Annotated in this window: 40 protein-coding genes (1 of these 40 cut by a window edge); 13 read left to right on the forward strand and 27 right to left on the reverse strand. The window is 38.9% G+C overall.

Translation table 11 applies throughout. The features are described 5' to 3' along the window. The 4 genes from N178_RS09390 to N178_RS09405 all read right to left on the reverse strand — a co-directional run. Window positions 1–366, reverse strand: partial view of an ABC transporter ATP-binding protein gene (locus N178_RS09390; protein WP_045291915.1) — the start only. It extends 657 nt beyond the left edge of the window; only the first 366 of its 1,023 coding nucleotides appear in the window; its start codon is at window positions 364–366; its stop codon lies off the left edge, out of view. A 226-nt stretch (window positions 367–592) separates the two neighbouring features. Then, window positions 593–1,366 (reverse strand): DUF2268 domain-containing putative Zn-dependent protease, encoded by a 774-nt coding sequence (locus tag N178_RS09395; protein WP_045291917.1) that lies wholly within the window; start codon window positions 1,364–1,366, stop codon window positions 593–595. A 106-nt stretch (window positions 1,367–1,472) separates the two neighbouring features. Next, entirely contained in the window at window positions 1,473–2,714 is a 1,242-nt protein-coding gene (gene fabF / locus N178_RS09400) for a beta-ketoacyl-ACP synthase II (protein WP_013055405.1), read from the reverse strand. Window positions 2,715–2,753: 39 nt separating this feature from the next. Further along, window positions 2,754–3,692, reverse strand: a complete 939-nt coding sequence (locus tag N178_RS09405; protein WP_013081747.1) for a beta-ketoacyl-ACP synthase III — start codon at window positions 3,690–3,692, stop codon at window positions 2,754–2,756. A 256-nt stretch (window positions 3,693–3,948) separates the two neighbouring features. On the opposite strand from N178_RS09405, the gene N178_RS09410 reads away from it, so the two are divergent. Continuing rightward, window positions 3,949–4,149, forward strand: a complete 201-nt coding sequence (locus N178_RS09410) for a hypothetical protein (RefSeq protein WP_045291919.1) — start codon at window positions 3,949–3,951, stop codon at window positions 4,147–4,149. Between the two features lie 28 nt (window positions 4,150–4,177). On the opposite strand, the gene N178_RS09415 is transcribed toward N178_RS09410, so the two are convergent. The 3 genes from N178_RS09415 to N178_RS09425 all read right to left on the reverse strand — a co-directional run bounded on the left by N178_RS09415 (window position 4,178) and on the right by N178_RS09425 (window position 6,256). Then, the gene (locus tag N178_RS09415) at window positions 4,178–4,372 is read right to left on the reverse strand and encodes a ComZ family protein (protein WP_013081746.1); all 195 of its coding nucleotides are present in this window, start codon (window positions 4,370–4,372) and stop codon (window positions 4,178–4,180) included. 77 nt (window positions 4,373–4,449) lie between these two features. Then, window positions 4,450–5,334, reverse strand: coding sequence for an NAD-dependent epimerase/dehydratase family protein (locus tag N178_RS09420; protein ID WP_045291920.1), 885 nt, complete (start codon window positions 5,332–5,334; stop codon window positions 4,450–4,452). 181 nt (window positions 5,335–5,515) lie between these two features. Next, window positions 5,516–6,256 (reverse strand): hypothetical protein, encoded by a 741-nt coding sequence (locus N178_RS09425; protein ID WP_013055401.1) that lies wholly within the window; start codon window positions 6,254–6,256, stop codon window positions 5,516–5,518. Between the two features lie 209 nt (window positions 6,257–6,465). Here N178_RS09425 and N178_RS09430 point away from each other — a divergent pair, with 209 nt between their 5' ends. Next, window positions 6,466–6,654, forward strand: a complete 189-nt coding sequence (locus tag N178_RS09430; protein WP_013055400.1) for a YjzD family protein — start codon at window positions 6,466–6,468, stop codon at window positions 6,652–6,654. A gap of 202 nt (window positions 6,655–6,856) precedes the next feature. Next, window positions 6,857–7,741, forward strand: a complete 885-nt coding sequence (locus N178_RS09435; RefSeq protein ID WP_045291921.1) for an NAD(P)-dependent oxidoreductase — start codon at window positions 6,857–6,859, stop codon at window positions 7,739–7,741. A gap of 42 nt (window positions 7,742–7,783) precedes the next feature. Here the strand turns inward: N178_RS09435 and galT are convergent, their stop codons facing one another. After that, window positions 7,784–9,307, reverse strand: coding sequence for a UDP-glucose--hexose-1-phosphate uridylyltransferase (gene galT / locus N178_RS09440; protein ID WP_045291922.1), 1,524 nt, complete (start codon window positions 9,305–9,307; stop codon window positions 7,784–7,786). 30 nt (window positions 9,308–9,337) lie between these two features. Continuing rightward, entirely contained in the window at window positions 9,338–10,516 is a 1,179-nt protein-coding gene (locus N178_RS09445) for a galactokinase (RefSeq protein WP_045291923.1), read from the reverse strand. A gap of 338 nt (window positions 10,517–10,854) precedes the next feature. Between N178_RS09445 and N178_RS09450 the strand changes: the two genes are divergently transcribed. Then, entirely contained in the window at window positions 10,855–11,748 is an 894-nt protein-coding gene (locus N178_RS09450) for a helix-turn-helix domain-containing protein (RefSeq protein WP_034654402.1), read from the forward strand. A gap of 28 nt (window positions 11,749–11,776) precedes the next feature. Here N178_RS09450 and N178_RS09455 read toward each other — a convergent pair whose 3' ends face one another. The 11 genes from N178_RS09455 to argC all read right to left on the reverse strand — a co-directional run bounded on the left by N178_RS09455 (window position 11,777) and on the right by argC (window position 25,478). Further along, window positions 11,777–12,028: a hypothetical protein gene (locus tag N178_RS09455; RefSeq protein ID WP_045291925.1), complete on the reverse strand. Its 252-nt coding sequence runs from the start codon at window positions 12,026–12,028 to the stop codon at window positions 11,777–11,779. A gap of 199 nt (window positions 12,029–12,227) precedes the next feature. Further along, window positions 12,228–14,831, reverse strand: coding sequence for an ATP-dependent chaperone ClpB (gene clpB, locus N178_RS09460; RefSeq protein ID WP_045291927.1), 2,604 nt, complete (start codon window positions 14,829–14,831; stop codon window positions 12,228–12,230). A 114-nt stretch (window positions 14,832–14,945) separates the two neighbouring features. Continuing rightward, window positions 14,946–15,125: a YjzC family protein gene (locus N178_RS09465; RefSeq protein ID WP_013055394.1), complete on the reverse strand. Its 180-nt coding sequence runs from the start codon at window positions 15,123–15,125 to the stop codon at window positions 14,946–14,948. A gap of 129 nt (window positions 15,126–15,254) precedes the next feature. Next, window positions 15,255–15,899 carry an SDR family oxidoreductase gene (locus N178_RS09470; RefSeq protein WP_045291929.1) on the reverse strand — a complete coding sequence of 215 codons (645 nt, stop codon included), beginning with the start codon at window positions 15,897–15,899 and terminating at the stop codon, window positions 15,255–15,257. Window positions 15,900–16,002: 103 nt separating this feature from the next. After that, a complete protein-coding gene (argF, locus tag N178_RS09475) occupies window positions 16,003–16,953 on the reverse strand; it encodes an ornithine carbamoyltransferase (RefSeq protein WP_045291930.1) in 951 nt (316 codons plus the stop codon). Continuing rightward, window positions 16,950–20,060: a carbamoyl phosphate synthase large subunit gene (locus N178_RS09480; RefSeq protein WP_045291932.1), complete on the reverse strand. Its 3,111-nt coding sequence runs from the start codon at window positions 20,058–20,060 to the stop codon at window positions 16,950–16,952. Before N178_RS09480 ends, argF begins: the two co-directional genes overlap by 4 nt. Then, on the reverse strand, window positions 20,053–21,126 hold the full coding sequence (locus tag N178_RS09485) for a carbamoyl phosphate synthase small subunit (protein ID WP_045291934.1): 1,074 nt from the start codon (window positions 21,124–21,126) through the stop codon (window positions 20,053–20,055). Before N178_RS09485 ends, N178_RS09480 begins: the two co-directional genes overlap by 8 nt. Window positions 21,127–21,196: 70 nt before the next feature. Further along, a complete protein-coding gene (locus N178_RS09490) occupies window positions 21,197–22,351 on the reverse strand; it encodes an acetylornithine transaminase (RefSeq protein ID WP_045291935.1) in 1,155 nt (384 codons plus the stop codon). After that, window positions 22,317–23,141 (reverse strand): acetylglutamate kinase, encoded by an 825-nt coding sequence (gene argB / locus N178_RS09495; RefSeq protein ID WP_045291936.1) that lies wholly within the window; start codon window positions 23,139–23,141, stop codon window positions 22,317–22,319. The genes N178_RS09490 and argB overlap by 35 nt, the downstream gene beginning before the upstream one ends. Before the next feature lie 12 nt (window positions 23,142–23,153). Then, window positions 23,154–24,386: a bifunctional ornithine acetyltransferase/N-acetylglutamate synthase gene (argJ, locus tag N178_RS09500; protein ID WP_375156309.1), complete on the reverse strand. Its 1,233-nt coding sequence runs from the start codon at window positions 24,384–24,386 to the stop codon at window positions 23,154–23,156. 48 nt (window positions 24,387–24,434) lie between these two features. Then, a complete protein-coding gene (argC, locus tag N178_RS09505) occupies window positions 24,435–25,478 on the reverse strand; it encodes an N-acetyl-gamma-glutamyl-phosphate reductase (RefSeq protein ID WP_045291938.1) in 1,044 nt (347 codons plus the stop codon). Between the two features lie 352 nt (window positions 25,479–25,830). On the opposite strand from argC, the gene N178_RS09510 reads away from it, so the two are divergent. After that, window positions 25,831–26,550 (forward strand): Crp/Fnr family transcriptional regulator, encoded by a 720-nt coding sequence (locus N178_RS09510; protein ID WP_045291940.1) that lies wholly within the window; start codon window positions 25,831–25,833, stop codon window positions 26,548–26,550. Window positions 26,551–26,560: 10 nt separating this feature from the next. Here the strand turns inward: N178_RS09510 and N178_RS09515 are convergent, their stop codons facing one another. Beyond that, on the reverse strand, window positions 26,561–26,869 hold the full coding sequence (locus tag N178_RS09515) for a metal-sulfur cluster assembly factor (protein ID WP_013081729.1): 309 nt from the start codon (window positions 26,867–26,869) through the stop codon (window positions 26,561–26,563). A gap of 237 nt (window positions 26,870–27,106) precedes the next feature. Here N178_RS09515 and N178_RS09520 point away from each other — a divergent pair, with 237 nt between their 5' ends. The 3 genes from N178_RS09520 (at window position 27,107) to N178_RS09525 (ending at window position 28,955) form a co-directional block, all read left to right on the forward strand. Further along, window positions 27,107–27,919: a Cof-type HAD-IIB family hydrolase gene (locus N178_RS09520; protein ID WP_045291941.1), complete on the forward strand. Its 813-nt coding sequence runs from the start codon at window positions 27,107–27,109 to the stop codon at window positions 27,917–27,919. Between the two features lie 118 nt (window positions 27,920–28,037). After that, complete coding sequence (locus N178_RS26995) at window positions 28,038–28,190, forward strand: hypothetical protein (RefSeq protein ID WP_013055382.1); 153 nt, start codon at window positions 28,038–28,040, stop codon at window positions 28,188–28,190. Between the two features lie 3 nt (window positions 28,191–28,193). Next, complete coding sequence (locus N178_RS09525) at window positions 28,194–28,955, forward strand: DUF3813 family protein (RefSeq protein ID WP_045291942.1); 762 nt, start codon at window positions 28,194–28,196, stop codon at window positions 28,953–28,955. A 36-nt stretch (window positions 28,956–28,991) separates the two neighbouring features. Here the strand turns inward: N178_RS09525 and N178_RS09530 are convergent, their stop codons facing one another. Further along, complete coding sequence (locus tag N178_RS09530; RefSeq protein WP_045291954.1) at window positions 28,992–29,831, reverse strand: YitT family protein; 840 nt, start codon at window positions 29,829–29,831, stop codon at window positions 28,992–28,994. Window positions 29,832–30,088: 257 nt separating this feature from the next. On the opposite strand from N178_RS09530, the gene N178_RS09535 reads away from it, so the two are divergent. After that, window positions 30,089–30,949, forward strand: coding sequence for a DegV family protein (locus tag N178_RS09535; protein ID WP_045291943.1), 861 nt, complete (start codon window positions 30,089–30,091; stop codon window positions 30,947–30,949). 52 nt (window positions 30,950–31,001) lie between these two features. Next, the gene (locus tag N178_RS25855) at window positions 31,002–31,133 is read left to right on the forward strand and encodes a DUF3941 domain-containing protein (protein WP_013055378.1); all 132 of its coding nucleotides are present in this window, start codon (window positions 31,002–31,004) and stop codon (window positions 31,131–31,133) included. A 34-nt stretch (window positions 31,134–31,167) separates the two neighbouring features. Here the strand turns inward: N178_RS25855 and N178_RS09540 are convergent, their stop codons facing one another. After that, the gene (locus tag N178_RS09540; protein WP_045291944.1) at window positions 31,168–32,031 is read right to left on the reverse strand and encodes a CvfB family protein; all 864 of its coding nucleotides are present in this window, start codon (window positions 32,029–32,031) and stop codon (window positions 31,168–31,170) included. Window positions 32,032–32,286: 255 nt separating this feature from the next. Between N178_RS09540 and N178_RS09545 the strand changes: the two genes are divergently transcribed. The 3 genes from N178_RS09545 (at window position 32,287) to N178_RS09555 (ending at window position 35,298) form a co-directional block, all read left to right on the forward strand. Then, window positions 32,287–32,778, forward strand: a complete 492-nt coding sequence (locus N178_RS09545) for a YajQ family cyclic di-GMP-binding protein (RefSeq protein ID WP_013055376.1) — start codon at window positions 32,287–32,289, stop codon at window positions 32,776–32,778. Between the two features lie 139 nt (window positions 32,779–32,917). Then, window positions 32,918–33,781, forward strand: a complete 864-nt coding sequence (locus N178_RS09550) for an SDR family oxidoreductase (RefSeq protein WP_045291945.1) — start codon at window positions 32,918–32,920, stop codon at window positions 33,779–33,781. Between the two features lie 104 nt (window positions 33,782–33,885). After that, on the forward strand, window positions 33,886–35,298 hold the full coding sequence (locus N178_RS09555; RefSeq protein ID WP_045291946.1) for a sigma-54 interaction domain-containing protein: 1,413 nt from the start codon (window positions 33,886–33,888) through the stop codon (window positions 35,296–35,298). A 27-nt stretch (window positions 35,299–35,325) separates the two neighbouring features. Here the strand turns inward: N178_RS09555 and N178_RS09560 are convergent, their stop codons facing one another. From N178_RS09560 to pruA, 4 genes are all read right to left on the reverse strand, one after another. After that, window positions 35,326–36,744: an amino acid permease gene (locus N178_RS09560; RefSeq protein WP_045291947.1), complete on the reverse strand. Its 1,419-nt coding sequence runs from the start codon at window positions 36,742–36,744 to the stop codon at window positions 35,326–35,328. Window positions 36,745–36,767: 23 nt separating this feature from the next. Continuing rightward, window positions 36,768–38,447, reverse strand: coding sequence for a M20/M25/M40 family metallo-hydrolase (locus tag N178_RS09565; protein ID WP_045291948.1), 1,680 nt, complete (start codon window positions 38,445–38,447; stop codon window positions 36,768–36,770). Window positions 38,448–38,550: 103 nt separating this feature from the next. Next, window positions 38,551–39,756: an ornithine--oxo-acid transaminase gene (locus N178_RS09570; protein ID WP_045291949.1), complete on the reverse strand. Its 1,206-nt coding sequence runs from the start codon at window positions 39,754–39,756 to the stop codon at window positions 38,551–38,553. A 23-nt stretch (window positions 39,757–39,779) separates the two neighbouring features. Next, the gene (gene pruA, locus N178_RS09575) at window positions 39,780–41,327 is read right to left on the reverse strand and encodes an L-glutamate gamma-semialdehyde dehydrogenase (RefSeq protein ID WP_045291950.1); all 1,548 of its coding nucleotides are present in this window, start codon (window positions 41,325–41,327) and stop codon (window positions 39,780–39,782) included. Between the last annotated feature and the right edge of the window lie 255 nt (window positions 41,328–41,582).

A 41,582-nucleotide genomic window follows, 5' to 3' on the forward strand; every position in this document is an offset into this window, starting at 1 on the left:
CTGCAGCTGATACCCAATGGTTAAAACAGGATTGAGGGATGTCATCGGTTCTTGGAAAATCATTGAGATGTCTTTCCCACGAACATCATTCATCTCATCTTCTGATAAGTGCGTAAGATTCTTTCCGTTAAATACAACGCTCCCGCTCCTAATTTGACTATTTACTTTAGGTAATAGCCCAATAACGGATAAAGACAATACGCTTTTTCCACAGCCAGATTCTCCTACAACTCCTACAATTCGCTTTCGTCCGACTTGAAACGACACGTCGTCTACAGCATTATGCCAGGAATCATTAATGGAAAAAGCAGTTTGTAAATTTTTCACTTCTAGTAAAGGTGTTGATCCGACAGGCTTTTTATCCATTTATAGTGCACACCTCATTTTTCTAAAAATTGTTATATTTGAATAAGATATTATTACAATTTCATTACAAAATCAATATATTTTGAAAATTAATTATATTTTTTATTTTTAAAATAATTATTTCTGAATATCTCTTCAGCACTTTAACGCATAAACCTCCTAATTTTTTGTTTAAAACAGGATAAAATTTACTATTTTTTGTTTTAGGTATATAGCACTTGTTTTTTTACAGTTGGAACGCAGATTTTTTTAAGATAGTATTGGTACTAAGAGGAAGCAGCTGGGTAGTGGTTAAAACGTGAGGCTTCATACATGAAGTAACAAGATGATAACCAATATTGTAGCCCATCATTTCTGGATACCAATTTTGGCCGAATAACAGTTGATCATATTTTTTTTCGTCAGCGCGAAGATTATAATAAGGTTTAACATGCTTTTCCCACATTTTTTTAGCTTCTTCAATGGTATAATAATTTGTCCAAGGAGCTAAATATTTTTTACCACAATACTCCTCTACAGCTCTTTCTGCTAACCCTTCCATCATCATAGCGTCTAACAAAGTAATGGTTTCATCAGACTTATTAATGGCTTTTAGCCTGCAAACGTGATGGTATTCATGGGTAAGCACCGCTAACATTTCTTCATCGGATGTATGACTTGTCATAAACACAAATAACTTATCGGTAAAAGCGACACCTGCTCTTCCGTTAAATTCACGCTGCATTTTTCGATTTCTAGGATTGCTTGGAAGCACTAGCACCGCTACATCCGGCCCATTCCATGCTTTTTTAAGCTTTTCGTAATGTGCTTTTACTTTCTTCCAAACCTGTCTTTTCTTCATTTCTTCTAATTCTTTTATAAACATTAAAGAAGGCGGACACATTCCATAGTTAAAAAGTAATTCCATATATTCTTTTTCTTTTAATTTCTTAAAATAGCGCGCAAGATGACGGCTTATTTCTTTCGGCTCCGTCCAAGTAGAAGTTGAAACAATCGGCATGTTTTCCCCTCTCTTTCTTCATCCTTTTGTTTCATGATATGTTCACAGCTACTCTTTTGGTTATCAAAAATAAAAAAAATTCTAGGCATCAGCCTAGAATTTTTCATTATGCTTCGTATTTTTTAAAGATGATTGTTGCATTGTGACCGCCAAATCCAAGTGAGTTGCTTAGCACTGCTTTTACTTCTTGCTTACGCGCTTTGTTTGGAATGTAGTCTAAATCGCACTCTTCATCAGGTGTTTGATAGTTAATTGTTGGAGGAAGAATACCGTCTTGAATTGCTTTTACACTAAAAATAGCTTCTACTCCACCAGCAGCTCCTAGCAAGTGGCCAGTCATTGACTTTGTTGAACTAATTGCTACTTTTTGAGCGTGGTCACCAAATACTTCTTTAATCGCCATTGTTTCAAATTTATCATTGTATCCTGTACTTGTACCGTGAGCATTGATGTAATCAATATCACTTGGCTGTAGGCCTGCATCTTCAATCGCATGACGCATTGCACGAACGCCGCCTTCTCCTCCTGGAGCTGGCGCTGTGATATGATGAGCATCTCCTGTCGAACCATAGCCCACAATTTCAGCATAAATACGTGCGCCGCGTGCTAGTGCATGTTCAAGCTCTTCAAGCACAATAACACCCGCACCTTCTCCCATAACGAAGCCGTCGCGGTCTTTATCAAACGGACGAGATGCTGTTGCAGGATCTGGATTTGTAGAAAGTGCTTTATTCGCACAGAAACCAGCAATAGATAAACGCGTGATTGGCGCTTCCGTACCGCCCGTCACCATCACGTCTGCATCTCCGCGTTGAATTACTTTAAACGCATCACCAATAGAGTTTGTACCTGTTGCACATGCCGTTACCGTACAAGAGTTCACGCCTTTCGCCCCTAAAGCAATAGAAACTTGCCCTGTTGCCATATCAGGAATCATCATTGGAATGAAGAATGGACTTACACGGCGGGCACCTTTTTCTAATAACGTTGAATATTGATTTTCAAACGTCTCCATACCGCCAATTCCAGAACCAATCCAAACGCCGACGTTTGGAGCAATTTCTTCTGTAATAGTCAAATCCGCATCTTTAACAGCCGCCAATGCAGCTACCATCGCATATTGAGTAAAGCGATCCATCTTACGAGCCTCTTTGCGGTCAATAAAATCTTCCACGTTAAAATCTTTTACTTCAGCCGCTACTTTAGCCGGAAATTCATCTGCATCTAGTCTTGTTAAAGGACCAACGCCAGACACGCCTGCTACTGCGTTTTTCCAAGCTGTTTCTACGTCATTTCCAATTGGTGTAAGCCCACCAAGTCCTGTTACAACTACACGTTTTTTATTCATCGTACATTCATCTCCTTCAGTTGCTTTAAAAATGTAGTGTTATTTTCCCCATCTAATAGCAATAGCTCCCCATGTTAAACCGCCTCCGAAGCCAACCATTACAATTAAATCATCATCTTGAATTTTCCCTGCTTCAAGCTCATGCACAATTGAAATTGGAATCGATGCTGCTGATGTATTGCCGTAGTATTGGATTGTTTTAGACATTTTTTCTTCAGGCAAGTCTAATCGCTGTCTTGCAGCTTCCATAATACGAATATTCGCTTGATGAGGTACAAGAAAATCAACATCCTCTTTTGTTAAACCTGCTTTTTCAATTACATTAACAGCAGATTCCCCCATTTGTCGAACAGCAAACTTAAATACTTCGCGTCCGTTCATGACAATATGATCAAGCTCGTTTTGATACAAGTGCTTGCCTCCTGTGCCGTCGGATCCTAGTTCAAAGGATAAAATACCTCGTCCTTCTGATACAGGTCCCATTACAACTGCACCTGCTCCGTCTCCGAATAAAACAGCCGTGTTACGGTCGTCCCAATCTGTAATCTTAGAAAGCTTTTCTACACCGACCACTAATATATGCTTGTAAGCATTGGTTTCAATAAATTGCTTAGCTGTAATCATGCCGTACATAAACCCTGCACATGCTGCACTCACATCGTAAGAAGCTGCTTTTTTTGCTCCCAATTTTTCTTGCAGCATACATGATACTGTAGGAAACGGTTGATCTGGCGTTACCGTAGCAACAATGATCATGTCAATATCTTCTGCCTCGACGTTAGCTTTATGTAAAGCTTCAACTGCTGCTTTATAAGCTAAATCAGATGTGTCCTCGTTATCGGCTGCAATTCGGCGCTCTTGAATACCTGTGCGCGTACGAATCCACTCATCTGATGTATCCATTACTTTTTCAAGATCTAAATTTGTTACAACTTTCTCTGGTACATAACGTCCAATTCCTAGAACACCAGCGTTCATATCAACCTCTCCTTTAAATAAAAGGCTTATATTCCTATAAAACCTATATCCGTCATTTCATTTATCGATTATATAATCAATTATTATGAGTTGGTACTAATTTTACTTCATTTTTTATTTTTTGTCTATATGGGTGTTCGTCCTACTCAGGTATCTATCATGCTACATATAGTAATCATACGGGTCCCTCTTACTCTAGTATGGGACATTAGGTAAGAACTTACCCTCCATTAAAATAGTGAAAGGAATGAGTATCATGGCAAGAAGACAAAGAAATGAAGCTTTTTCTGATTTTATGTTTGGAGCTGGGCGCAGAAAATCAAGAGAAGAAAGAGAGCGAGAGGAGTGGGAAAGATTATTTAAACAAATCGATGAAATTGTACTCGCCGTCGAAGAACTAGCTCCTCTTCTTAAACAGTTTGCCCCTTTAGTCGATTTATTTTCCAAACAAAAATAACAGCTCGGATTCTACCGAGCTGTTTTCTTTAGTTGTTTTCATTTTCAGCTAACGCATCTTGCTTGCCAAGCTCATAGGCGTCGTTCATTACTTTTGTCAGTAATGTCAATACCGGCTGTACGTGTTCCATTGATAGCTCAACGCCTGTTTCATCTAAGATCTGCTTTGCTTCTGGCAAGTACTTCATTGCAATTTGCATGAATTGCATATTTTGCTCTTCCATAGTGAAATCTCCTTTATTAAAAACATTTATTCCTCCTTATATTAGCGAATCTATTCTATAAGTACAACTTTCTCCTTTTAATGAAGAGGTAAAAAGAATGTTCTCATATGTTTTTTTTGCAGATAAATGCCTTCTTTAGCCGTTACTTTGGAAGAAAAATGCAGCATTTCTTTCGCTTTCCTGCTGATTTCATATTTCTCTTGAGCCGCTTCTTCCTTCACCTCCATATGAGTAATGTTTGCTCCTGCACTCCAAGGCTGTAACTTTTCTTCAACTAAATGAACTACTTCATATGAATATGCAGAAGTTTTACAGCGTCTAAGTGCACTGACCGCATCTTCAATATAAATAATAAAATCCGTGCCTTCCATGATGGTAAAAGCTTCTTCGTACCCGGCAATATTTTTAGAATAGCACATTGACAAAGGCTGCCAAGGTCCGTAAAGAGTCGGCGTTCTGACAATCATAATGGGCCATCCATCATCTTTATATTTTTCTATCATTCGCTCAAAATGAACGTATAGCCTTCCTTCACTACTGTCCGGTTCCGGAATCGTTGTTTCTTCAATCTTTCGCTGCTGGTCTCCAAATACGCGCATGGTAGAAACAAACACAAATCGAATGTGGAATTGACGGCATTTGTTAAGCGCTTGAATGAGTACTTGCTGCGCTTTTTGCATTTCTTGTCTTAAAAAATCAGGATGATAAAAATCTCCTCCATCGAAATACGTAAAGTAGACAATATCCGTTTCTGAGGTAATCATATCTAATGAATCTCCTACTTCAGTCGATGTATAATTAGCGTTTCGCCCTAAGAAAAATTTCATCTCTTCCTGCAAATCATCTTCTTCTTTATGAGCAGAATGTGTATATCCTTTTACTTCTGTACCTTCGTCTAAAAAAGTCATACATAAATGAAAACCAATAAAGCGGTTTGCCCCTATTACTACTACATTTCCCATATCGCTTCCTCCAATTCTTCATTCATCATTTATTCAACAAAAAGCTTAAATCCCTATAGTTATAGAGAGCACTCATTCCTTATTTCAAAGAAGTTCATCTGTAAAAGCATCATGAACTCTTTTTTCCTTTTATCTCTTATACAAAAAGCCCCTATGATATGTATAATCATAGAAGCTTTGCTTATAACACTTTTTCATGCTGTTTATAAAATTGGAGAAGGGACCGTTCAAATAAATAGTTTTTTTCCGGCAAATAAAGTGAAAGCATAATCGGAGAGTGAAGTTCTTCACGATGTAGTTCATATTTTTTACTGTGTGCAATTGGATAATGAGTAGAGGCATTAGGCGCGGTCCATATCTTCACGGGCAGCGTTGATTTTAATTCCGTAACGGAAGGGTACTCCTTAATTAGCTTTGATACTTGCTTCCGCTCCACTTTATAAGCTTGAGTCAAGTCCTTCGTGAATTGTTTATAAAAGAATTTATTGTTTTTTTCATGTTCTGCATGCGTATGAAGATCAATACATGGATTTAGCAAACCAGCTGATCGAATGAACGTATTCCCGTCATTTTCCATTAGCTGCAGCGCTAACAGAGCCCCCATTCCTTCAGCTAAAATATGAATTCGTTTATTTAAAATTTCTTGTTTCATTACTAAATGATAAAGTTGTTTTGCAAGGTGATATGCTTCAGGAGACCCCCAATGCCGGCCATATAAATTGGAATAAAATACTGTGTATCCTTCATCTTGTAAACATTGCAACAGCTGTGACCTTCCGCCGTGCTGAATCCATAAGCTAGTTGAACTTTCAACAAAATGATCTTTATCACCCAATACTAACACACCGAAACCATTCGGTCGTTCAGGGACATGTACGACATTCCATTGCGTATCTAAGCTAAAAAAGCGTCGATGTATCATAGCTCTTCCTCCGTAACTTACTAGTTGTTCCATACAGTGTATGATAGAACCATCAAAAAGCGCACTAGAATAATGCCTATTTCTGACTTATTGATCTTTTGTTTCTATATAGGAACACGCCCCTTATTTATTCATAAAAAATTCAATTTCTTATTTGACTGCTATATGCTAAAATGAAATCAAACTGTACTGTAAACGAGGTGAATAGAATGCGTGTCGTAATGGCTTTTGTTTGGGGCTTTTTACTAATGAATATGGCAGTGTACGTAATCTCTGCAATGACGGGCGGTACTTACAGTTTCGCAACCGCTTCCATCCTTGGAGTAGTTTTCACGCTAGTTGTAATTTTGATTGGAGAACTGGGTGTACCGAATAAACCAGCAAATAATCACCACTAAAAAGTGTTGGCTGTAAAGCCAGCGCTTTTTTTATCTTTTGGCATAAGCTCTTCTCAGCAATTTCTTTCGTTAACTCGTATTCAAAAAGAATGACTGAAGCTATTTTTTACATTTATATACATTTATAATCATTGATTATGCCAGACTTTAACTGTATAATTTTAGAATAATCAAACTATTAATTGTAGGAGTGAATACTGCTGTGACTAAAGAAAAAATTGGTTTTATCGGAACAGGCGTTATGGGTCAAAGCATGGCCGGGCATTTAATTGACGCAGGATATGAAGTCCTTGTTTATACACGAACCAAAACTCGTGCTCAAGCACTGCTTGAGAAAGGGGCCAAATGGCAAGAAACCGTTCAAGAAGTGGCCGAACAATCTGATGTCATTATCACCATGGTAGGCTACCCTCACGATGTAAAAGAGATTTATTTAGGAAAAGACGGCATTATACATAATGCAAAGAAAGGCTGCTATACAATTGATATGACGACATCAAGTCCTATACTTGCTCGTGAGATTTATCAAACAGCAAAAGAGAAGCACATTCATGCGCTTGACGCTCCTGTTTCAGGAGGAGATATCGGGGCTCAGAAAGCAACCTTAGCGATTATGGTCGGAGGCGATTCTGAAGCATTCTCTGCCGTTACGCCTATTCTTGAAAAAATGGGGACAAATATCGTTCTTCAAGGAAGCGCCGGTGCTGGTCAGCATACAAAAATGTGCAATCAAATTGCTATAGCCTCTAATATGATGGGTGTTTGCGAAGCGATACTTTATGCTGAAAAAGCTGGACTAGATCCGAATACCGTTCTAAAAAGTATTGAAACAGGCGCAGCGGGAAGCTGGTCGTTAAGCAATTTAGCTCCTCGCATGATTAAAGGAGACTTCGAACCAGGCTTTTATATTAAACACTTCATTAAAGATATGAAGATTGCCATTGAATCAGCTGAAGAAATGGAGCTGTATACACCCGGGCTAAAATTAGCAAAATCACTTTATGAACAGCTCGAAAAACAAGGCGATGATAATAAAGGAACACAGGCTCTGTATATCCTTTTGAAACAGCATGCCCTAACTGTATAAAAACAGGCAGCTCGTAACGAGCTGCCTGTTTTTATTAATGATTTACGCTTCATTTAACGAATTCATAAAACGACTGAATGCGAGCTGCCCTTCAGAAGTTTGTTTAAACACACCTGCATGTTCTAAAATAGTGGCAAAGACCAAACCGAGCTCTTGTTGGAGAATCTCTTGAACATTTTCCGCTTCAATATGTGGATATTTTTTCTTGATTTGTTCCGCCCACTTCACGTGTTTTTGCACTTGATCATGTCTGCTGGCTAACTCACTCAGGTTATTCTGAACCAACCCTTTGGCCACTAGACTCATTTCGTCTTTCAAACGACCGGGTAAAACCGCAAGCCCCATTACTTCGATTAAACCTATGTTCTCTTTTTTGATATGATGAACTTCTGCATGCGGATGATAAATACCATCTGGGTGCTTGCCGTTTGTTCGATTGTTTCGCAGTACTAAATCTAATTCGTACAAATCTCCTCTTTTCCGAGCAATAGGCGTGACCGTATTGTGAGGAGTTTGACCTGTAAAAGCCAAAATATCGGCACTTTGATCACTATATGATTTCCATTTCTTCAAAATGAAATCCGCTGCTTCCACTAATGGTGCAAGGTGAGAACTTTGAAGACGAACGACCGACATCGGCCAATGAACAATTCCAGCTTTCACGTTTGGATATGCTTTAAGAGAGAACAATTTATTTATTTTTGCTTTAGCCATAGGAAAATCATGATAGCCGCCTTGAAAGTGGTCATGAGTTAAAATAGATCCTCCTACGATGGGTAGGTCTGCATTTGACCCTAAAAAATAATGTGGAAATTGTTCAACGAAGGCAAGCAGCCGCTTAAACGTTTGCTTTGAAATATGCATGGGTGTATGTTCACTCGCAAAAATAATGGCATGTTCATTATAATAAACATAAGGTGAAAACTGCATATACCACAGCTCTTCCTGCAATTCTACAGGAATAATCCGGTGATTTTGACGAGCTGGGTGGTTAATACGACCTGCATAACCAGCATTTTCTTTACATAGAAGACACAGCGGATAGTTGCTTTCCTTCAATGATTTGCTTGCTGCAATTGCTTTTGGATCTTTTTCCGGCTTTGATAAGTTGATAGTAATTTCAAGTTCTCCAAAGTCAGTGTTTGTTACCCATCTTTCGTTTTTAGCAATTCGATCTCTGCGAATATAGTGAATGTCTTTTGACAGCTTATAATAATAGCTTGTGGCTTTTTGAGGGCTTTGCTGATAGTGATCATAAAATGTCCGATTAACCTCTGAAGGCATGCTTGCAAAGCATCCCATTATTTTGGTATCGAATAAATCTCTATACGTGATAGAATTCTCGGCGATTCGATTGTTTTCTGCAGCCCAATCAAGCATGTTGTCTAAAATAGCAGCTGGATGTTCCAGACGTTCTTCTTTGACTTCTACTATAATACATTCGTCGAGTTTTAACACTTCCAGCAGTTTATTTCTCACCACATCTATATCCCATTTTGTTACTAGATTCTTTTGTAAACCATATTGAATAAGTCGGGTGATTTCTTCATGAATGTTGACTGACATACACTCGTTCCTTTCTCTATCTGTTTTCTCTTATACTGCTTCTAATGTGAGTTCACGCGCTCCTTCTCCAACCGTAACCACATAAAATTCAGCTTCTAAACTTGTTTTCTTATAGTAGGCGTCTTTTACTTCCTCAATAAACCTATCAACCTGTGCTTTTTTTACGATGCTGATTGTACAGCCGCCAAAGCCTGCACCTGTCATGCGTGATCCAATCACACCTTCTTGCAACCAAGCTGCTTCTACAAGAGCATCTAATTCTTTCCCGCTTACTTCATAGTCATCTCGCAGCGAACGGTGCGATTCATTCATCAATTGACCAAACCCTTTTAAATCACCATTTTGCAATTTACCAACCGCTTCTTTTGTGCGCTCATTTTCATATATCGCATGTTTAGCGCGCTTACAATCTACTTCATTTTGTATCAAAGATTTGTGCTTTTCAAATTGCTCTTTGGTTAAATCACCAAGCGAAGTAATGGAAAGTGACGTTTGCAAATCTGACAGCGCTCTTTCACACTCCATGCGTCGTTCATTATATTTTGAGTCTGCCAGCCCTCTTCGCTTATTTGTATTAGAAATAACGAGCACAGCATCTGTTAATTGCAGCGGGCTATAATGATATTCAAGAGTTTGACAGTTTAACAATACGGCTTGATTTTCCTTTCCCATTCCAATTGCAAACTGATCCATAATCCCGCAGCTTACGCCGATAAATTCATTTTCAGCTTGCTGCGCCATTTTTACAAGGTCTATCATATCAATATTCAATTCAAGAATTTTATTTAAAAGTACGCATGTGACTAACTCAATTGACGCCGACGATGAAAGCCCTGCTCCGTTAGGAATGTTGCCGAAAAACAAGATATCAAAACCAAAAGGAAGGTCATATCCGTGCTTTTTAAAGGTGTCCATTACTCCTTTTGGATAATTAGCCCAATCATCCTCGGCTTTGTACGTTAATTGCTCTAAAGAAGATTCAATAACGCCTGCTTCAGAGAAGTTTTTAGAGTACATACGTATTTTTCGATCATGACGTTTTTGTACTACCGCATACGTTCCTATACTCAATGAACAAGGAAAAACATGCCCTCCATTATAATCAGTATGTTCTCCAATTAAATTGACACGTCCTGGCGCAAAAAAGCAGCGAATAGCTTCTGACGAATGAAATATTTGTTTGAACTCTTCGATTAATTTTCCCAGCATTTATTATCACCTATTTTAAGTAGTTTTTTGGAAACGGATTCATATGTACATTGTAAAGTCCAATTTTCCTTGCCTCAATGGTAAAATTACTATCGATAATCGGTACTTTTTTGCTTATCACTTTAAAAATGATTCTTTTAAATTGATGATGAACTACTCTTGCGCCAAAAAGGTGTTATCTTCATGTAAGCTTTGACTTGCAAATTATAAGAAAATAATAGATTTAGAGACATTCACTAAAAATAATCATGATATTTTCAAAAAATTATAGAAAAATGAAAGCGATTACGTTAAAGTAAGAATTAAGTACTACTTTATTTCAAAAAGAAGGTGAAAATTTGCTCTCACATTTCCAAGCTCAAGAATATTCAACGTACGCATACAGGTTTTTAGAATCCCGCACAAACGAAGTTGCGCAGCTCTGGTCGGTTGGATGGGATGAAGTTTTCTCTCCTCTTTATAACTGGAGCGGAAATCAGCGAAAAGATGTAGGAAAATATATTTTTCAATACACGGTTTCTGGGTACGGGATGATTGAAATAGATGGAAAAGAATATAAAGTGGATGCTGGAAAAGCATTCATCGTCAATATACCTGGAAATTATCGCTATTACTTACCAAAGGAAAGTGAAAACTGGGAGTTTATTTTTCTTACATTATACGGAGATGAAGTACAAAAATGCTGGGATTATATTCAGTCAACCCACTCCCCTGTAATTCGATTTCACCCTGAATCAGCACCTGTTCAGCTGCTTGCTCAAATATATAAGCGGGCAAGTGAAAAACATATAGCAGATCCATTTCATGCCTCAAGCTTATCTTACCGCTTTGTAATGGAGCTGTATCAATATATTAAAAGCATGGATAGTTTTACAGAGGATTGGCCTGAAAGTATCATTAGCTCTATTTTATTTGCCCGCAACCATTATCATGAAGAAATCGGTCCGGATGAGATGGCAGATGCAGCCCATTTATCTCGCTATCATTTTAGCCGGTTATTCAAACAAACAACAGGGATTACGCCGATTCAATATTTAACGAAGCTTCGCATTCAAAAAGCGGCCGAGCTATTGCATCAAACCAAGTATTCAATCGAAGAAATTGCTGAAAACGTCGGCTATGCAAATGCCAATTATTTAACAAAAGTATTTCGCAAAACAACCAATATGACACCTGGGCAGTATCGAAAAAGTGATGCATCCATTGATGAGCACTTTGCATTGCCAAAATAAAAACGACTTCCATAAAAGGAAGTCGTTTTTATTTTTTATCGGGAATTTCTACTACCACAGAACCTTTTTCGTAAATAAAAGTCAATTTTTTACCCGGGATAATCATATTTTCTAAAATATCTCGTGCAGCTTGAAGTGCAAACTCTGTCCGTTCTGCCTTTTCCTGCACTTCTTCATTTTCAGTTTGAAGATCATTTTTATCCAGCGCTCTTATTTTAGTTAATGCCTGATCTATAAAATCGTATGCTTCGTCATATATAAGCTCTATACGGTCCTTCATGTGCTCATTCATGCTCCTTTGCCCATTTTGTATTATCATAAATGAATTAGATATATTCTACAACCTAAAACTGAATAAGTTTTTACGCTTAGCCTTCATGTATTTTCTTTCATTTCTTTTTATTTATTTTAAAAGGCAAGCTGCTCTTAATAGCAAAAAAAGACCATTCAATTTATCATGAATGGCCTTTTTAGAAAACTTACACGCTGACAACAAACTCATCATCTTTTACGTCAACTTTCACTTGACTATAATCTTCAATTTGCCCTGCAATTAATTCTCTGGCAATTTTTGTTTCAATATATTTTTGAATAAACCTTTTTAAAGGGCGAGCCCCGTATACCGGGTCAAACCCGGAGGCTGCGATATAATTTTTTGCTTCTTCTGTTAACGTTAACGAAATATGACGATCGGATAAACGCTTTTCAAGCTGAAGCAATAGCTTATCAATAATCCCTTTTACTTCATGAACAGTTAGCGGTTTGAATAAAATCGTGTCATCTACTCGATTTAAAAATTCTGGGCGAAAATGCTGTCTTAATTGAGCCATCACTTGCTCTCTGGCTTTTTCAGTAATCTCGCCTTCACTTGTTAAACCGTCTAATAAAAATTGAGAACCGATATTGGACGTCATAATAATGACTGTATTTTTAAAATCAATGACTTTTCCTTTTGAATCTGTTGCTCTTCCATCATCTAGTATTTGAAGGAGCACGTTAAATACTTCGGGATGAGCTTTTTCAATTTCATCCAACAAAACGACTGAATAAGGCTTGCGTCTCACCGCTTCCGTTAGCTGTCCGCCTTCTTCATACCCTACATAGCCAGGAGGCGCTCCTATAAGCCTAGAGACCGCGTGCTTTTCCATGTATTCAGACATATCAATACGAACCATTTGTTCTTCACTGTCAAATAAAGAATGGGCCAACGTTTTGGCTAGCTCCGTTTTTCCTACTCCGGTAGGTCCTAGGAAAATAAATGATCCAATCGGGCGGTTCGGGTCTTTAATTCCTGCCCGTGCACGAATCACAGCATCTGTAACTAAGGATACGGCTTCATCCTGTCCAATCACACGCTGCTGTAAAATGGACTCAAGCTTCAACAGCTTTTCTCTTTCTCCTTCAACTAGTTTCGATACCGGAATTCCCGTCCACCTTCCTACAATTTCAGCAATTTCTTCTTCTGTTACTTCTTCTCTTAACAAACGGTTTTCTTGTGCTTTTTCAGCAGCTGTTTCTTCCAGCTGTTTTAGTTCTTTTTCAAGAGCTGGAATGCGTCCGTGGCGAAGTTCAGCTGCTTTATTTAAATCATATTTCCCTTCAGCTTCTTCTAGGTCTCGCTTCGCTTTTTCAAGCTGCTCCCGGACATCTTGCACCGTTTGAATCGACTGCTTTTCTTTTTCCCACTGCAGCTTCATTGTATCTGCACGTTCTTTTAAATCAGAGACTTCTTTTCGAATTGCCTCTAACCTTGTGATGCTTGCTTGATCTGTTTCTTTACTTAATGCCGCTTCTTCAATTTCAAGCTGCATGACACGTCGCGTTACTTCATCTAATTCTGATGGCATCGAATCAATTTCTGTTCGAATGGTTGCGCATGCTTCATCAATTAAATCAATTGCTTTATCAGGTAAAAAGCGATCTGAGATATAACGATCTGACATAACCGCTGCTGAAACAATCGCCCGGTCATGAATGTTTACACCGTGATGAATTTCAAATCTTTCTTTTAAACCACGTAAAATAGAGATTGTATCTTCTACTGAAGGTTCTTCAACCAGCACCTGTTGAAAGCGTCTTTCAAGAGCTGGATCTTTTTCAATATACTGACGATACTCATCAAGAGTTGTAGCTCCTATACAGTGAAGTTCTCCTCTAGCAAGCATTGGTTTTAAAATATTCCCTGCATCCATCGCTCCGTCCGTACGGCCTGCTCCAACGATTGTATGAAGTTCGTCAATGAATAAAAGAATTTGACCGTTGCTTTTCTTGACTTCTTGAAGAACAGCTTTTAAACGCTCTTCAAATTCGCCTCTGAACTTCGCTCCTGCTACTAAAGCTCCCATATCTAATGAAAAGATGGTTTTATCTTTTAATCCTTCAGGCACATCTCTACGAACGATACGCTGTGCTAGACCTTCAACAATTGCTGTTTTACCAACGCCAGGTTCTCCAATCAAAACTGGATTGTTTTTTGTTTTTCGCGATAAAATGCGGATAACGCGGCGAATTTCTCCATCTCGTCCAATGACGGGATCAATGTTCCCAGCTCGTACTTCTGCCACTAAGTCTCTTCCATATTTAGCTAACGCTTCATATGTAACTTCCGGATTTTGACTTGTAATTCGCTGATTTCCTCGAAGGCTAGTAAGCACATCTTGCAGAGCTTTTTTTGTTATACCGTGACTTGAAAATAACTTGCCATATTCACTAGAAGACGGTTCCTGTGCTAAGGCTAAAAAGATGTGCTCAACTGAAACATAATCATCTTGCAGACGAGATGCTTCTTCTTGAGCTTTAACAAACAGCTGCTGAAGTTTATTTGTAATATAAACTTTCCCTGCTTCAGCTCCACTTCCAGTAACGGCTGGTTTTTTCGCCAGCAATTGATTTACCTGCTGCTGAAAAGATTGATGATCTATATGTAAATGATCTAATATGCGAGGAGCAATACCATCTTGCTGATGAATAAGCGTATAAAGCAAATGAGCAATATCTACTTCCTGCTGATTTCGTTTAATAGCTTCGGACTGCGCTTCCATCACGCCTTCTTGCAATTTTTGGGTCATTTTATTTATATCCATTGAATATCCTCCTTCGATACATTTGACCTTTATTGACCTTTATTTTATTATACCCAGCAATAGGAAAACAAGTAAAGCCATTCAATTTAGAATGGCTTCTTTATTTTTTACTATTTAAGGCTTGCGCATGTATGTCCAGTGGCGATCATCGTTTGCCGTCTCTGGAAAACGCTCTCCTGCTTTTAATTTAACCTTTTGAGGATTATTTACGTTACTTCCTGTTTCACCAATTTCAATATACACTCCGTTATTAGGAGCTTTTTGACCCGGTGTGAAATGACGATTTTGTCCCATTGTCCTGCCTCCTCATTCCTGAAATGAAATGTTCTCCTATACTATTCCCTTAAGATTTCTGTTTCATAATGGAGATGTTTTCATATTAGGAAGAGAAAAAGAGCAGACCTTTAGATCCGCCCTTTTGTATCAATGAGTAAATTTAATAGCTTGTTCGATTTCAGTTTCTCCAGCTAACATTTCAAACGTTTTTCCTATCGTAGCTTCTTCGTTTAGACATTCTACAAGCACGGTTGCTACATCCGCTCGAGGAATCGTCTGAGATTTATCTTCAATATCATTATTGATATCAATTTTCCCAGTAGCTTGATCATTCGATAAAGTTCCTGGTCGTACAATTGTATACTGCAGATTAGACTGCTTTAAGTATTCATCCGCTATCGCTTTCGCACGCAGGTAAAGCTGTAAGCCTTCTGGTCCTTGTTCAGGTGCGTCTGTTCCCATTGAACTTAACATAACAAAGCGCTTTACACCTTGATTTTTTGCTTCATCAATGATATTTTTAGCACCGTTTTGATCCACAGCGATTGTTTTTTCGTCTCCGGTATGTCCTCCAGAACCTGCTGCAAATATGACAGCGTCCATACCTCTTAAAGCATCTGAAACATCTTGCTCCAAGTCACCAAGCACAACGTTGGCACCCAGCTTCTTTAACGCGTCTGCTTGCTTTTCGTCGCGAATCATTGCATAAGCTTCGTGCTGCTTGCTGTTTGCAACTTTTTCTACCACTTGTTTTCCCGTTGTTCCGTTTGCTCCAACAACTAATACTTTCATCATAAATCACCTTTCGTTCTGTTTAGTATACAATTGGTGTTCCCTCAATTAATTCCCTTTAAACAAAAAAACCCTTCTGATATTCTCAGAAAGGGTTTTTCTCTTAAGCTAAAATGGCTTGCAGCAAAGCTTTTTGTACATGCATACGATTTCCAGCCTGCTGAAAGACAACAGAATTTGGTCCGTCAATAATGCTTGCTGTTACTTCTTCTTCACGATGCGCAGGCAAGCAGTGTAGAAATAAATAGTCTGACTTAGCATAGGCAGCTAGTTCTTCATTTACTTGATAAGGAGCAAATATTTTCAAGCGCTGCTGTGCTTCTTCTTCCTGTCCCATACTTGTCCATACGTCTGCATAAATAGCATCGGCATTTTTTACAGCCTCTACAGGATCTTTTGTAATCGTAACCTTTGCACCTGTTGTAGCAGCTATTTCATTAACATAAGCTGTTACAAAGTCTTTTGGCTCATATCCATCAGGGCATCCAATTGAAATATCTATCCCCATTTTTGCACATGCAATCATTAACGAATGCGCTACATTATTTCCGTCTCCAACGTAAGCTACTTTTAGCCCTTCAAATGATTTCTTGTGCTCGTAGATCGTTAATAAATCAGCTAGAGCCTGACAAGGATGATAATCATCTGTCAAACCATTAATAACGGGAATGGATGCGTAATCTGCAAGCTCTTCGATCTTGCTATGTTCAAACGTACGAATCATTATAGCATCTATGAATTCAGATAGTACGCGCGCTGTATCAGCAATCGTTTCTCCGCGTCCAATCTGTAAATCTTGGCTGCTTAAAAAGAGGGCGTTTCCTCCAAGCTGCATCATTCCCGCTTCAAATGAGACTCTTGTTCTTGTTGAAGATTTTTCAAAAATGAGCCCCAGCGTTTTTCCTTTTAACGATGTGACGATCTCACCATTTTTATGCTTTTCTTTCAGCTCAATGGCGCTTTCCAAAAGTGACATAATATCGTCAGATGATAAATCTTTAAGCGTAAGCAAATCTTTTCCTTTTAAATTCGTATTTACCGATACCGTACTCATGATACTGTCACTTCCTTTTTAGTTTTTTGAAACCATTCTTGCAGTGATGAAACTTGATATTCATCGACTTGGAACGATTGGAAAAATAGCGAAGCCGTTTCTGCCTCCGTCATAACCATTAAACCGTGTTTTAATGCTGACATACGGCTTTCTTTATCTTCAGGCTGTAAGCTTACATATAATAAAGCTTCTTTCGTTTTTACCCATTCACTAACTTCTTTATCTTTAACAAGAGTTAATCCCGCGCTTTGCACAAGTTCTTCAAGGCCCTGCGCTTCTCCGTTGATATACACTTCTGCAGCACCTTTTTTACTTAACACGTACTGATGGAATACTTTTTTTGCTGCTTCTTCAATCGTTGAAGAAATCGCAATTCCTTCACCGGTTGACTTCATTTCCGGTCCAACAAGTGGATCAACTCCTGATAATTTACTTGTCGAAAACACTGGAAACTTGATAGTTGTGTAAGCCGGATCTGGCAATAAACCTAGCTTTTCACTAATTTCCGACAATGATTTCCCAAGTAATATTTGAGTTGATAGCGAAACAAGCGGCGTGTTGCACACTTTGCTTACTACAGGCACTGTACGGCTGGCACGCGGATTAACTTCCAGCATGTAGACTTCATCATTGTAAATAACATATTGGATATTCATAATACCTTTATATTGAAGTTTATTTACAATTTTTTGAGCGTAGCTCACCATTTTTTCTTTATGTGCTGCTTCTATTGTTTTTGCTGGTAAAAGCGCATAGCTGTCTCCTGAATGAACGCCGGCTTTTTCAATATGTTCAACGATTGTCGGAATCAACACATCTTTTCCGTCTGCTACAACATCAATCTCCGCTTCTTTTCCAGGGAAGTAAGCATCAATAAGCATTGGGAAATGAGAAGCTTTAATAGCAGGTAAACAAGCCTGAAGCTCTGTTTCATTTTGAATTGTCAGCATTCCTTTTCCGCCAATCACGTAAGAAGGACGAATAAGTAATGGGAATCCCATATCTTTTGCTTTTTGGACAAGCTCTTGCTCATCTTTGGCCATTTCACCTGGGATGTGCGGAATATCGCAGTCATCTAAGAGCTTATAGAACAGGTCACGATCTTCAAGTGCATCAATGACATCATTTGTAATCCCCAGTAAATTGACGCCAGCTTCTTCTAGTCCTTTAACAAGCGAAATAGCAGTTTGACCTCCGTATTGAACAATTACATCCGTCACATTTTCAGCATCAAGAACATTTAATACATCTTCTACTGTTACAGGTTCAAAATATAAGCGGTCTGCTACTTCAAAATCCGTACTTACCGTTTCTGGATTGTTGTTAATTAAAATCGTTTCGTACCCTTCTTTTTCAAGAGCAAGCACACCGTGTACAGAGCTGTAGTCAAATTCTACTCCTTGCCCGATACGAATTGGTCCAGAACCGATAATAGCAACTTTTTTATTCGTTGATGGTTCAATCTCACTCTCACCGTAATAACTAGAGTAGAAATAAGCCGTAGAAGATTCAAACTCCGCTGCGCATGTATCCACCATTTTATAACTTGGCGTAATATGTAGTGCTTTACGTTTCGCTCTTACGTCAAGTTCCGGCACACTCCATACGCTTGCTAGATAAGCATCTGTAAAACCATGCTCCTTCACTTGTTTGAAGTGTTCAGCTGTAATGGAATCGAAACGTACTTCCTTTAAAGAAGCTTCCATTTTAATCAGCTGTGTAAAGTGTGTTAAATAGAAATAATCAATTTGGGTTACTTCATGAATATACTCAGGCGTTGTGCCGCGGCGTAAAAGCTCAAGGATAACAAAAATACGCTCATCGCTTTGTTCGCCAAGCTTGCTTTTTAATTCATCCGTTGAAAGTTCTTGCAGTTCTTCTACTTCTAATCCCTGTAAGTCAATTTCTAAAGAAGACAATGCTTTTTGGAAGCTACGCGTAAAGTTACGGTCAATAGCCATTACTTCTCCAGTTGCTTTCATTTGGGTACCAAGCGTTCTCTCAGCGTAGAAAAACTTGTCAAACGGCCATCTTGGAAATTTCACTACTACATAGTCAAGAGCAGGTTCAAAACTTGCATACGTGTCTCCTGTCACAGGATTTAATAATTCATGAAGCGTGTAGCCTACCGATAGCTTTGCAGCAATTTTAGCAATCGGATAGCCCGTTGCTTTTGATGCAAGAGCAGACGAACGGCTCACACGCGGATTTACTTCAATTAAATAGTACTGCTTGCTTTTTGGATCAAGCGCAAACTGAATGTTGCACCCCCCAATAATCCCAAGCGATGAAATAATTTTAACTGAAGCAGAGCGAAGCATTTGATATTCCACGTCTGTTAACGTTTGAGAAGGAGCAACGACTACTGAATCTCCAGTATGAACGCCTACCGGATCGATGTTTTCCATATTACAAATTGTAATGCACGTATTGTTCACGTCACGCATAACCTCGTACTCAACTTCTTTAAATCCGGCGATGCTTTTTTCAATTAAGCATTGAGTAATAGCACTTTCACGCAAACCTGACGCTGAAAGCTTTTCAAGCTCTTCCATAGAATGAGCAATTCCTCCGCCCGTTCCGCCTAACGTATAAGCAGGACGTACAATAACAGGAAAACCAATTTTCTCGGCAAAAGCTAACGCTTCTTCTACTTTTGTGACAACTTCACTTTCCGGCACCGGTTCATTCAGTTCATTCATCAATGCGCGGAACTCTTCACGACTTTCACCTTTTTTGATTGATTCAATCGGTGTTCCTAAAAGTTTCACATCGTATTTTGGCAAAATGTTTTGTTCATGAAGCTCAAGAGCTAAGTTTAAGCCCGTTTGTCCGCCTAACGTGGCTAACAAACCATCCGGCTTTTCTTTTGCAATAATTTTCTCTACGCAGTCTACTGTTAATGGCTCAAAATAGATTCGATCTGCTACGTGAGTGTCCGTCATAATCGTAGCTGGATTATTATTGATTAAGATAACTTCATAACCTTCCTCTTTTAATGACAAGCATGCCTGAGTTCCTGAATAATCAAATTCTGCTGCTTGCCCAATTACGATTGGTCCTGATCCGATTACTAAAATCTTTTTTAATGTTTGGTCTTTAGGCATATACTTTTCCGCTCCCTACTTGCTGTACTTTCGTCATAAATTCATCAAAGATATACGTGCTGTCACTTGGTCCAGGATGTGCTTCTGGATGATATTGAACCGACATAACAGGAAGGTCTTTATGCATTAAACCTTCAACCGATCCGTCATTCACATTTTTAAATCGAACGTTTAATGGGGTAGACGTAATCGTCTGTTCGTCTACGACATAGCTATGGTTTTGAGACGTCATACACACTTTGTTATTTGTTAAATCAATTACAGGCTGATTAGCTCCTCGGTGACCGAACGCCAGCTTTTTGGTTTGTGCCCCAAAAGCAAGCCCAATTAACTGATGTCCAAAGCAAATTCCCAAAGTTGGATACGATGAAATAATTTCTTTTAATTCATCCAGCTGACTGCTTACTTGAGTTGGATCTCCAGGTCCGTTTGATAAGACAATGCCATCCGGCTGCAGCTCTTTTACTTTTGAAGAGCTTGTAGAATAAGGAACAACCGTTACTTTGCACTCTCGATTTAACAGCTCTTGTAAAATTGATTTTTTATAGCCAAAGTCCATTAATACAACGTGTTTTTCACCGTTTCCGTAAGTAACAGGCTCTTTTGTTGACACTTCTTTTACTACATATCCATCGCATTCAGCAGTAAATGCTGGCGGCTTAGCAGATGCCGAAAAGGCAGATTGCATCGTACCTTCTTTTCGAATTCGTTTTACGACCGCTCTCGTATCCACATGTGTAATAAGCGGAATGTTCCATTTCTTTAAATATTGTTTAAAGCTGTACATCGCTTCGTAATGGAACCCTTCATCTGAACATTCGTATACGACAACCCCTGCTACGTGAGGCTTTTTGCTTTCATAATCTTTTTCATTGATACCATAGTTCCCAATTAAAGGGTACGTAAAGACGATAATTTGATCTTTGTAAGATGGATCAGTCACAACTTCTTGATAACCAGTCATTCCAGTAAAGAAAACAATTTCTCCTTCTGCCTGGTGCGTTGCTGTATGTTCAATGTGTCCGGCGAACGAATCGCCGTTTGCTAAGTGTAAATATCCGTTCATTGTGCATCCCTCTTCGAATAATTATTTATAAAACAGAATTTTTATACAAACATATTCAAAAAAATTTGTATTATGAAGTAATTTTTGTTTGGCTAAACGCTTCTTCAATGATATGAATCGCTTGGTCTAACTCTTCTTTTGTTACAGTTAAAGGCGGCAGCAATCGTACTACATGCGGTCCTGCTCCCAGTGCTAGCAATCCTTTTTCACGCATAGCTGCAAGCAGTGCCGACTGATGTTCCCCGCATTCAATTCCAATCATAAAACCTTTTCCGCGAACATCCGTTACAAATGAATAATCTGCTACGCTATTTTTCAAAGCGTTGATAAAATAAAAGCTTTTTTCTGTAACCTCTGCCAAAAATGCTTCATTAAAAATAATGTTTAAAGTTGCTTTGGCTGAAGCTAATGCAATTGGGTTTCCTCCAAAGGTTGTTCCGTGAGTACCAGGTCCAAACGCTTCTTTGAGATAGCCTTTTCCAATCATCGCACCAACCGGCATTCCGCTTCCTAACCCTTTAGCTGCTGTAATAATATCTGGTGACACATTAAAATGCTGATAGGCAAATGGTTTTCCTGTTCTGCCGATTCCAGTTTGCACTTCATCGACTATAAACAGTGCTTCGTGCTTTTTACACAGTTCTTGAATGGTTAATAAAAATGCTTCGGTTCCTGGAACAACTCCGCCTTCTCCTTGAATGACTTCAACCATAATTGCTGCTACGCTGTCGTCCATTTCCTGTTTTAATGCTTCTTCATCATTGTATGGCACATAAACAAACTCATTAACAAGAGGACCGAAGCCATCATGAATTTTTGCCTGCCCTGTAGCTGTCATTGTAGCAAATGTACGTCCATGAAATGATTTTGTAAACGTAATAATTTTGTGTTTTTGTGTGTACTTGCGTGCTAATTTAATCGCCGCTTCATTCGCTTCTGCACCGCTGTTACAGAAAAATACTGCATCACCGTTTGAGTGTTCCACAAGCTTACCTGCTACGTCTTCTTGAATCGATTGATGAAATAGATTTGACACATGCCACACTTTATTTAACTGCTCTTCGACCGCTTTTTGAACATCCGGATGACGATGACCTACGTTACAAACAGCGATACCTGAAATAAAATCTAAATACTCATTTCCTTTGTTATCTATTAATTTTGTTCCTTGCGCCTCTTCCACGTGGATATCAAACCGTTGATATGTTGGAAACAATGAACTCATCGCTATCTTCTCCACCTTTTCCACTATATTTAATTGCTGTACCAATCAGCTTTCCTTCCTTATCTAAAAATCCATCAGTTCCGCTAATAATATGAACTTCTTCAAGTAAAGGAGATAACGCATTTACCGCTGATGTCACTTTCGGAATCATTCCGCCGTAAATTACTTTTTCTTCAATAAGTGCATCAATCTCTGACTTTGTAAGTTCAGGAAGCAATGTTCCATCCTTTAGCACACCTTTTACATCCGTTACAAACATCAGCTTTTCAGCATTTACTGCTTGTGCAACAGCTCCCGCCGCCACGTCAGCGTTAATGTTATAGCTATTGCCTTCTTCATCGGCTCCAATGGAAGAAATAACTGGAATATACTGACTGTCAGTTAATTGCTTTACCAACGTATCGTTTACACCTTTTACTTCTCCAACGTAACCTAGACGTTCAACATCAATAGCCTCTGCTTTAAGCAATAATCCATCAATTCCTGATAATCCTACCGCTTTTAAATTCGCTTTTTGTAGATCTTTTACAAGCTGCTTATTAACCTTGCCTGCTAATACCATAGTTACAACTTCTAATGCTTCTTTAGACGTTTTTCGAAGCCCATCTACAAATTCCGTTTCAATGTGAAGTTTGGTAAGCGTATCTTGAATATCCGGTCCACCTCCGTGCACGACAATGATCTGATATCCACTCGCTTTTAACTGCTGAATACTTTCAAAAAAGGCGCTTGTTAACTGATTGACAATACTGCCTCCGCATTTTACAACAACGATTTTTTCAGTGCTCATTTCACTCTCTCCTTACGTTCGATAACTGGCGTTGATTTTGACATAATCGTAAGTCAAATCACAGCCCCACGCTTTGCCAATTCCACTTCCTTGCTGCAAGTCAACATAGACTTCAACCGTATCATTTTCTAAATAAGCTTTTGCTTCTTCTTCACTAAATGAAACAGGCTGGCTGTTTTTTAACATCTGGATATCACCTAACGAAACGTTCACTGCTTCTGGATTAAGCGCTACGCCGCTGTAGCCAACTGAACAAATAATTCGTCCCCAATTGGCATCGGCTCCATACATGGCCGTTTTCACTAAGTTCGAGCCTACAATTTGTTTAGCAATCACATTTGCTTCTTCGTTTGTATTAGCACCAGATACGTTTACTTCAATTAGTTTTGTTGCTCCTTCACCGTCACGTGCAATTTGTTTGGCTAAATCTTCACACGTCAAGCGCAGTGCTTCATAAAACGAATTCCATTCAGGATGATCTGGTGTAAGCGACTGGTGATCAGCTTTTCCATTTGCTAAAACAACAACCATATCATTGGTTGACGTATCACCATCCACTGTAATTTGATTAAAGCTTTTATTTGTAATAGACCCCAGCGCATCTTGCAGCACCGAAGCTTCAACCTTAGCATCCGTTGTTATAAAGCTAAGCATCGTAGCCATATTCGGGTGAATCATACCTGACCCTTTCGCTGTACCGCCAATCGTAACCGTTTTGCCGTCAATTTTTGTTTGATAGCAAGCTGACTTCATCACTGTATCTGTTGTTAAAATAGCCGTTTGAAATTCTTCTGCTTTTTCTTTGTTCGACGAAGGACTTAATAACCCAATGCCCTTCACGATTTTTTCCATATCTAGAAGCTCTCCAATTACCCCTGTAGAAGCTACCGCTACATGATGAGGTAGGATATTAAGCTTTTCTGCACATGTATTTCGCATTTGGTATGCATCTTTTAATCCTTGTTCTCCAGTACATGCATTTGCACATGCGCTGTTCACAACAATCGCCTGCAGCTTCTGCTCCACTGCTACACTTTCTTTTGTAACAGCTAAAGGCGCCGCTTGGAAGGCATTAAGCGTGTAAACAGCTGCGCAATTAGCAGGCACATCGCTTACAATAACTCCTAAATCTTTTTTAGCATAACGTAAACCAGCATGAACGCCGTCTGCTGAAAAACCTAGCGGTGTTACAATTGTACCGTTCTCTATTTTCTTTATCTTTTCTTTCGTTTGTTTAACCGTAATCACTATACGTTCCCTCCTGCTTTTATCGTGATTAGTGATGCTTTGCTTTTATGGGAAGACAGGCAGTAGTCCGATACCCGCTTGCTGTTCAAATCCCATCATGATATTGGCATTTTGAATGGCCTGACCCGCTGCCCCTTTTACTAAGTTATCAATGACAGAAACAATCGTGATACGCTTTGTTCGTTCGTCAAATGTAATACCGATATCGCAATAATTTGATGCACTTACTTCTTTAGTAGAAGGAAATTCACCAGCTTTTCGAACGCGAACGAACGGGGAGTTTTGATATGTATCTACATATAGCTGATGAAGCTCTTGTATTGAGCTGTCTTCAGAAAGTTCAGCGTATATTGTACTCATAATCCCTCGCGTCATTGGAACTAAGTGCGTACTGAACGTAACATGGCCAATTTCCTCATCCCACTTTTCTAGAATAGATTCGATTTCTGGGATATGCTGATGTTGATTAACTTTGTATATTTTCATATTTTCATTGATTTCAGCATAATGAGCCATTTGCGAAAGACCGCGTCCTGCTCCTGAGATTCCAGACTTTGCATCAATGATGATAGAGTTTGATTTCACCATTTGTTTACTAACGAGAGGAGCTAGCCCAAGCAGTGTAGCTGTTGGATAACAGCCCGGGTTCGCAACGAACGTACTGCTTTCGACTTCGTCTGCAAACCATTCTGCTAATCCGTACACAGACTGTTGTAAAAATGCTTCGGCTGCAGCAGGCTTTTTGTACCATTTTTCATAAAGCGCTTCTGTTTTTAATCTAAAATCTCCAGATAGATCTACCACTTTTATTCCTTCTTCTATTAATTGAGGTACAAGTTTGCTAGAAACACCGGACGGAGTTGCTGTAAACACTAAATCTAATTCTTTGGCCATGTTCTTAGGGTTTATATCTTGCAGTGTATATACAGTATTAGAAAGGTGAGGATAAACTTCTGCTAGTTCCACCCCGTCCTGAGAGGATGAATAAACTGCATAAACATGAAAATGCGGGTGATTCGCTAACAAACGAATCAGTTCTACTCCTCCATAACCTGTTGCTCCAACAATCCCTACCTTATATTCTTTCATTTTAAAACTCCTTTTTCCACGTATCTATTTGAATTATTTATCATTATAATACCGTATAAAAATAAAATCAAATGAATATTTAAAAAATCCAACACTTTATTCTATATTTTTAAACATTTTTATTTATTCATAAGTTTTTATTTTTATAACTATCTTTCTATTTTTGTTTAGAAATTGTTCACAGATAATTTTGGAAAACACTGGTTGTTTTTGTGTATAATGAGAATAGCGATAAAAATCATCCGTATGACATTTTTTCATACGGCTAGTGGACGTACAGCATATACAGACTGTTCTAACTTAATAGATTAATAAGTAACAGTCACAAAAATTTTAATTAAAAGGTGATAACATGATGAACATCACATCGGATTCTTTTTCAAATGAGCTGCAGCAATTTTTTATGGACTTTGATCATAAAGTTTCGTTTAAAAAAGGTGACTTTCTGTTTCAAGAAGGCTCGACTTCAACTCATTTATTTTTTATTACGTCAGGGGCCGTGCAAGTAGGTAAAGTGACACCGGAAGGACGCGAGCTGACGCTTCAGCTCGCGAGTTCAGGAGACTTAGTGGGGGAAGTTATGCTGTTTTGCGGATCTACTCCCCACATGCTTCAAGCAAAAGCTATTGAACCTTGTACGGCAATCAGTATTCAAAAACGGGTGTTAGAAAACGAACTAACACAATACCCGGCTCTTTCTATGGAGTACATGAAGTGGATGGGATTACAAATTAAGCGAATGCAGACAAAATTTAGAGACTTAATTCTAAATGGAAAAAAAGGAGCTCTCTATTCTACTCTGATTCGCATGTCCAATAGTTTTGGGGTAATGAAGCCAAATGGTATTTTATTAAACGTAACTTTGACAAATCAAGAGATCGCTAATCTATGCGGAACATCCCGAGAAGTGGTCAATCGCATGCTCGCTGAGTTGCGAAAAAATGAAGTAATTTCAATGGCAGATGGAAAAATTATCATTCATAAGCTCTCTTTCTTAAAGGAAGAAATAGACTGTGAGGAATGCCCTGTGGAATTGTGCAGAATTGAAATAAATAAAAAAAGCCATCGTTGATGGCTTTTTTTTATTGAACACCTAATGCAATTTTAGCGTAGCGTGTCATGCGATCTTTATCCCATGGCGGATTAAATGTGATATTCACTTCTACATTTTCTACTTCTTCAAGCGAAATTAATTGTTTTTTCACTTGTTCTCCAATCACACCAGCTAGCGGGCAGCCGATGGAAGTTAACGTCATCGTCACGATGACTGTGTTGTTCTCTTCCATTTCTACACCGTAAACTAAGCCTAAATTTACAATATCAACACCAAGCTCTGGATCAATCACTTCTTCTAGTGATTCCATGATTTTATCTTCTAACTGTTTCTCCACATTCATTCTCCTTTCTTTTACTTCCGTAATTATCTTCACGTATTAAATATACCCTGAAACAATTTATCATAAGCAATCAATAATAACTATGACTTACACCGTAACAAGACCATTTTGACATGTCAATCGTTCTGCTTTTCTCACGAGGAAAAGTTGTGTAAAATATGGGAATACAAGCATGAATATTAGTAGAATTCAATATAATCGTATAACTACTTCAATTTAAAAGGAGCCTATATGAGAAACGATCAGCACTTAATCGCATTAGATCTGGATGGAACATTGTTAACGAATGAAAAAACCATTTCACCTAAAACAAAACGAGTATTAGAAAAAGCCAAACAAGAAGGCCATGTTGTAATGATTGCGACTGGGAGACCTTATCGTTCCAGTGCTATGTATTACAGCGAGTTAAATTTATCCACACCTATCGTAAACTTTAACGGAGCGCTTGTCCATCATCCCCTTCAGTCTGATTTCGGCAAGCATCACGAACCTTTAAACCGCCGCACTGTCCATGACATTGTGACAGCCATGCAAGACTACCGCATCAACAACATCATGGCGGAAGTACAAGATGATGTGTATCTTCATTTTGAAGATCGTAAATTAATGGATGTACTCAGCCTAGGAGATCCCAAATTACAAACGGGTGATTTGCGTCATACGCTGCAGCACGATCCAACGTCTATTTTGATTCATGCAGATGAAGAACATGTACAAGATATACGCTCTCACCTTTCAGATGTTCATGCAGAAGTACTAGAGCACAGACGCTGGGGAGCACCTTGGCATGTTGTTGAAATTGTCAAAAAAGGCCTTAATAAAGCGGTAGGTCTTGAGCGCGTAGCTAATCATTATCAAATTCCACGCGAACGAATTATTGCGTTTGGAGATGAAGATAATGATTTTGAAATGATTAAATTTGCAGGACATGGAATCGCCATGGAAAATGGTATTAGCGAATTAAAGCACCTAGCGCGTGAAGTAACAAAATCGAATGAAAATGATGGTATTGCTTATTATTTGGAAAAAACGTTAAATTTATAACTTAGCTTTTTTTGAAAAGCAAGGTAAATTTTTATCGCTATCATTTTTTTTATTTAGCACACACTATAACCGACACTTCTTAAAGTGTCGGTTTTATTTATATTACGGGGAGGAATTTATGATGGGCAGAGGCAATCGATCAAAACGTTTTGTGAAACAAGGTGCAGACGCAGTTCAAAAACATGATGAACGAATTCCTTATCATATGACTATGGCGGAGGCAGAAGCATTTCAAGCTCAGCAGCGCCAAACTCCTCATGGAGGACAGTAACTTATGAAAAATTCACTTTTTGGTCAAGTAAAAGATGCGATTCGAAATGCAGTATCCGGTCACTCAGACGATCAGCTTCACCGCCAGAAGCACGGCAACGGTGAGCTTGATATTTCAGAAGGCGTATTAAATAGTATTGCTTCTAACGCCTCTCCACAGGAGCAAGAACAGCTGAAGCAATTCCAAAATTCATTACATCAAGCGTATGATACAGATGGAGAATCACATTCACAAGAGAAAAGCGCAGATATTACGTCGGATACGCTCTCTCATATCGTTCAGAATGCTTCTCCTGAAGAGAAGGCTCAGCTTGAACAGCTTCAAAACACTTTAAAAGGCGGTCATTCTCACGCTCACGGTGAAGCTCATACGTCCAGTGAGAGCGTTGCAGCTGATATATTGTCTCATGCACAGCAAAATGCTTCTCTTGAAGAAAAGAGCCAGCTTGAACAGCTTCAAAGCACTTTAGAAGGCGGTCATTCTCACGCTTACGATGAAGCTCACACATCTAGTGAAAACGTGGCAGCTGATATGCTGTCTCATGCACAGCAAAGTGCTTCACCTGAAGAACAAGCTCAGCTTCAGCAGCTTCAGAATACATTGGGAGCTGCTGGTCAAAACCATCAGCCCTCTCAGGCTCATACGTCTGCAGGTTCTGATGAAAACATTGCAGCTGACATGCTGTCTCATGCGCAGCAAAATGCTTCTCCTGAAGAACAAGCTCAGCTTCAAGAGCTTTCTAATGACTTAAAAGGCACACATTAATACAAAAGGTCCAGGTAATTAATACCTGGACCTTTTTTAATCCTTGCGAAACAAACCAAAGATTCCCGTTGTCTGAACGATATTGGTAAATGCCTTAGGATCTACCTCTTTAATCACTCGCTCCAAGTCAAATAATTCATATCTAGTCAAAACAATCATTAGCATTTCTTTATCTTCGTTTGTGAAGCCGCCTTTAGCCGGCACCGCCGTAATCCCTCGCACGAGTTTGGCGTGAATCGCCTTTCTTAGCTCCACTCCTTTTTTTGTTACAATCATCGCTGTGAGTTTGACATGACGCGTATGAATAACATCAATGACGCGAGTGGTCGTATAAAGCGTCACAAGCGTATAGAGTGACTTCTCCGCACCATATAAAAGACCTGCTAGCACGATAATAATTGCATTTAATATGAACATATAAGTGCCAATTGGTCGGTCTTTTACTCGAGACAAAATCAGGGCAATAATATCGAGCCCACCCGTTGAAGCTCCAAATTTCAATGTAATTCCGACCCCTACCGCTAAAATAACCCCTCCAAAAACTGCGTTAAGAATGATGTCTTTAGAAAGTGCTTGAATAGGAATCATTCCAAGAAACAAAGTTGTTGCAGCAACGCTGATAAAACTGTAAACAGTAAATGACTTCCCCACTTTTTTCCACCCTAAAACAGTTACAGGAATATTTAACAACAGCAGCAGCACTCCAGTGGAAATAGTAAAAGGAGTATAATCTGTCACGATACTCGAAACAAGCTGTGCTACTCCCGTAAAGCCGCTCGAATATACATTAGCAGGTATCAAAAACAAGTTGAGTGCAAGCGCATTCAATAATGCTCCTACTAAGACGACTATCGCTTTTTTTGTTTCAAGCCACATATTCAAATGACCGACCTCCGCTTTTTTTAAAACTTCTTACTCTCTTATACCCATTTATAAAATGAATAAAGTCAGCATCTTTAAAATAGTTAGTACATATAGTATGTACGATTTGGCAGAATTAAAAAAACTTATTCAAAAATTGTATTTTCCTCAAAGTGCTTATACACTAATAATATGTCGTATATAACGCTTTTCAATGTTTATACATCAAACTCATTTAATATTTTATAAATGCAATTAGGAAGGTGACATTTATGTCAATTAAACTTTTAACCGATAGTGCAAGCGATTTGCCTTTATCCTTTTTTCAAGAAAATAACGTTGGCTTTTTACCGCTTCGCGTAAGTTTGGATAATCAAGAATTTTTAGATTTACAAACGATTGAACCAGCTTCTGTCTACGAAGCCATCCGTAAAGGCAAGATGCCAAAAACGTCTCAAGCGGCTCCAACTACTATGTATGAAGTCTTTGAGAACATAGCTAAATCAGGTGATTCGTGCATTTATTTAGCTTTTTCTTCGGAATTGTCCGGTACATACCAAACAGCAATGATGATTCGAGAAGAACTCCTAGAAAAGTATCCCGATTTCCAATTAGAAATAATTGATACGAAATGTGCATCTCTTGGCCAGGGAGTAGTTACTTATTATGCAGTACAATTATTACACCAACACCTCTCGCTAGTAGAAATGACAGAAAAAATAAAGCAATACGCTCTTCATATGGAGCATATTTTTACGGTTGATGACTTAGATTTTCTTGCTCAAGGAGGCCGCGTGAGCAAAGCTTCTGCTTTTGTAGGAGGTCTGCTTAATATTAAGCCGTTGCTTCATGTAGAAGATGGAAAATTAATTCCAATCGAAAAAATCCGCGGTCGTAAAAAAGTATTCAAGCGCATGCTTGACGTGATGGAAGAGCGAGGAAACAACCTCTCTTCTCAAACCATTGGAATTAGCCATGGAGATGATTTAGAAACAGCTCTTCAGCTGAAAGAGATGATTCAAGAACGTTTTGGAACCAAACACTTTATTATTAATATTATTGGTGCAGCCATAGGTTCTCACTCAGGCCCAGGGACGATTGCAGTCTTCTTTTTGAACGAAACCATCGAATAATTTAAAGAGGTCGGGGCATTCTAAAGGTACGATCAAAAAGGGGTGTATCACAATGCCAAAAACGAGCGATAACGATAAAAAAGCAAAAGATAATAACGCAAAGCTTCACGAAAAGAATCTTCAAGCTAAGCACAACCGTGAGCTTGGAAAACATTCATTTTCTAAAAAAACTGATCACTTATAAAAAGAAGCCGCTGAATTTTCAGCGGCTTCTCCTTTTAGTTTTCTTCTTTTTTAAAATATGTCCATCCTTCTTCTTGATAAACTTTTCCTTCTTTCATCAGTTTACCAAGCGCACGTTTGAACGCAGCTTTACTCATATTAAAGCGCTCACGAATATCTTCTGGGTAGCTTTTATCCCAAAATGGCATAACGCCACCGCGGCTTTCCATGTAATCGTGTAGTACTTGTGCATCTTCATCCATGCTTTCTTGCTTGCGCGGAAGAAGCGATACGTTTAGCGTTCCGTCTTCTTTTACATTAATTACGCGGCCTGTTACATACGTACCAAGCTTTGGTTCTTTGCGTCTCTCGCTTTCATGAATAAATCCAACATATCCTTCATCTGTCATAATAAATGAACCTACGCGCAGTACGCGATAGATGTATCCGCTCACTTCACGATTAAAAAGTTCAGGCGGAGCATCTAATGCCATTGCTTTCATCACATCGTCTGTAGCAATTTTTCCATACATCTTACCGCGCTTTGAAATCTTCATCGTACAGTAAACCTTGTTTCCAACTTCTGGCCACAGCTCTTCTAGCGCAGGTAAGTCTGTTGAACCAATTAACATATCTTTGTTCATACCAATATTTACAAACACGCCTAAACCTGGATTAACATCTACGACCTCAACCCACTCATAGACACCTTCTTCAACAAGAGGCAAGTGCATCGTTGCCGTTAAGCGGTCATGCTGATCAAGGTATAAAAAAACTTCTACTTCTTCTCCTTCAGCAAGTTCTCTTGTTGTTTCATTTTTATGTAGCAAAATTTCTTCTTCTCCTTCTGCTAACATATAACCAATCGGCGTTTCCCGGTTTACTGTTAAATACGCTTTCATCCCAGCATCTACATTCATCGTTCTATCCATCCTTTATATAAATTAGTAGTGATTGTTCCTTCACCACATACCTTCTCACTTTGCATCAGACAGCATTTCAAATTTCAAATCAACTGAAATGCATGCATTGTTTAAAAAAGCTGCTTCTATAGCTTACAACAAAAAGCATAACTTGTATTGTATCAATTACCGGCCCTCTATTCAATATCAGTTGTATACAGTTTGTGTTTTATTTATAATAAAAGAACAAACTCTTTACATATGGAGGTTATTATGGCTAAAGATAGTTCATTTGACATTGTGTCACAAGTTGATTTGTCAGAGGTAACAAACGGCATTACCATGGCAACAAAAGAAATTAAAACCCGCTATGATTTTAAAGGCAGTAAAAGCGAAATCTCACTTGAAAACGAAGAGCTTGTTCTTATTTCTGATGATGAATTTAAGCTTGAACAGTTAAAAGATGTACTGATTTCCAAGCTTATTAAACGCGGCGTACCTACACGCAATATCTCATATGGAAAAATCGAGAATGCTTCTGGAGGAACGGTTAGACAACGCGCCAAGCTAATTCAAGGTATCGACAAAGACAACGCTAAAAAGCTAAATACAATTATTAAGAATACCGGTTTAAAAGTAAAAAGCCAGATTCAAGATGATCAGCTTCGCGTAAGCGGTAAAAATCGTGATGACCTGCAGCAAATTATTTCAGCTATTCGCAGTGCTGATTTACCTATTGACGTACAATTTATTAATTACCGCTAAAAATGGATGCCCCCGGCATTCATTTTTTCTTTCAAAGCCTTTTTTTATTCGTTCAGGCTTATCCCTATGCATAGATACACTTTCTTAACAAATACTAGTATACGCTTACATACTCATATTAATTAAGGAGTGTATACCAATGAATCAAAATCAAAAACAAAACTTCCCTCCTCAGCATCAGCAAACTCAGCCAGGTATTGAGAAAGATATGCATCCAGTCCCTACCTCTATCGCTCCAGACTATAAGGCAAGCGGAAAATTACAGGACAAAGTAGCCGTTATCACAGGAGGAGACAGCGGCATTGGACGTTCTGTCGCTTATCATTACGCGAAAGAAGGCGCAAATGTTGTCATAACCTATCTGAATGAACATGATGATGCAAATGAAACTAAAAAACAAGTTGAACGAATGGGAGCTTCTTGTTTGCTGCTTGCTGGTGACATAGGAGATGAGCATTTTTGTCAAGAAGTCATCTCCAAGGCCATTCAGACTTTCGGAAAAATAGACATTGTAGTCAATAATGCAGCTGAACAGCATCCTCAAAAAAGCATTACGGATATCACGACTGAACAGCTTACCCGTACGTTTCAAACAAATATTTTTTCAATTTTTCATTTGACCAAAGCTGCATTGCCTCATTTAAAACAAGGAAGCGCTATTATTAATACAACGTCTGTAACAGCTTACCATGGACATGACCAGCTCATTGATTACTCTTCGACCAAGGGTGCTATCGTTGCTTTTACACGTTCTTTATCAGCTTCGCTCGCAACAAAAGGCATTCGCGTAAACGGCGTAGCTCCGGGACCTATTTGGACACCTCTTATTCCGTCTACGTTCGACGAACAGCAGGTTGCAACATTTGGCTCTAACACACCTATGAAACGGGCTGGACAGCCTTCTGAGCTTGGAGCGGCCTATGTATATTTGGCAAGTTCTGATTCTTCTTATATGTCCGGGCAAGTTCTGCACATTAATGGGGGATCCATTGTAAACGGATAACATTTCTCTTCGGTCATTCATTTATTTTTATGTGGAAACACTATCAGAATTCAGCTATTTTTGTTTAAATAGAGATATGAACACCGCTAAAGGAGAGTATTTGAATGACCGATACATTAAGCACTCTTAAACATATATATGAAACCATTTTAAATAAAGTCGATGCCGGTATCCATGCGGTCGATGAAACAGGAAAAACCATTATTTACAATGAAAAAATGACAAAGATGGAGCTGATGGATGAACAAGACGTTTTACATAAAAACTTGTTAGATGTATTTATGTTCAAAGAAAATCAGCAAAGCACGCTTGTACAGGCGTTGCAAAAAGGAAAAGAAACGGTTAACGTCAAGCAAACGTATTTCAACAATCAAGGACAAGAAATCACGACGATTAATAATACCTTCCCTATTTTAAAAAATGGGGTCATTCAAGGAGCGGTTGAAATTGCTCAAGACGTTACGAAACTAGAGCGTCTAATCCGGCAAAACATTAGGCAAAAAGGAAACACACGCTTTACGTTTGATAGCATCATCGGAAACAGCCAAGCCGTTCACGATGTTATTGAAGATGCTAAGCGCGCCACTAGAACTCCTTCTTATGTCTTAATTATTGGAGAAACAGGCACGGGGAAAGAACTGTTTGCCCAAAGCATACATAATGGCAGCAGCCGCTCTTCTGCTCCTTTTATTTCACAAAACTGTGCTGCGCTACCGGATAATTTAATTGAAAGCCTTTTGTTCGGTACGAAACGCGGAGCTTTTACAGGTGCAATGGATAATCCCGGTCTTTTCGAACAAGCGCAAGGAGGCACATTACTGCTAGATGAAATCAACTCGTTAAACCCAAATCTGCAGGCTAAGCTTCTTCGAGTACTGCAAGAAAAAACCGTACGAAGAATTGGGGATACAGTAGACAAACCGGTGAACGTTCGAGTCATCGCGAACATGAATGAAGACCCAATCGATGCGATTGCAGAAAATCGATTACGCAAAGACTTATATTATCGACTTGGCGTCGTGACGCTTTTTATTCCTCCTCTTCGTGAACGAAAAGAAGATATTATTGAATTAACAAAGTTTTTCATCAAAAAATACAATGATTTGTTTCAGATGAATGTAAAAACCGTAGATCACCAAGTCATGTCTTCTTTTCTCTCTTATGACTGGCCAGGGAACGTACGGGAATTAGAACACATTATTGAAGGCGCCATGAACTTGGTGATGGATGAAGACGTTATTCACTATTCTCACCTTCCTTTTCAATACAGAACGAAGTTCCAGCTAAAGCAGCATGAACATTCTGAAGATAAAACAAGCGGTGAATCACCTTCTTATCCAAGCGCTTTTCACCCTTCTCTTCCTTTAAAGGAACAGCTGTTAGCGTTCGAAGCAGAATGTATTAAACAAACGCTTGAACAATACAACCACAACATCTCAAAAAGTGCTAAGATACTAGGGCTGACCAGACAAAGCTTGCAATATCGTATGAAACGATTAAACATCCGCTCTAAATAAAAAAGAAGTGCACTGTGCACTTCTTTTTTATTTTGCTTTATAAACCGGTGAATCCGATTGTTTTTGTTTAATATTTTTCTTGATTCCTACGTGATAATACACGTAGAGTACAATAATTAAAGGGACCCCGCAGTAAAGACCAATTCGTTGATCTGGAATAAAAATTAAGCTGATTAATACAAGTCCATACAAACAGAAACCTAGAATAGGAACGAACGGATAAAGCGGCGTTTTAAATTTTAATTCCTTTATGTCTCCCCCTTCCGCTAAAAAACGACGGCGGAACATAAATTGAGAGGCACAAATGGACATCCAAACAATAATGGTCACCATTCCTGAAATCGAAATAAACCAAAGATATACGGTTTCAGCAGCCACGACGCTTGTAATCAACGAGCATCCTGAAATAATCATCGTCACAATTAACGCGTTAATTGGAACACCTTTTGAAGATAATTTCTTTAAAGATTTTGGCCCCATATTGCTGTTTGACAGTGACCAAAGCATACGAGAAGCAGCATAAACTCCGGAGTTCGCCACTGATAGAACGGCTGTTAAAATGACAAAGTTCATGATATCCGCTGCGTAGGGAATGCCAATTTGATCTAATACGGCAACAAACGGACTTTCAATAACTCCCGCTGTTTTGTATGGAAGAATAGAGACTAAAACAAACATAGCTAACACAAAGAAAAACAGCGTTCTCCAAATGACGTTTCGAATAGATCTCGGCAACGTTTTCTCCGGGCTTTCACTTTCTCCTGCTGCAATGCCGACAAGCTCCGTTCCTTGAAACGAGAAGTTAACCGTTACTAAAGTTAATAGAACTGCCAGTATCCCGTTTGGAAAAAGACCTGCGCCTTGGGTGAAATGTGAAAGAAACGGTGCGGATTCTCCTCCTTTAAAGTCAATAAAACCAAAAACAGCAGCTCCTCCCATTAAAATAAATAGAATAATAGCCGTAACTTTAATACTCGAAAACCAAAACTCCGTTTCAGCATAGCTTCGAGCAGAAAGAGCGTTAATTAAAAACGTAATGACGCCAAAAATCAAGCACCATGACCATACAGGTACATCAGGAAACCACCTCTGCATTAAAATTCCTGCTGACGTAAATTCAAGCCCTGTCGTATTTGCCCAGCTGAACCAGTACAGCCATCCAATCATAAAGCCTGTAGAAGGTCCTAAAAACCTTGTAGCGTATTCTTGAAAGGAACCTGAAACCGGCATTGCTACCGCTAGCTCTCCTAAACAAAGCATAACTAAGTACATGAGGAAGCCGCCTATTATATAAGCAAGAATGGCTCCTCCCGGCCCCGCCTGGCTAATAGTAAAACCCGAACCTAAAAATAATCCTGTCCCAATCACGCCTCCTAACGCAATCATAAATAAATGTCTGCTTTTCATTGTTCTCTGTAATTGGTTTTGTTCTGTATCTCTCTTCATCGGTACCTCCATTCTTCATTTTCTTATAGGGTGTTTGTACAAGCATGAAAACTTTTTAATATATGAACAGTTGTTTCTTGAATCAACTTAGGAAGGACGCCGAACGAATAAGGCTTGTATACTCGCTCTGTCCACTTATGTCCGTCTTTCCCATATACTCCTATATTAATGGACGGAATATTTAACTCTCGAATTTCACGGAAAGGAATCGACCCTGCAATACCCCACCCCGGAAAGTTACGTGTAAAAGCATCGATTTCCTCATCTGTCTCATGAAGAGATAAAAAGCTGCCATCCGCTAGATAGGGGAAGAATTTTTTAAACTGAAATGTCTCTCCCGTCTGTTTTCCAACCTTCTCCACAGCCGCTTGTAAAGGATAAAGAAGCTGCTGATCTCTGCTTTCGTCTTTCTTCAAGTGATTATGAGGCAAGTAAGGCGGTGCAAAAAAGACAATTACGCGCGGACTTTGATGCGGATCTAACTTTTGAAGTTCTTCAATTACTTTAAAGCACCTTGTTCTAAGTTCTAAATGCGCATACTGTTCGAAAGCTTGTTCAATACAAGCCTGAGCACTTATCCCTTTTTGATCTAATTCTTCCAGATAATCTTCCAAACTCACAACATCCACTTTCCAAGACAAGTTTCGCTTTGGTAAATTCGTTCTCCGAGCAAAAAGTTCGTAATAATCAGAAAGTTTTTTCTCCACTTTTTCACATGCTTCGATTGATGTTCCAATTAATTGACTCATCACTTCTTTTGCCGTTCGTTCGTAGATAAAATAGTTAAAATACAAATGACTGCTTACAGCGGTTTGCACATTATAAGCCTCTTTATTATCTCGCTGATACAGGCAGGAAGGCGGCAGTACCAGCTCTCCTTCAATATTTTCAGCTAGGTTAATATTGTTATGGATGCTTCTCGTAATCTCAGATGCAATCAAATTAGGATCTATGCCAGCAAGCGTATCCCCTACATGTACTTCCCTTCCGTAAATATAAAAACATGGAAGCAGTTTCCCAGCGGCTCCTGTATAAATATAGCGCGTGGAATCTCCATCGTAAAGAGGTGTAATAAAGTCGGTATTAATCGCTGCTGTATACAAAAGATTTTTTTCTTTTTTCAAACGGTTCAGCTCAGAAACAGCAGAAATAATTCCAGCATGCTGACTTTCCTCATCTGGATTGACCATAAAAAGCACGTTTCCTTCTAATTGATTTTGATGCTTAGTAAAATGCAGCACATTAGCTAAATGTACAGCAATTCCACTTTGCATATCAACGGCTCCTCTTCCAAACATCCATTCACCTGAGCGAGCATCTCGCTGTACATCTTCATTAATATTATGCATAGAGAAATAGCGCTGAAGTGCTTCTGGATCTAACGCTATGTCTTTTAATGAACCAAAATCTTCAATGCCAACCGTATCTAAGTGAGCGTGATAAATAATTGTTTGAGTATTTTTTTGGCTTCCTTGAATAAAAGCAAATACATTTTTTCTGCCTAGCGTATCGCCATTAATTTTTTGTTCCCAGATGTGAAGCGGATTTTCTTTGAAATAAGGAAAACTTTGAAGCGTGTCTTTAATAAAATCAGCAATCTTTACTTCGCCGCTTGTCCCATTGATACTTTTGATTTTCACTAACGCTTTTGTTAAACATTCAACTTGCTCTTCAATGCTTAGCCGTGAGAGTTGGGTATACACTTCTATTCCTCCTGCCTATCAAATAAAAACGTCATTTAGCTGCATATGAATAAAAATAGTACGATATGTATATATCGTACTATTTTTATTTACTTTAAACCGATTACTCAGCAAATACTTTTTCAATTCGTTCAATTGCCCAGTCCAACTCTTCTTTTGAAATCGTTAACGGCGGAGCAAAACGAATAACCGTACTGTGCGTTTCTTTACAAAGCAAACCTTGGTCTTTTAATTTTTCACAATAAGGACGAGCCTCTTCGTGTAATTCTACCCCGATGAATAGACCGCGGCCGCGCACTTCTTTAACAACTGGATTACTTAAGCTTTGGAGCTTCTGTTTGAAATAAGAACCTAGTTCTAATGAACGCGCTGGAAGTTTCTCGTCTTCAATTACTTCCAAAGCAGCTAATGATACGGCACAAGCAAGCGGGTTTCCTCCAAACGTTGAACCATGAGAACCAGGGTTAAAGACACTTAAAATGTCTTCGTTAGCGACTACGCAAGAAATAGGGAAAACTCCTCCTCCAAGCGCTTTACCTAAAATCAGCATATCTGGTTCTACGCCTTCCCAATCACAAGCAAACATTTTGCCTGTACGCGCTAAGCCGACTTGAATTTCGTCAGCAATAAATAGCACATTATGTTCTTTACATAAGTCAGCTGCAGCTTTTAGGAAGCCTTCTGGAGGTAAAACAATACCTGCTTCGCCTTGAATTGGCTCCATTAAAAATGCGGCCGTATTTGGTGTAATAGCGGCTTTTAACGCTTCTAAATCACCGTAAGGAATCGTTTGAAGCCCTGGAAGCATCGGTCCAAAACCACGTTGATATTCTGCTTCAGATGATAATGAAACAGCTGTCATTGTGCGACCGTGGAAGTTGCCCACACATGCGATGATTTGTGCTTGATTTTCAGCAACACCTTTCACATCGTAAGCCCAGCGGCGTGCAGCTTTAATGGCTGTTTCTACCGCTTCTGCTCCCGTATTCATTGGAAGAGCCATATTTTTATTTGTTAATTTACAAATCTTTTCATACCATGGGCCAAGCTGATCATTATGAAACGCTCGTGACGTTAACGTTACTTTATCAGCCTGACGTTTTAATGCTTCAATAATTTTCGGGTGACGGTGCCCTTGGTTAACAGCGGAATAAGCACTTAGCATATCCATATATTTATTATTTTCTGGATCGTGTACCCATACGCCTTCTGCTTTTTCAATTACAATCGGCAGCGGATGATAGTTGTGTGCCCCGAATTTTTCTGTTTGCTCAATGATTTTCACCGTTTTTTGTGTTTCAGTTGTCATATTTATTCCTCCTTATTTCCCAATTAGAATGTTTCAGATGTTGTTTTTGCTTGCATGTGAAGAACAAGATAATCCGGTCCCCCTGCTTTTGAATCCGTTCCTGACATATTAAATCCGCCAAAAGGCTGGTACCCTACAATCGCTCCTGTACAGCCTCTGTTAAAATACAGATTTCCAACATGGAACTCTTCACGGGCGCGTTCAATATGCTCGCGGTTATTTGATAATAAAGCGCCTGTTAATGCATATTCTGTATTGTTTGCAATCTCCATCATATGATCAAAATCTCGCGCTTTAGAGAATGCTACTACCGGACCAAAAATTTCTTCTTGCATGAGACGAGCTTTTTCATCTACATCCGCAAAAATAGTTGGCTGAATGAAGTATCCAGTTGAATTGTCTGCTTCTCCTCCCGCAACGAGACGCCCTTCTTCTTTTCCAATTTCAATATACGATAATACTTTATTGTACGAAGCCTCGTGAATAACAGGTCCCATATAAGTCGAAACTTCTTCCGGGTTGCCAACGGTTAATGTTTTGGTTAGCGCAACTGCTTTTTCAAGCACTTCATCATACACATCTTGATGCACAACGGCACGAGAACCTGCGGAGCACTTTTGCCCTGCAAAACCAAATGCAGAGTATACGATTGAAGAAGCTGCTAAATCAAGATCTGCATCTTTGTCTACAACCACCGTATCTTTTCCGCCCATTTCAGCAATAACGCGTTTTAGCCATTTTTGTCCCGGCTGTACTTTTGCTGCTCGTTCGTAAATGCGGCAACCTACTGCGCGCGAACCGGTAAATGAAACAAACCGTGTTTTTGGATGTTCAACTAAGTAGTCACCGATTTCAGGTGTAGCACCAGGAATAAAGTTTAATACGCCTTTCGGTAAACCTGCTTCTTCCATTACTTCTACAAATTTCGCTGCTACTACAGGAGTGGCATCAGCTGGCTTTAATAAAATCGTGTTGCCTGTTACGATAGCTGCTACTGCTGTTCCAGCCATAATAGCTAACGGGAAGTTAAATGGTGAAATGATAATACCTACGCCAAGCGGAATATAATTGTACTGATTATACTCACCGTCTCGGCTCTGTACTGGGGAACCATCTTTTAACGTCAGGACTTGACGTGCGTAGTACTCTAAAAAATCAATTGCTTCTGCTGTATCAGCATCTGCTTCGTTCCAAGGCTTTCCCGCTTCTTTTACAAGATAACTAGAAAATTCATGCTTTCTGCGACGAATGATGGCCGCTGCGCGGAAAAGAATATCTGCTCGATGTTCTACTTTCCATTTTTTCCACGTTTCAAAAGCTTTTAAAGCTGACTGCATCGCTTGCTCTGCTAGATCTTTATTTACTGTAGAGACATATCCAATCACTTCTTTTATATTCGCTGGGTTAACAGACGTAATTTTCTCTTCAGTCTCCACTTTTTCACCGTCGATCACAAGCGGGTACGTTTTGCCAAGCTGTGTATTTACATATGTTAATGCTTCTTGAAATGTCTTTTTATTGTTTTCGTCCTTAAAATTTGTAAATGGTTCATGAGAATAAGAAACTACCATGATATATACCTCCTAGTATGCAAATCTTTGTTTACTTTATAGTTATGCAAATAGCGTGCCAACTTTTAATAAAACTTCACATCCTCTTTATTTATCAAGGCTTTCACCACTTATATCATTCTTTCTTTTTTACAAAAGAAAAAATAATTGGCATATGTACATTTTCTTGGCACTTAAAACGCCAAAATTTTTAGCATGAAGAGAACATTAAGACATACCTAAATCAATCTAATCTAGAAACGAACAAGTGGGATA

This window comes from Priestia aryabhattai B8W22, assembly GCF_000956595.1.
Classification (GTDB): Bacteria; Bacillota; Bacilli; order Bacillales; family Bacillaceae_H; genus Priestia; species Priestia aryabhattai.

Coding starts and splice junctions, on each gene's coding strand:
- argF (WP_045291930.1), bottom strand. CDS start 16,953: ATGAGTACGGTATCGGTAAATACGAATTTAAAAGGAAAAGATTTGCTT.
- N178_RS09480 (WP_045291932.1), bottom strand. CDS start 20,060: ATGCCTAAAGACCAAACATTAAAAAAGATTTTAGTAATCGGATCAGGA.
- N178_RS09405 (WP_013081747.1), bottom strand. CDS start 3,692: ATGAACGCTGGTGTTCTAGGAATTGGACGTTATGTACCAGAGAAAGTT.
- N178_RS09420 (WP_045291920.1), bottom strand. CDS start 5,334: ATGGGAAATGTAGTAGTAATAGGGGCAAACCGCTTTATTGGTTTTCAT.
- argB (WP_045291936.1), bottom strand. CDS start 23,141: ATGAGCACTGAAAAAATCGTTGTTGTAAAATGCGGAGGCAGTATTGTC.
- N178_RS09540 (WP_045291944.1), bottom strand. CDS start 32,031: ATGAATGTAGATGCTGGGATGAAAGCGTATTTAACAGTAAACCGGGAA.
- N178_RS09535 (WP_045291943.1), top strand. CDS start 30,089: ATGTCAATTAAACTTTTAACCGATAGTGCAAGCGATTTGCCTTTATCC.
- N178_RS09530 (WP_045291954.1), bottom strand. CDS start 29,831: ATGTGGCTTGAAACAAAAAAAGCGATAGTCGTCTTAGTAGGAGCATTA.
- N178_RS09430 (WP_013055400.1), top strand. CDS start 6,466: ATGCGTGTCGTAATGGCTTTTGTTTGGGGCTTTTTACTAATGAATATG.
- N178_RS09545 (WP_013055376.1), top strand. CDS start 32,287: ATGGCTAAAGATAGTTCATTTGACATTGTGTCACAAGTTGATTTGTCA.
- N178_RS09525 (WP_045291942.1), top strand. CDS start 28,194: ATGAAAAATTCACTTTTTGGTCAAGTAAAAGATGCGATTCGAAATGCA.
- N178_RS26995 (WP_013055382.1), top strand. CDS start 28,038: ATGATGGGCAGAGGCAATCGATCAAAACGTTTTGTGAAACAAGGTGCA.
- N178_RS09555 (WP_045291946.1), top strand. CDS start 33,886: ATGACCGATACATTAAGCACTCTTAAACATATATATGAAACCATTTTA.
- N178_RS09560 (WP_045291947.1), bottom strand. CDS start 36,744: ATGAAGAGAGATACAGAACAAAACCAATTACAGAGAACAATGAAAAGC.
- clpB (WP_045291927.1), bottom strand. CDS start 14,831: ATGGATATAAATAAAATGACCCAAAAATTGCAAGAAGGCGTGATGGAA.
- N178_RS09445 (WP_045291923.1), bottom strand. CDS start 10,516: ATGCTGGGAAAATTAATCGAAGAGTTCAAACAAATATTTCATTCGTCA.
- N178_RS09520 (WP_045291941.1), top strand. CDS start 27,107: ATGAGAAACGATCAGCACTTAATCGCATTAGATCTGGATGGAACATTG.
- N178_RS09485 (WP_045291934.1), bottom strand. CDS start 21,126: ATGAACGGATATTTACACTTAGCAAACGGCGATTCGTTCGCCGGACAC.
- N178_RS09470 (WP_045291929.1), bottom strand. CDS start 15,899: ATGAAAGTATTAGTTGTTGGAGCAAACGGAACAACGGGAAAACAAGTG.
- N178_RS09490 (WP_045291935.1), bottom strand. CDS start 22,351: ATGAGTTCATTGTTTCCAACATATCAACGGTTTGATATCCACGTGGAA.
- N178_RS09455 (WP_045291925.1), bottom strand. CDS start 12,028: ATGAAGGACCGTATAGAGCTTATATATGACGAAGCATACGATTTTATA.
- N178_RS09465 (WP_013055394.1), bottom strand. CDS start 15,125: ATGGGACAAAATCGTCATTTCACACCGGGTCAAAAAGCTCCTAATAAC.
- N178_RS09415 (WP_013081746.1), bottom strand. CDS start 4,372: ATGGAAGAGCAAAATATGCAATTCATGCAAATTGCAATGAAGTACTTG.
- N178_RS09425 (WP_013055401.1), bottom strand. CDS start 6,256: ATGATACATCGACGCTTTTTTAGCTTAGATACGCAATGGAATGTCGTA.
- N178_RS25855 (WP_013055378.1), top strand. CDS start 31,002: ATGCCAAAAACGAGCGATAACGATAAAAAAGCAAAAGATAATAACGCA.
- pruA (WP_045291950.1), bottom strand. CDS start 41,327: ATGGTAGTTTCTTATTCTCATGAACCATTTACAAATTTTAAGGACGAA.
- N178_RS09410 (WP_045291919.1), top strand. CDS start 3,949: ATGGCAAGAAGACAAAGAAATGAAGCTTTTTCTGATTTTATGTTTGGA.
- N178_RS09550 (WP_045291945.1), top strand. CDS start 32,918: ATGAATCAAAATCAAAAACAAAACTTCCCTCCTCAGCATCAGCAAACT.
- N178_RS09510 (WP_045291940.1), top strand. CDS start 25,831: ATGATGAACATCACATCGGATTCTTTTTCAAATGAGCTGCAGCAATTT.
- fabF (WP_013055405.1), bottom strand. CDS start 2,714: ATGAATAAAAAACGTGTAGTTGTAACAGGACTTGGTGGGCTTACACCA.
- galT (WP_045291922.1), bottom strand. CDS start 9,307: ATGTCAGTCAACATTCATGAAGAAATCACCCGACTTATTCAATATGGT.
- N178_RS09395 (WP_045291917.1), bottom strand. CDS start 1,366: ATGCCGATTGTTTCAACTTCTACTTGGACGGAGCCGAAAGAAATAAGC.
- N178_RS09570 (WP_045291949.1), bottom strand. CDS start 39,756: ATGACAACTGAAACACAAAAAACGGTGAAAATCATTGAGCAAACAGAA.
- argC (WP_045291938.1), bottom strand. CDS start 25,478: ATGAAAGAATATAAGGTAGGGATTGTTGGAGCAACAGGTTATGGAGGA.